The organism is Trichocoleus sp. ST-U2 (genome assembly GCF_039961875.1).
Taxonomy (GTDB): domain Bacteria; phylum Cyanobacteriota; class Cyanobacteriia; order Cyanobacteriales; family FACHB-T130; genus FACHB-T130.
Genome location: NZ_JAMPJY010000006.1, coordinates 57,672 through 115,342 on the forward strand (window position 1 = coordinate 57,672; position 57,671 = coordinate 115,342).

Annotated in this window: 46 protein-coding genes, 1 tRNA gene and 1 pseudogene (2 of these 48 cut by a window edge); 29 read left to right on the forward strand and 19 right to left on the reverse strand. The window is 47.3% G+C overall.

Going from position 1 to position 57,671, the window contains the following annotated elements; all coding sequences use genetic code 11:
• Together pyrH and frr are read left to right on the forward strand one after the other, a co-directional pair.
• A protein-coding gene (pyrH, locus tag NC996_RS05640) for a UMP kinase (protein WP_190411994.1) crosses the window boundary here: on the forward strand, nucleotides 1-262 show its 3' portion. The gene continues 467 nt to the left of window position 1, outside the view; the window shows 262 of its 729 coding nt (coding positions 468-729); its start codon lies off the left edge, out of view; the stop codon is at nucleotides 260-262.
• Complete coding sequence (gene frr, locus NC996_RS05645) at nucleotides 249-797, forward strand: ribosome recycling factor (RefSeq protein WP_190411993.1); 549 nt, start codon at nucleotides 249-251, stop codon at nucleotides 795-797. Before pyrH ends, frr begins: the two co-directional genes overlap by 14 nt.
• Before the next feature lie 85 nt (nucleotides 798-882).
• Here the strand turns inward: frr and NC996_RS05650 are convergent, their stop codons facing one another.
• The gene (locus tag NC996_RS05650; RefSeq protein ID WP_190411992.1) at nucleotides 883-1,059 is read right to left on the reverse strand and encodes a family 2 glycosyl transferase; all 177 of its coding nucleotides are present in this window, start codon (nucleotides 1,057-1,059) and stop codon (nucleotides 883-885) included.
• Between the two features lie 428 nt (nucleotides 1,060-1,487).
• On the opposite strand from NC996_RS05650, the gene NC996_RS05655 reads away from it, so the two are divergent.
• The 4 genes from NC996_RS05655 (at nucleotide 1,488) to NC996_RS05670 (ending at nucleotide 8,310) form a co-directional block, all read left to right on the forward strand.
• Nucleotides 1,488-2,621: a geranylgeranyl reductase family protein gene (locus NC996_RS05655; protein WP_190429905.1), complete on the forward strand. Its 1,134-nt coding sequence runs from the start codon at nucleotides 1,488-1,490 to the stop codon at nucleotides 2,619-2,621.
• 190 nt (nucleotides 2,622-2,811) lie between these two features.
• The gene (locus NC996_RS05660; RefSeq protein WP_190529175.1) at nucleotides 2,812-3,693 is read left to right on the forward strand and encodes a tetratricopeptide repeat protein; all 882 of its coding nucleotides are present in this window, start codon (nucleotides 2,812-2,814) and stop codon (nucleotides 3,691-3,693) included.
• A gap of 433 nt (nucleotides 3,694-4,126) precedes the next feature.
• On the forward strand, nucleotides 4,127-4,585 hold the full coding sequence (locus NC996_RS05665) for an NADAR domain-containing protein (RefSeq protein ID WP_190435896.1): 459 nt from the start codon (nucleotides 4,127-4,129) through the stop codon (nucleotides 4,583-4,585).
• Between the two features lie 266 nt (nucleotides 4,586-4,851).
• Nucleotides 4,852-8,310: a GAF domain-containing protein gene (locus tag NC996_RS05670; RefSeq protein ID WP_190687559.1), complete on the forward strand. Its 3,459-nt coding sequence runs from the start codon at nucleotides 4,852-4,854 to the stop codon at nucleotides 8,308-8,310.
• Nucleotides 8,311-8,469: 159 nt separating this feature from the next.
• Here the strand turns inward: NC996_RS05670 and NC996_RS05675 are convergent, their stop codons facing one another.
• Both NC996_RS05675 and NC996_RS05680 read right to left on the reverse strand, forming a co-directional pair.
• Entirely contained in the window at nucleotides 8,470-11,718 is a 3,249-nt protein-coding gene (locus tag NC996_RS05675; protein ID WP_190687563.1) for an efflux RND transporter permease subunit, read from the reverse strand.
• A 100-nt stretch (nucleotides 11,719-11,818) separates the two neighbouring features.
• Complete coding sequence (locus tag NC996_RS05680; RefSeq protein WP_190687747.1) at nucleotides 11,819-13,252, reverse strand: efflux RND transporter periplasmic adaptor subunit; 1,434 nt, start codon at nucleotides 13,250-13,252, stop codon at nucleotides 11,819-11,821.
• A gap of 296 nt (nucleotides 13,253-13,548) precedes the next feature.
• Here NC996_RS05680 and NC996_RS05685 point away from each other — a divergent pair, with 296 nt between their 5' ends.
• Nucleotides 13,549-14,154 carry a hypothetical protein gene (locus NC996_RS05685; RefSeq protein WP_190429752.1) on the forward strand — a complete coding sequence of 202 codons (606 nt, stop codon included), beginning with the start codon at nucleotides 13,549-13,551 and terminating at the stop codon, nucleotides 14,152-14,154.
• Nucleotides 14,155-14,225: 71 nt separating this feature from the next.
• Here NC996_RS05685 and NC996_RS05690 read toward each other — a convergent pair whose 3' ends face one another.
• A complete protein-coding gene (locus tag NC996_RS05690; protein ID WP_190429751.1) occupies nucleotides 14,226-14,768 on the reverse strand; it encodes a peroxiredoxin in 543 nt (180 codons plus the stop codon).
• Between the two features lie 355 nt (nucleotides 14,769-15,123).
• Here NC996_RS05690 and NC996_RS05695 point away from each other — a divergent pair.
• A pseudogene (locus NC996_RS05695) lies at nucleotides 15,124-15,384 on the forward strand (tetratricopeptide repeat protein); the annotation flags it as partial.
• Between the two features lie 83 nt (nucleotides 15,385-15,467).
• Here the strand turns inward: NC996_RS05695 and NC996_RS05700 are convergent.
• Entirely contained in the window at nucleotides 15,468-16,073 is a 606-nt protein-coding gene (locus NC996_RS05700) for a peroxiredoxin (RefSeq protein WP_190411983.1), read from the reverse strand.
• A 145-nt stretch (nucleotides 16,074-16,218) separates the two neighbouring features.
• Here NC996_RS05700 and NC996_RS05705 point away from each other — a divergent pair, with 145 nt between their 5' ends.
• Nucleotides 16,219-18,315, forward strand: a complete 2,097-nt coding sequence (locus NC996_RS05705) for an amylo-alpha-1,6-glucosidase (RefSeq protein ID WP_190687567.1) — start codon at nucleotides 16,219-16,221, stop codon at nucleotides 18,313-18,315.
• Between the two features lie 71 nt (nucleotides 18,316-18,386).
• On the opposite strand, the gene NC996_RS05710 is transcribed toward NC996_RS05705, so the two are convergent.
• The 6 genes from NC996_RS05710 to NC996_RS05735 all read right to left on the reverse strand — a co-directional run bounded on the left by NC996_RS05710 (nucleotide 18,387) and on the right by NC996_RS05735 (nucleotide 26,371).
• Nucleotides 18,387-18,459 (reverse strand) — tRNA-Met (locus NC996_RS05710).
• A gap of 126 nt (nucleotides 18,460-18,585) precedes the next feature.
• Nucleotides 18,586-21,189, reverse strand: coding sequence for a peptidoglycan DD-metalloendopeptidase family protein (locus NC996_RS05715; protein WP_190687570.1), 2,604 nt, complete (start codon nucleotides 21,187-21,189; stop codon nucleotides 18,586-18,588).
• 860 nt (nucleotides 21,190-22,049) lie between these two features.
• Nucleotides 22,050-22,514, reverse strand: a complete 465-nt coding sequence (locus NC996_RS05720; protein ID WP_190667558.1) for a tRNA (cytidine(34)-2'-O)-methyltransferase — start codon at nucleotides 22,512-22,514, stop codon at nucleotides 22,050-22,052.
• 274 nt (nucleotides 22,515-22,788) lie between these two features.
• Complete coding sequence (gshA, locus tag NC996_RS05725; RefSeq protein WP_190687573.1) at nucleotides 22,789-23,925, reverse strand: glutamate--cysteine ligase; 1,137 nt, start codon at nucleotides 23,923-23,925, stop codon at nucleotides 22,789-22,791.
• Between the two features lie 107 nt (nucleotides 23,926-24,032).
• Nucleotides 24,033-24,950, reverse strand: a complete 918-nt coding sequence (locus NC996_RS05730; RefSeq protein ID WP_190687576.1) for a histone deacetylase — start codon at nucleotides 24,948-24,950, stop codon at nucleotides 24,033-24,035.
• Between the two features lie 59 nt (nucleotides 24,951-25,009).
• Nucleotides 25,010-26,371 carry a hypothetical protein gene (locus NC996_RS05735; protein WP_190687578.1) on the reverse strand — a complete coding sequence of 454 codons (1,362 nt, stop codon included), beginning with the start codon at nucleotides 26,369-26,371 and terminating at the stop codon, nucleotides 25,010-25,012.
• Between the two features lie 365 nt (nucleotides 26,372-26,736).
• Here NC996_RS05735 and NC996_RS05740 point away from each other — a divergent pair, with 365 nt between their 5' ends.
• Together NC996_RS05740 and NC996_RS05745 are read left to right on the forward strand one after the other, a co-directional pair.
• Complete coding sequence (locus NC996_RS05740) at nucleotides 26,737-27,267, forward strand: hypothetical protein (RefSeq protein WP_190687581.1); 531 nt, start codon at nucleotides 26,737-26,739, stop codon at nucleotides 27,265-27,267.
• 164 nt (nucleotides 27,268-27,431) lie between these two features.
• A complete protein-coding gene (locus NC996_RS05745) occupies nucleotides 27,432-28,472 on the forward strand; it encodes a mechanosensitive ion channel family protein (RefSeq protein ID WP_190411975.1) in 1,041 nt (346 codons plus the stop codon).
• 87 nt (nucleotides 28,473-28,559) lie between these two features.
• On the opposite strand, the gene NC996_RS05750 is transcribed toward NC996_RS05745, so the two are convergent.
• Nucleotides 28,560-30,620: an S-layer homology domain-containing protein gene (locus tag NC996_RS05750; protein ID WP_190687582.1), complete on the reverse strand. Its 2,061-nt coding sequence runs from the start codon at nucleotides 30,618-30,620 to the stop codon at nucleotides 28,560-28,562.
• Between the two features lie 132 nt (nucleotides 30,621-30,752).
• Between NC996_RS05750 and NC996_RS05755 the strand changes: the two genes are divergently transcribed.
• The gene (locus tag NC996_RS05755; protein ID WP_190411973.1) at nucleotides 30,753-31,649 is read left to right on the forward strand and encodes an alpha/beta fold hydrolase; all 897 of its coding nucleotides are present in this window, start codon (nucleotides 30,753-30,755) and stop codon (nucleotides 31,647-31,649) included.
• A gap of 342 nt (nucleotides 31,650-31,991) precedes the next feature.
• Entirely contained in the window at nucleotides 31,992-32,777 is a 786-nt protein-coding gene (locus tag NC996_RS05760) for a DUF3891 family protein (protein WP_190687585.1), read from the forward strand.
• A 263-nt stretch (nucleotides 32,778-33,040) separates the two neighbouring features.
• Here the strand turns inward: NC996_RS05760 and NC996_RS05765 are convergent, their stop codons facing one another.
• Nucleotides 33,041-33,601, reverse strand: a complete 561-nt coding sequence (locus tag NC996_RS05765; protein ID WP_190687588.1) for an opioid growth factor receptor-related protein — start codon at nucleotides 33,599-33,601, stop codon at nucleotides 33,041-33,043.
• A gap of 343 nt (nucleotides 33,602-33,944) precedes the next feature.
• On the opposite strand from NC996_RS05765, the gene NC996_RS05770 reads away from it, so the two are divergent.
• The 8 genes from NC996_RS05770 (at nucleotide 33,945) to NC996_RS05805 (ending at nucleotide 42,175) form a co-directional block, all read left to right on the forward strand.
• Nucleotides 33,945-34,142, forward strand: a complete 198-nt coding sequence (locus tag NC996_RS05770) for a hypothetical protein (protein WP_339380403.1) — start codon at nucleotides 33,945-33,947, stop codon at nucleotides 34,140-34,142.
• A gap of 1 nt (nucleotide 34,143) precedes the next feature.
• Nucleotides 34,144-34,422: a pirin family protein gene (locus tag NC996_RS05775; protein ID WP_190687594.1), complete on the forward strand. Its 279-nt coding sequence runs from the start codon at nucleotides 34,144-34,146 to the stop codon at nucleotides 34,420-34,422.
• 41 nt (nucleotides 34,423-34,463) lie between these two features.
• Nucleotides 34,464-35,714, forward strand: a complete 1,251-nt coding sequence (locus NC996_RS05780) for an MFS transporter (RefSeq protein ID WP_242037642.1) — start codon at nucleotides 34,464-34,466, stop codon at nucleotides 35,712-35,714.
• An 82-nt stretch (nucleotides 35,715-35,796) separates the two neighbouring features.
• Nucleotides 35,797-36,687 carry a hypothetical protein gene (locus NC996_RS05785; protein WP_190687597.1) on the forward strand — a complete coding sequence of 297 codons (891 nt, stop codon included), beginning with the start codon at nucleotides 35,797-35,799 and terminating at the stop codon, nucleotides 36,685-36,687.
• A gap of 210 nt (nucleotides 36,688-36,897) precedes the next feature.
• Nucleotides 36,898-37,608, forward strand: coding sequence for an SDR family oxidoreductase (locus NC996_RS05790; protein WP_190687599.1), 711 nt, complete (start codon nucleotides 36,898-36,900; stop codon nucleotides 37,606-37,608).
• 286 nt (nucleotides 37,609-37,894) lie between these two features.
• A complete protein-coding gene (locus tag NC996_RS05795) occupies nucleotides 37,895-38,767 on the forward strand; it encodes an MBL fold metallo-hydrolase (protein ID WP_190687602.1) in 873 nt (290 codons plus the stop codon).
• Between the two features lie 213 nt (nucleotides 38,768-38,980).
• Entirely contained in the window at nucleotides 38,981-40,912 is a 1,932-nt protein-coding gene (locus tag NC996_RS05800; RefSeq protein WP_190687605.1) for an iron uptake porin, read from the forward strand.
• 171 nt (nucleotides 40,913-41,083) lie between these two features.
• Nucleotides 41,084-42,175: a hypothetical protein gene (locus tag NC996_RS05805; protein WP_190435962.1), complete on the forward strand. Its 1,092-nt coding sequence runs from the start codon at nucleotides 41,084-41,086 to the stop codon at nucleotides 42,173-42,175.
• 105 nt (nucleotides 42,176-42,280) lie between these two features.
• Here the strand turns inward: NC996_RS05805 and NC996_RS05810 are convergent, their stop codons facing one another.
• Both NC996_RS05810 and NC996_RS05815 read right to left on the reverse strand, forming a co-directional pair.
• Nucleotides 42,281-43,969, reverse strand: a complete 1,689-nt coding sequence (locus NC996_RS05810; RefSeq protein ID WP_190687608.1) for an NAD(P)-binding protein — start codon at nucleotides 43,967-43,969, stop codon at nucleotides 42,281-42,283.
• Nucleotides 43,970-44,025: 56 nt separating this feature from the next.
• Nucleotides 44,026-44,208 (reverse strand): hypothetical protein, encoded by a 183-nt coding sequence (locus tag NC996_RS05815; RefSeq protein WP_190687611.1) that lies wholly within the window; start codon nucleotides 44,206-44,208, stop codon nucleotides 44,026-44,028.
• Nucleotides 44,209-44,519: 311 nt separating this feature from the next.
• Between NC996_RS05815 and NC996_RS05820 the strand changes: the two genes are divergently transcribed.
• Complete coding sequence (locus NC996_RS05820; RefSeq protein WP_190687614.1) at nucleotides 44,520-44,936, forward strand: DCC1-like thiol-disulfide oxidoreductase family protein; 417 nt, start codon at nucleotides 44,520-44,522, stop codon at nucleotides 44,934-44,936.
• Between the two features lie 331 nt (nucleotides 44,937-45,267).
• Nucleotides 45,268-45,768, forward strand: a complete 501-nt coding sequence (locus NC996_RS05825; RefSeq protein WP_190687617.1) for a hypothetical protein — start codon at nucleotides 45,268-45,270, stop codon at nucleotides 45,766-45,768.
• 24 nt (nucleotides 45,769-45,792) lie between these two features.
• On the opposite strand, the gene NC996_RS05830 is transcribed toward NC996_RS05825, so the two are convergent.
• Nucleotides 45,793-46,224 carry a hypothetical protein gene (locus NC996_RS05830; RefSeq protein WP_190687620.1) on the reverse strand — a complete coding sequence of 144 codons (432 nt, stop codon included), beginning with the start codon at nucleotides 46,222-46,224 and terminating at the stop codon, nucleotides 45,793-45,795.
• 436 nt (nucleotides 46,225-46,660) lie between these two features.
• Here NC996_RS05830 and NC996_RS05835 point away from each other — a divergent pair, with 436 nt between their 5' ends.
• From NC996_RS05835 to NC996_RS05855, 5 genes are all read left to right on the forward strand, one after another.
• Nucleotides 46,661-47,512, forward strand: a complete 852-nt coding sequence (locus NC996_RS05835) for an alpha/beta fold hydrolase (protein WP_190529229.1) — start codon at nucleotides 46,661-46,663, stop codon at nucleotides 47,510-47,512.
• A gap of 79 nt (nucleotides 47,513-47,591) precedes the next feature.
• Nucleotides 47,592-48,062, forward strand: coding sequence for a photosystem II protein PsbQ (gene psbQ / locus NC996_RS05840; protein ID WP_242029085.1), 471 nt, complete (start codon nucleotides 47,592-47,594; stop codon nucleotides 48,060-48,062).
• A 153-nt stretch (nucleotides 48,063-48,215) separates the two neighbouring features.
• On the forward strand, nucleotides 48,216-49,313 hold the full coding sequence (locus NC996_RS05845; protein WP_190687623.1) for an FAD-dependent oxidoreductase: 1,098 nt from the start codon (nucleotides 48,216-48,218) through the stop codon (nucleotides 49,311-49,313).
• A 36-nt stretch (nucleotides 49,314-49,349) separates the two neighbouring features.
• Nucleotides 49,350-50,699, forward strand: a complete 1,350-nt coding sequence (locus NC996_RS05850; protein ID WP_190687627.1) for a glycoside hydrolase family 3 protein — start codon at nucleotides 49,350-49,352, stop codon at nucleotides 50,697-50,699.
• 85 nt (nucleotides 50,700-50,784) lie between these two features.
• Nucleotides 50,785-51,267: a hypothetical protein gene (locus NC996_RS05855; protein ID WP_190687630.1), complete on the forward strand. Its 483-nt coding sequence runs from the start codon at nucleotides 50,785-50,787 to the stop codon at nucleotides 51,265-51,267.
• Between the two features lie 133 nt (nucleotides 51,268-51,400).
• Here NC996_RS05855 and NC996_RS05860 read toward each other — a convergent pair whose 3' ends face one another.
• The 3 genes from NC996_RS05860 to NC996_RS05870 form a co-directional block, all read right to left on the reverse strand.
• Complete coding sequence (locus tag NC996_RS05860) at nucleotides 51,401-52,519, reverse strand: phosphodiester glycosidase family protein (protein ID WP_190437269.1); 1,119 nt, start codon at nucleotides 52,517-52,519, stop codon at nucleotides 51,401-51,403.
• Nucleotides 52,520-52,680: 161 nt separating this feature from the next.
• Nucleotides 52,681-53,118 (reverse strand): NUDIX hydrolase, encoded by a 438-nt coding sequence (locus NC996_RS05865; RefSeq protein ID WP_190667546.1) that lies wholly within the window; start codon nucleotides 53,116-53,118, stop codon nucleotides 52,681-52,683.
• A gap of 138 nt (nucleotides 53,119-53,256) precedes the next feature.
• Nucleotides 53,257-55,335 (reverse strand): prolyl oligopeptidase family serine peptidase, encoded by a 2,079-nt coding sequence (locus tag NC996_RS05870; protein WP_190687632.1) that lies wholly within the window; start codon nucleotides 55,333-55,335, stop codon nucleotides 53,257-53,259.
• Between the two features lie 211 nt (nucleotides 55,336-55,546).
• Between NC996_RS05870 and NC996_RS05875 the strand changes: the two genes are divergently transcribed.
• Nucleotides 55,547-57,671: the start of a CHAT domain-containing protein gene (locus NC996_RS05875; RefSeq protein ID WP_199303210.1), read on the forward strand. 4,049 nt of this gene lie beyond the right edge of the window; the window shows 2,125 of its 6,174 coding nt (coding positions 1-2,125); its start codon is at nucleotides 55,547-55,549; its stop codon lies beyond the right edge, outside the window.

Here is a 57,671-nt window from a genome sequence, read left to right on the forward strand (position 1 = left end):
AATTTTTAAAGCAACCAAAGTAGACGGGATCTATGATTCAGATCCCCATCTCAACCCAGGGGCGCGTCGCTATCAGAGCCTGACCTACGGACACGTCCTCACTCACGATCTGCGGGTGATGGATAGTACCGCGATCGCCCTGTGCAAAGACAACAACATCCCCATCGTTGTGTTCGACCTCTCGGTGCGGGGCAATATCCACCGCGCCGTTACGGGAGAAGCGGTGGGAACAATTGTAGGAGGATCTTGTGAAATTAGCTGATGTTGAAAATCATATGCAAAAGACAATTGAGGCAACTCAACGGTCTTTTAATACGATTCGGACGGGACGGGCAAACGCCTCTCTCCTCGACCGGGTGTCGGTGGAATACTATGGTTCCCCAACCCCTCTAAAATCTCTGGCAAGTATTAATACACCAGATTCTAGTACGATTACCATTCAGCCGTTTGACCGCGGCAGCATGAATCTGATCGAAAAAGCGATTTCTTTATCAGATGTCGGTTTAACTCCGAGCAATGATGGCTCAGTCATTCGATTGAATATTCCACCCCTAACGACCGAGCGTCGTAAAGAACTGGCAAAAATCGCTGCCAAGTATGCTGAAGAAGGAAGAGTTTCTGTTCGCAATATCCGCCGCGACGCCGTAGACTCAATTCGCAAGCAAGAAAAAAATAGTGAAATCTCTGAGGATGAAGCGCGAGACTTGCAGGAAAAAATTCAAAAGCTAACTGACAAGTACGTTGCCAAGGTTGATGAGCTGTTAGCCGAGAAAGAAAAAGATATCACGACCGTTTAAAGTCATTAGTCACTCGTCATGGGTCGCTCGTCAAAAGCGATCGCGCTAGAGCTAAGGACTCAGGACAAAAGGCTAAAAACGGATACTACGCAGGTTGAAGCGCTTGTCCATCTAAAGCAGGGCGAACCAGGAAAGCAACGTGCATAGGATAGCCCTGGGAGTAGATCGCATCGATGTACCGCAGGGCTGTTTCTCGATTTTTGCAGGTGCGTAAAACTTTCTCGTTGCCGTTGGCGTATTGGATGCGTAATTCCCAGAACATCGCTTTTCCCCTTATGAAAATAGTAGAAACACCAAATAGTCGGTCAGCGACTTTATAAAACTTTCATGAACCTATCCTATAAGCTTTATATAAACTTTGCACTCAGTAAAATTGATGAATTGAATAAATATCGCGATCGCGCTCTCTAGTTGTCTGGAAGAAAAAGCTGAACGACTACGTACTGGAAAACACGGTTTGTCTTCTAGAAGTCAAGAGAAAATCTAAATCAAGGCGAAGAATATTTATCTTAAAAATCCTGAAAGCCTGAAATTGTATACGTTTTACCGAGATAAGCATAATTACGCAAATAGCTAGCTGGTAGGGAAAGCAATTAAGCTTAATTACCAGTGAGTGTCAAGCGTGAGGATGTAAATTCTTCGCTTAACAAGCTTAAATTGCAAGTGTGTTCAGAAGCAAAAATTAACACGATGTTTGACTGCATTATTGTCGGTGCTGGCCCAGCAGGTGGAACCGCAGCTTATCATCTAGCTAAGGGAGGACGTTCGGTTTTAGTCTTAGAAAAAGACGCAATGCCGCGTTACAAACCGTGTGGGGGTGGAGTATCACCAGCGATACAAGAGTGGTTTGATTTTGATTTTTCTCCAGCGATTTCCTTAAAACTCAAATCACTCCGCTACACCTGGAAAATGGGCGATCCGGTGGAAGTAGGGCTGGAAACAGGACAACCGATTTGGATGGTAAGGCGAGACGTTTTCGACAACTTCCTGATGCAGCAGGCGCAGCAACAAGGCGCAGAACTGCGAGACAACACTGAAGTAACGGGGATTGAGTTTAAGAGCGATCGCTGGCAAGTCAACACCGCCAATGGACCCGTTGAAGGTCGCTATCTGATTGCCGCAGACGGAGCCAAAGGGCCAATGGCTAAGTGGTTAGACTTCAAAGAGCGCAAACGGCGTCTGGCTGGAGCCTTAGAAGCAGAAATACCCGCCCAAAATACCAACCAACAAAAGATTCATTTTGAATTTGGGATGGTCAAAAATGGCTATATTTGGAACTTTCCTAAAGCAGACGGATATTCTATCGGCGTTGGCACGTTCATCGGCGGTGAACCCCAAGACTTTAAGAAAATTTTGGCTGAGTACGCCAAATCTTTCGGCGTAGAGGTCAATCAGAGCAAGCAATATGGTCATCCCCTTTCTCTATGGGATGGCAATCAAAGGCTGCATACGCAAAATGCAGTTTTAGCCGGAGAAGCCGCCTGTGTCGTCGATCCGTTTACTGCTGAGGGAATTCGTCCCTCAATGTTTAGCGGCTTGAAGGCAGCGGAAGCGATTGACAAATCACTCTCCGGGGATGGCAATGCTCTGGAAAGATATACCAGCACGATCGCCGAAGAATGGGGATCGGATATGCAGTGGGCACAACGCTTAGCAGGAGTGTTTTACAGAGTTCCTGGGATTGCTTATCGAGTCGGTGTTAAGCGCCCTGGTGCCACTGAGCGCATGGGCAAGATTCTGTGCGGAGAGAGTCGATACTCTGAAGTGGCAGAGAGTGCTATTAAGCGCCTCAGTAAGAGCATGATACCGGGAATGGGTGGGTAAAACGATTGAGCATTTAGTTAGTAAGGGTTGACTTCTTTCGGGTGGGCAAAAGCCCACCCAGATAAGATTTGGTAGGTATTCCTCACTCTACAAAATTAAATTTTTGAGAGTGCAACCCCCTTTTAAATCGTCAGTGGTGCAATTTCCTCATGTGTTATATTGGGGCTTTCATCCAGAAACTTGCTAGGTTATGTCTTCTAGGACTGCAAAGTTATCCAGGTTCGGGCTGATGATTTTAGCAGCGGGATGCTTAAGCTTCCTGACGCTAGGTTGTCAAAAATCAGAGGCTGACGCTAAAAAGTATGTTGACTCAGGAAATACTCTAGCTCAACAAGGCAAATTAAACGAAGCGATCGCTGACTACAACAAAGCCGTTGAGATTAATCCCAAGGATGCAGAAAGTTACAATAAGTTAGGAACTATTCTGGTCAACCAAAAGAAATTTCCTGAAGCCAGTGATGCTTTTCAAAAGGCAATTGCAAATAGTCCTAAAAATATAGAGCTATATCATAAATTAGGATTTGTTCAGGTTCAAGAAAAGAAACTGGAAGAAGCATCTGCTACTTTTAAAAAGGCAATTGAAATTGACCCGAAAAATGCCAAATCCTATAATGACTTAGGATTTATTCAGGTCAATCAAGGCAAATTACCTGAAGCAGCTGCTAACTTCAAAAAGTCAATTGAAATTGACCCGAAAAATGCCAGATCTTACAATGATTTGGGAGTTGCTTTAGGTGCCCAAGGTGACAGTAAATTACCCGAAGCGACTGAGGCTTTCAAGAAGGCAATTGAAATTGACCCGAAAAGTGCAGATGCACACTATTTCTTAGGGGTTGCCTTGGTCAAACAAGGAAAGTTAAATGAGGGAGTAGCAGCTCTCAAAAAGACCACCGAAATTGCTCCGAAAGCAGCACCTGCTTACTTTGGTCTAGGGGTAGCTCTAAATCAACAAGGTAAGAAGTCTGAGTCAATCGAAGCGATGAAAAAAGCCAGAGACTTGTTTAAAGAGCAAGGTCAAACTCAGCAAGCTGACCAGATCGATCAGGGATTAAAGGCTTTAGGGAAACAGTAACCAGTTTTAACACTCCCGTTCCCTGAAAAGAGGATAGAGTTTTTACTCCCAGGAGTAGGGGCACGATTGTTGATTTAAAAAGTAGGGGCACGGCAATGCTGTGCCCCTATAATGGTTGAGCGATAAGGTTTTCTGAAAGTTCTGTAACCAGGCAACTAGCCCCAGGGAAACACTGAATACGGTTTGGTTAGGGCGAAAAATACCAAAGTTCGCATTTGTTGGATTTCGTTTCTCCACCCAACAAACAATAATTTTCACCGAACCATATTGGGGAGACAGACCCAAAGCTGGGTTGGGATGTTGGCAACAGGTACTTACCATCCTCAACTTTGATAATGCTGAATACTCGAGCGGCTGAAAGTCGCCTACTCGACTGCATCCCTTGCAGCAACAAGCATGGTAGAACTGGGACAAGCACTTTTATAGTTTCGACATGACGATTTACTTTTATAAATTTGAAGATCCCTACGGATGTTTTTCCAACTTTTCTCCTCATAACATTTATCTGCTGGGTCAAGATTGGATGACGGTGGAGCATTATTATCAAGCGCAAAAATTTGTTGGCACCGAGGATGGAGCGTTAATCCCAGCGATCGCTAGCGCGAAGACGCCAATGGAAGCCGCGACACTGGGACGCGATCGCACCCGCCGCATCCGTCCGGACTGGGAACAAGTGAAAACCCAAATTATGCGCGAAGCCGTGCTAATCAAGTTTCTAACTCACCTAGAGATTCAATCCATTTTGCTTTCGACCGGCGATCGCCCAATCGTGGAGGATTCTCCCACCGATTATTACTGGGGTTGCGGTGTAGAAAAAACTGGACAAAATCATTTGGGAAAAATCCTGATGAGTGTCCGTCAAGAAATCCGGCAACGGTTAGGAAAAAAGTAGCGTTACTCCTTTGTGAATTTATATATTTAGCTAATCTGAATTAGCGATTTTTTTAGGGAAAATATTTTTAGCTTTTCATAGCATATCTTACATAAACTGTCAATGTTTTTAAGTTATTTTTTCTTGAAAATATTAAAGTTAACAATAATTTTAAAACTTTTATAAGATCAATAGTTTTACGAATACCCAGTATGACTTTTCAGTTACAGAATAGAAATATACAAAAACATTCATGCCTGAATTTATAAAAGTGGTGGATAGAGGGAATGAGCTTAAGTGATAATACGCAAACAATGCAGCACGAAATAGACCAAGCAAGCTTATTACACGGGATTACCAATCGGATTCGGCGATCGCTAGAATTGCCAGAAATTTTGACATCGACAGTCGCTGAAATTCGCTCATTGCTTGAAACCGACCGCGTGATGATTTATCGGTTTCATGCCGATGGCAGTGGAGAAGTGATTGCCGAGGCAATTGATAACAATCGCCTGCCATCTTTGATAGGGCTAAATTTTCCGGCTGATGACATTCCTCCCCACGCCCGCGAGATGTTTCTGAAAGCTCGCCAGCGCTCAATTGTCGATGTTTCCTCAGGGTTGATTGGTCTGAGTTCCTTGGATTGCGCCCAGACAGGTACTGCTTTGAAGGCGGAAGATGTTCGCTATCGCCCAGTAGATTCCTGCCATATTGAATATCTCACGGCAATGGGAGTCACATCTTCCCTCGTGGTGCCGATTCTATATCATGATGCCCGCACGCAGGAGACCCAGCCGGAACTATGGGGTTTATTAGTCTCTCATCACGCTGAATCGCGTTCGGTTTCGGAACAAGAACTGCAAATCGTCCAGTTAGTGGCAGATCAAGTTTCAATTGCGATCGCTCAATCTACCTTACTCGAACTCGCCTGCGCCCAAGCAACGCGGGAAGCGCGGATTAACCGAGTCGCCACCCTGCTCCATGCACTACCAACGATTCAGCTTTCTGAAGCCCTTACGGAAACGGTTGCAGCCTTTAAAGGTTGTGGGGGCAGAATTTACATAGCGGCAGAAAATCCAAGTCAAGCAATCCTATTTGCCTGCGGCGATCAACCGATGCTAGGAGCCATCGGGAAAGATCGTCCGCTTGAAGAGCATCCCGTTTGGCAGGAATATTTAAAATTACAAGACACTGCCTGCAATCCCATCAAGGCAGTGACGGATCTCTATAAAGAACCTCATCTGCGAGTCATCGCGCCAGCGTTCCGCACGACTCGAATTCGGGGCATCCTGATCGTTCCTCTCCAGTATCGTCAGCAGTTTCTGGGATACTTGTGCATTTTTCGTAATGAAATTGATACGGAAACTTTGTGGGCTGGAAATTTCGACCCGGATCGGAGACAACTGCAACCTCGTAATTCCTTTGAGGCATGGAGGGAACTGAAACGAGGTCAAGCACAAGCGTGGACGCCGGGAGAAATTGAACTCGCTCAAGCCTTGGGTCATCACTTCTCAATGGCGATTGAGCAGTATCTCCTGTACACACAGGTGCAGTCTCTCAATAGCAACCTGGAGCATCAAATTCAAGAGCGAACTGTCCAGCTAGAACAGTCCTTAGAGTTTGCCAAAGTCCTCAAGCAAGTCACAGACCAAATTCGCAGCACTCTGGATTTAGAGAAGATCCTACAAAGCATTGTGCAGGAAGTCAGGAAACTGCTAAGCACAGACCGAGTGGTAATTTACCAGTTTACTAGAAGTTGGCAAGGGGAGGTGGTTGTAGAAGCAGTGACAGGCAGATGGAACTCAATTCTGGGAGAGATATACGAAGATGAATGCTTTCCTCAGGAGTACGCCTCTGCTTACCAGCAAGGAAGGATTCGAGCAGTTCATAACGTAGCTGAGTCAGATTTGCATCCCTGTCATATAGAGTTTTTACTGAAAATTCAGGTTCAAGCCAACTTAGTTGTCCCGATTAACATGGGGGAACAGCTATGGGGGCTACTAATTGCCCATGAGTGCCAAGCTCCTAGGGAATGGAAGACTGCTGAAATTGATTTGCTGCAACAGCTGGCAAATGAAGCCGCGATCGCAATTCAGCAAGCCGAACTGTACGAACAAAGCCGTACTGCCGCTGCGACTGCTACCGCTCAAGCACAACAGTTAGAACAAGCTGCCGAACAACAGCAAGCATTGTTTGGAGTAATTACGAAGATTCGAGAATCCCTCGATCTAAATACAATCTTCAAAGCAACGACCACTGAAGTCCGACAACTGCTAGGGGCTGACCGAGTGGCAGTATTTCGCTTATATTCCGCCTCTGGCTCGCTGGATGATGAATTTGTCTCAGAAGACGTATTACCAGCTTTAAAGCCGATTTTAGGAACCAAAGTTTACGACCGCCACTTTTCCCAAAACTATGCTGTACTTTATCAACAGGGTCGGATTCAAGTAGTTGATGACATCTACAACGCAGGCTTAACTGGTTGCCATATCGAGCTGCTGGAGCAATTTCAAGTTCAAGCTCAACTCGTGGTGCCACTGCTAAAAGGGGATATCCTTTGGGGATTGCTCTGTATCCATCAATGCTCGCAAAAGAGACATTGGGATGTCTCGGAAATTGAGTTCGTCACCCAGACTGCTGTTCAGCTGGGAGTTGCAATACAGCAAGCAGAATTACTCGCTCAAACCCAGCATCAAGCAGAACAACTCGCTTGTGCCCTCCAAGAATTACAACAAACCCAAACCCAGCTGATTCAGACAGAAAAAATGTCGAGTTTGGGACAGCTAGTCGCAGGTGTGGCTCACGAAGTCAACAATCCGGTTAATTTTATTTACGGCAATCTCATTCACGTTGGCGAGTACGTAAAAGATTTGATCGATCTGTTGCATTTATACCAAGAGCGTTATCCCCATCCCGATCGAGAGGTTGTCAAACACGCAGAAGCAATCGATTTGGAATTCATTGCTGATGATCTGCCTAAAATGCTGTCGTCAATGAAGGTGGGAGCCGACAGAATCCGTCAACTGGTGCTGTCTCTGCGGAATTTCTCTCGCCTTGACCAAGCCGAGATGAAACGGGTGGATATCCATGAGGGTTTAGACAGCACGCTGTTAATCTTGCAACATCGACTCAAAGGGAAGGGTAATACTCCTACGATTGAAGTTGTAAAGGCTTATGGCGAGCTGCCCTTAGTTGAGTGTTATGCCGGTCAGCTCAATCAAGTGTTTATGAATGTCCTTAGCAATGCGATTGACGCGCTGGAGCAGCAAAACAACTGGGATCGATCGAACCACCCGATGGAAAGGGGAGAAGCTGCTGGTTATTTGCACCACGCAAGTGACACAGATACTGCCCTAACATCATCAGACGTTAAAACTTCACCCGCTCAGATTACTATCCGCACCTTTTTGAAGGAGGAAGCAGAAAGAATAAAAGGTGAAAAAATACAGGAGCAAGAAGGAAGGATAAAGCATGAAACCGATTCACTTATTCATCCTTTCATCCCTCATCCTGCTAACGTGGTGATTCAAATTATTGATAATGGCTCTGGTATGCCAGAGGCGGTGCAGGCGCAAATCTTCGATCCTTTTTTCACGACAAAGCCGGTTGGTAAAGGCACGGGTTTGGGACTGTCGATCAGCTATCAAATTGTGGTGGAAAAACACGGCGGCGTCTTTAAGTGTTCTTCTCAACCAGACAAGGGCACTGAGTTCTGGATTGAAATTCCCGTTCGCCCACAAAATTGAAAGAAGCAATTGATGCTGGGCCAAAAAACGAACTCTCTACACACTCGGAACCTCACCGCTAACCCCTCTCCGTTGACGGAGAGGGAATATTGAACTCCTTCCCGTTGACCGGGAGGAGCAGGGGTGGGGTTAAACTCTGAGTGCTAAAGACAGCATAAATTAGAACTTGCGATCGCTCGAAAAAGTTTTACGGGCAAATTTCCTCGATAGCGATCGCTGCCATTTTAGTACCTGTTTGCTGACCGGGAACTGGTGCAGCAGCACGTAGAAGCAGGGAATAATAAACAAGGTTAGCAGCGTCGCCAGAGATAGACCGGAAAACACCACAACGCCTAACGGTTGTAGAAATTCTGAGCCTTCCCCGATTCCCAGCGCCAAAGGAAACAAGCCGAGAACCGTGGTGATGGTGGTCATCATAATCGCTCTCAGGCGCATGGGAGCAGCTTTTAAAATCGCCGCTTGTCGGTCGATGCCTTCTTGTTCGTGAATCTGGTTCGCCAACTCCACCATGATGATGGCGTTGTTTACCACAATCCCCACCAGCAGCACCGCACCGACTAGCACCGTAGCACCGATAGCGGTTTGAGTGATATAAAGCCCCAGAATGCCCCCCGCTAAAGCCAGGGGCACCGTGAGCATAATTACCAAGGGGTCAATCAAGGAGTTGTATTGTACCGCCATGACGACGAAAACCAAGAAAGCAGCTAAACCTCCTAAAATTGTCAAGGAGTTTTGCAACTGCTGATTTGTTTCCGCTGTCGAACTGGGTATCACGCTCACGCCTTCGGGTAATCGCAAATTCCCTAGTACCTCGTCTACCTCTGTCAGGGCGTCGCTGAGGTTAGCTCCTTCGCTCAGACTACCCGCAATGATAAAAACCTGTCGTTGGTTAATCCGCTGAACTTCACCGGGGGCTTGACCTTCGGAAATGGTCGCGACATCACCCAGCCGAACTAAACTGTTGTTATTGACAAATAAGGGGATTTGTGCAAGTTGAGAAGCGCGTTCTACAGATTCTTCATTGAATTGTACGCGCACATCCACTAAGCGATCGCCTCTTTGCAACTGAGTCGGTACTGACCCCTCGATTGCTGTCTGAATCGTTTGCCCAATGTCTTGCGTCGTCAACCCCAACTCCTCTGCACGCTCCCAATCTGGTCGAATCTGCACTTCTGGTTGTCGAGAGTCGGCATCAGGTCGGAAAGTTGCACTTTTTACTCGCTCATCCAAGGCTTGCAGCGCTTGCCGCCCCGCTTGTTGCAACCGCTGCTCATCGTTTCCCTGGAGGATGATATCCACATCCGCCCCCCGCACTGGCGAGTTACTGAGGATAATCCCCCGTACCTGACCGGGATTCAATCGCAGACGAATCCCCGCCAAGTTCAGTTTGTTAAACTCTTGATTGACTTTCTCAACAAACTTCTCGACATCTGTACCTTGCTTGAGGGTAATTGAGCTGGAAGCGCGTAGGGGATTGGCATTCGTGTTGCTGCCGAACAGAGAACCTCCGGCTGTGCTAAATACATAGTCGCTTTCTGGCTGTTTAACCAGGATTTCGTCCACCAGTTTCATCACTTTTTGGTTAGTTTCCACGCTAGTTCCAGGAGGAAACTGGGCAAACAAATTTGCTTGACCTGTATTAATCCGAGGCAGAATTTCTTGAGGAATTTGACCGACCATCCACAAACTACTGCCGCCGAAAAGCAGAATAATAGCGGCGATTACTAACAACCGATAACGCACTACTCCAGTCAGAAAGCGGGTATAGCTGCCAGTCGCTGCCTCAAATCGGCGGTTAAATTCCCGTAAAGGCCAAAACTTACCTAGGCCACTCGACCACTGGATAGCCAACAACCGGGAACTGAGTGCTGGCACCACGGTCAGCGCCACCAATAGAGAGGCAGCTACAGAAAAACTAATGGTAAGAATTAATTCATTAAATAGCAGGGAGAAAAAGCCACCAATCAGCAAAAACGGCAGTACAGACACCAAGTTAGTAGTGGTAGAGGCAATTAGCGCCGATTCCACCTCGCGACCGCTGCGTTCTGCTTGATCGATTACTTGCTGGCTATTCATACGGGCTTTGCTATCCTGACCCGGAGTCATGCCAGCACCTTCGGCAATTGTCTCCATCATTACGATAGAGTTGTCTACGACAATCCCCACACCCAGCGCCAAACCACCTAAGCTGAAAATGTTGATGGAGAGTCCAAATAGCTGCATTAAGATAATCGCCGCGATGGTCGCTAGGGGAATGGCGATGATAATAATTAAAGTTTGACGGGCGCTACCGAGAAATAGCATCACCGCCACCGCTGCCAACCCTGCACCCAGCAATCCGGAACTGGTCACGTTGGAGATCGAGTTGCTGATAAATTTCGACTCATCCAGCGTTGCTAACAGTTTCATATCTTCGGGAATCACCCCAGCTTGGCGCAGTTCTTCGATCCGTTTTTTAATTCCATCCACAACCTCGATAGTATTGGCATCCGGTTGCTTTTGGATGCTGAGTTTTACCGCTGGTTGCCCATTCAGATAGACAAATACCCGCTGGTCTTCTGTCCCATCAATGACTTCGGCAAAATCTCTTAGATAAACGCGAGATTGCGGTAAAAGCGCGGGGCTTTGCGCTCCTACTGGGCTGGGGGTTGGGGAACCAACTTCAAAGGAGAGATTGCTAATTTCTTGGGCATTCTGAAAGCGTCCGACGGTGCGGGTTAGTGGTTCGGAGTCAGCGCCTTGCAAGCGACCGCCAGAGACATCCTGGTTGCGATCGCCTAAAGCATTTAACACATCTGTTAAACTCACCCCCAGGGCTTGTAAGCGATTCAGGTCAATTTGCACCCGGACTTGTTCTTCCACCCCACCCGCAACATCGACAGAGGCGACACCATTGACAACACCGAGTTCGCGGGATAATTCTTCATCGGCAAATACTCGTAAATCCGCCTCTCCTAAAGAAGAAGATTGCAGCGCCACTTCGTAAACGGGTAGCTGGGAGGGGTCAACTTTAAATAAGCGGGCATCTTCGATGGTACTGGGGAGTCTGCTGCGACCCCGGTTAAAGGCAGCGGTGGCATCGTTTAGCGCTTGGTCAATGTTCCCTCCCGGTTCAAAGTACAAGTCTAAACTTACTTGCCCTTCGCGGGTTTGAGAATAAACTTGCACCACTCCTTGTGTGGTACTTAATGCTTCTTCTAGCGGTTTGGTGATTTCGTCAACTGCTACCTCTGGAGAGATTCCAGGGGCTTCTAGCCGCACGCCAATCCGGGGATAGGTGATAGACGGCAACAAATCAACTTGCAGTTGGGAGAGAAAGAAGACTCCCAGCACCAACGTAGCGATGGTGAGCATGAGTGTGCCGATGTGACGGCGGATGGCGAGCGCGCTTAGGCTAAATCCAGACATAATAATTTTGAATTTTGAGTTCTGAATTTTGAGTTAATTCGGAATTTTGAGTGAATGAGTGAGTTTTGAATTAAGAAGTCAAAGCTCAAAACTCAAAACTCTACGGCTTTGCGGTTTCTGATAAAACACTTAAGCTGACAAGTTCGCCATCTTTGAGCGGCTTACCAGCGCGGCTGACAAATCGCTCTCCCGGCTTTAATCCCGACAGAATTTCTACTTTTCCATTTACGCGATCGCCCACTGTCACCGATCGAGCCTGCACTCTTGGCTGTTGCCCTTCACGAGTCACAACAAACACCGTCGCTTTGCTAGATTTGACATTTTCTTGGGAGTTGGAAGCGCTCTCTCCCTCGCTCCTTGCCTGTCCCCCTTGTCCCTGTCCCCCTTGTCCCTGTCTCCCTCTCTCTCCTGCTTCTTGCAGCGCTGTTTGCGGCACCACTACCCGTTGGGACGCATTTGAGGCAAAGCTGACCCGTGCCAACAGTCCACTGCCGATCTCACCCTTGGGGTTGGCAATCGTGACTTCTACCGGCACTTGACGAGCCGCCGCATCCGCTGCCGGAGAAATGCGAGCTACTTGTCCAAGAAATTCCCTGTTTTTGAAGGCATCTAATTGCACCCGCACCGATTGTCCAGCCCGGATATTTGACAATTCCAATTCTGAAACTGGCACCACTACTGTGACGCGGCTGAAATCTCCAATTTTTAAGATTTCACTACCTGGATTCGCTAAATCCCCCGGTTCTAACCCTTTAGCAACGACAACGCCGCTAATGGGGGAAGTTAATACTGAATAAGATTGGCGTTCGCGATTTTGAGCCAGTACAGATTGTTGCGCCTTGACTCTGCCTTGAGCCGCTACGACTGCTTGCTGTTCTGTACTCACCTGTGCCTGAGCAGAGAGCAAAGCTTGTTGAGCCGTTTGAGCTTCGGTTTGGGCTAATTCTGCTTGTTGCTGAGCGATCGCGCCCTGTCTCGCCAAGCCAGCCAGTCGAGCCGCATCCCGCTGTGTTTGCTGCAATTCAACTTTTGCCTGTTCCACCTGTGTCCGGGCATTAGCTACCTGAGTTCGGGCGCGGGCAACTTCTGCTTGAAGCGTTGCGAGTTCTGCTTGCGCCTGATTCACGCTAGTCAACAAGGTGGTGTCATCTAACTGGGCAACAATTTGACCCTGCGCTACCCGATCTCCCACATCTGCTTTAAGAGAGAGCAGCCGTCCTTCCACTTGGGGTTGCACCGAGACTTCTCTGAGTGGGCGAGTCGTGCCGATGAATTTTACATCTTCTTGAAGCGATTCGCTGCGAGCGATCGCCACATCCACTGGTGTAGGTTTTCCTTGCCCCCCTTCTTGCCCTCTGGGAGATTGAGCCTCCGCTTCCGCTTTCGGCAGAATGCCACAACTGGTCAACCCAGGCATCCCTAAAACAGCAAATATCAATATAAATAGGGGAATTTTTTGATTTTGCCGTTGGCTTGTTGATTTTTGACTCGTTTGCTGCCGAGAGGCTTGAGCAGCAGAGATATCAGGAGACATACGCTTAAGTTGCACTTGGGTGTTCCACTCAGGAGACGGTTCGGACTCACCTTGGGCGGGGCTGTCCAGCGGTGAGATGCAAAGGCAACAGGTTAGCTCTGTGCCTGCCTGTCTATTTAGACTGCTGATAGTTTACAAACGTTCACTTTACAAATCATAAAGTGCGAAGGCAGTTCTCTTGGTCAGCCTTAAGGTCGGATTTTGGCATTTGCCTTCTGGTTTTGGGCGAGCGATCGCCCTGAGCAACATTCCAGATGCTATGCTTTTTTTAAAACCCTTGACAAACTCTCAAATCCTTGCGTTACCAATTCTTGCGGGTTAAAAATCTATTTCTGTCAGTCGTCCTGGCGGTGGCTGGGACTGTAGTAATTAGGGCATCCGAGAACGTACCCGTACAGGCTCGTCCCGCTCCTGTATTTACACGCCATTTAGAGACAATTCAAAGCAGCGTACCGCCTGGGTTGATTATGCGCTTGCCGTCCCAAATTCTCCTCAGTGGCCCCACCGATGTAGATCCTTCTGAGTTGATTGTCCGCGTCTTCCCCTCAGAAACTCCGTTAGCTTATACTGTTAGCCTTTTTACCTGCTACAGTAATCCCCAACCGTGCTTAGTCGGAAGTTTTTCGGTTGAGAAAAAGAATTCTCTCAATGCGATACGAGAATTAGAAAAACATAAAGCAGCAGGCGATCGCATCACCTTAAGGAAAGATATTAGAGGATATCTATTGGAAGGAAAAAAGCAGAAGCCATCCTATGAATTTTCTTCAGTGATGTGGCAGCAGGATGACTTCATTTATCGCGTTAGTTTTCCCACTATAGAACGGTCAAATATTCTCTTGATGGCGAATTCAATGGCTAACGATGTGCCGCTTTTCCGCAGGGTTTCTCGCCCACTTCCCTGATACTCATCCCAAGTTGCGTTCAGACAAAGTAGGGTCTTGAACGCAACTTAATTAGTATTAATTCCAGTAATCTACAATCCGCTGAGCGTCTCTAGCAGCTTCTCCACTTCAGCATTATGGTCGAGGAAGGAGAACAAATGTTTATAGCGCAGAATTCCCTGTTTATCCAGTACGAATTGGGCTGGCAGAGGCGCACCCAAAGCTTGACCCGTACAGTAAGCTCGAAACGTCCGACAACTGGGGTCGCTGAGCAAGGGCATCTTTAAACCCAGGTCTTTGACAACCGTTTTGCTCTGCTGTTCGTCGGTACTGGTAATCATCAAAACCTCGACGCCCAAACTGGTAAAGCGCTCGTAGTTTTCATTCAGCGCTTTGATGTGAGGAAAGCAAAAAGGACAATATTGCTTTTCGGTGAAGATGCGGGTGAAGGCAAGGATGACAGGTTGCTTTCCCCTGTAATCTGATAACTTAACTCTCCTCCCGTTAGTAATGTCCGGCAGTTCAAATGCTGGAGTCGTTTCACCCAGGTCTAAACGGCTGGTTGCTGGAATCGGCAAGAAATTCTCAAAGAAGCGTTGATTTAACAGTCCGCTAAAGTCAGTAGATGTCAGCATCGGTATATCATTTTGGTCTTATTGCTGTAATTGTAATAGTTCTTTACTTTTTTGCGAACAGGGGCGAATCGTCGAGAGCGATCGCATCCTTCATCCCTCAAAAAGTCGCCTCTCCATTTCAGGAATGCGATTAACTAACTGACGGATTACTTCTTCTTCTTAGAAGTCCCTGAATTTTGTTGTAACATCACTGGGCGCAAGACCCACGTATCAGGATTTACTCGCAGATTCACAGAAAACTGGCGATCCTGAGGGACAAGTAGCCTCTCTTACAAATCTTGGCTATGTGTTATAAGGAGGCTTTGGTAATTGCAAAGAAAATTCCTTTGTTCAGGGAGAAGGGACAGTTTTAGGAAATTTGGGCGTAGTTTTCTTTTCCTTAGAAGAATATAAGCAAACGATTGAGTTTTACGAAAAAGCTTTGGACATTTGGCGGCAAATCAGCAATCAACAGTCTGAAGCCCTTACTTTGGACAATCTGGAAAAGGCTTACCGTGCCTTGGGAGACTATGAAAAAGCGATCGCATACAATCACCAGCATCTAGATATCGTGCAAGCAGCGTTACAGGAGTTAACGCGATCGCAAGCATCAAAAACTAAACCCCAATACATCTGATAGGAAAAATCTCATCAAATGTATTGGGGTTTTTGATTAATTGACGACTGAATCAGTTCTGAAACTAACTCGACACCAGAAATTTAGACGGCAGAAAAGAAGACCTTTGACTTGACGGGGTCGGGAACCATCGTCTTGTCACCGGGTTGCCAACCAGCGGGGCAAACTTCGTCGGGGTTAGTTTGTACGTACTGGATTGCTTGCAGCGTCCGCAGAGTCTCATCGACGTTGCGACCAAAAGCCAGGTTGTTAATCGTAGCGTGCTGAATCACGCCTTCTTTATCAATGATGAACAGCCCCCGGAGTGCAATGCCTGCCTCTGGATCGAGGACATTGAAAGCAGCACTAATCTCTTTCTTAATATCGGAAACGAGGGGATAGTTTAGGTCGCCGACGCCGCCGGACTTGCGGTCTGTCTGAATCCATGCCAAGTGGGAAAATTCACTGTCTACAGAGACACCAAGGATTTCAGTGTTGAGATCCTGAAATTTTGAATAAGCGTCGCTAAAAGCTGTAATCTCTGTAGGACAAACGAATGTAAAGTCAAGAGGATAGAAGAACAAGACTACATATTTGCCACGATAGTCAGACAGTTTGATGGTCTTGAATTCCTGATCGACCACAGCGGTTGCGGTAAAGTCCGGGGCGGTTTGTCCAACCCGAAGACAGCCTTCTGTGTGGTGGGTCATGAATAGATTCTCCTTAAATGGAATAGATTTTGCATTGACTCGTGCTGAGTCAAGGGTAATCTAGTTGAGGTCTACCCTAGACGCAACGACAGCTAATTTACGAACTGTAACAACTATATCATACTCATAACGAGTTTGAGTAGGAATGAAGAATTTGGATACGCGCGAGTGGCTGCTGACCAACGGGTTAGGAAGTTTTGCCAGTGGAACGGTTTGTGATGCTCGGACTCGGACTTATCACGGTTGGTTAATTGCCGCCCTCGATCCGCCGAGTCAGCGCACTTTATTACTGTCTCACCTGGATGCCAGTTTGGATGTAGGAGGACGGGTATTTGCACTAGGGACGAATTTCTGGATAGATGGAAAAATTGACCCTTTGGGCTACGAGCTATTGCGTTCTTTCGACATTGACCCCTTTCCCCGTTGGGTTTGGGGTGAAGATAACTGGCAGCTAAGCAGGCAGCTGGTGATGCCCTATGGCTTAGTAGAAAGTAGCTCACAGAGCGTAAGTAGCGGGAACGAGACTGAGCAATTAGGCACTCCCCAGTTTTGTCACCGGATTTTGATTCAGTACCGCTATGAAGGCACTGAGTTGGCTACGCTGAGGTTACGCCCGGTAATTGGCGATCGCGACTTTCACCACCAGCAATCCGGCGCTTCCGGATTGTCCTTCTCGCAATTAGTCGGTCAAAAGCAAATTTGCTTGCAAGGGATGCGTCCTGACTGGACTGGGACTCCCTGGCAATTGCGCTGGAGTAAGGGTCGCTATCAACCAGACACCGTTTGGTATTGGCATTATTACTATCCAGAAGAGAAGCGGCGGGGATTGGGGGACAAGGAAGACCTCTACAGCCCTGGATACCTGACAGTACCCCTACAACCGGGAGACTCCCTCACCCTAGAAGCGAAAGTGGGATTATGTAACTCCAAACAATCACAGCTCAGTTCCCTAGACTTTGAGCAAGCAGTGCAGGTTGAGCAACAACGACTGAAAGCGCTTCGCCGTCCCTTGTTGAGGGTTCATGGCAACGAACCCTCAACCATTGACAATGACATTGACAATGACATTGACAATGACATTGTCAATGATATTTGGCAGCAGCTGTTGCGAGCAGGCGATCAATTTATTGTCTACCGCGCTTCCATTGCTGGCCCGACTGTGATTGCTGGCTACCCCTGGTTTAATGACTGGGGACGCGATACGCTAATTGCTCTACCAGGACTAGCTTTAGCGACTGGGCGCTATGAGTTGGCGAAGGGACTGCTGGAAACTTTTGGGCGCTATTGTCGGAATGGTTTGATTCCGAATGCGTTTCCAGATACTGGAGCTGAGCCATTTTACAACAGTATTGATGCTGCGCTGTGGTGGATTGAAACTTTGGGTCTTTACCTAGAAGCAACGCAGGATTGGGATTTTCTGGCTCAGCAATATCCTGTGGTGCGGCAGATTTACAAAAGCTTTATGGCTGGCACCCTGTACAATGTCCGGATTGATGCCACGGATGGGCTAGTTACCTGGGATGCGCCAGGAGTGGCGCTTACCTGGATGGATGCGGTGGTTGATGGTCAGCCGGTAACGCCTCGTCGGGGTAAACCTATAGAAATTAATGCTCTCTGGTACTCTGCTTTGTGCTGGGCTAGCCGATGGGCAGAATTGTTATTAAGGGAAGGAGGCGCGAATTCACAGAGGCGGATTAACCAGCGAGAACGCTATATTCAGCAGGCGCAACAGGTGAAGAGATCGCTGCAAAAGTTCTGGAATCCGACGCTGGGATATTTCTACGATACGATCGCACCGGATGATGTGCGAGACCCCACAATTCGTCCGAATGCAGTTTTGGCGCTCTCGCTCTATCATTGCGGGTTTCCTGCCGAGCAAGGGCGGTCTGTCCTCAAGGTAGCAGGCGATCGCTTAGTGACACCCTACGGTCTCCGCAGTCTCGACCCCGCCGATCCCCGCTATGTGGGGACGTATGCTGGGAATCCTCAATATCGCGATCGCGCCTACCACCAAGGTACGGTTTGGAGTTGGCTGATTGGCCCCTTTATCCGAGCCTGGAAGCGCCTCTACGATTCAGAACCCGTCCCTTTTGATTGGCAGCCGATGATTGAACACTTGCAGTCCTCAGCCTGCCTGGGTTCGGTTTCGGAAATTTTTGATGGCGATCCGCCTCATGCAGCTCAAGGAGCGATCGCTCAAGCTTGGTCTATTGCCGAACTCATCCGGCACTATTCCGACTAATGACCACCGAGGGATGAGTACAATCACCAGACTACTCATTCTTCAGACCTGGCTTTTTATAACTTTTAAAATGGCTCTGGCGGGATTTGAACCTGCGACCTTGGGCTTATGAGTCCCCTGCTCTAACCACTGAGCTACAGAGCCAACTTTTCTTAAACAACCTTATCATCCTAGCATACCAGCAAGATTATTGCTACCCTGGCTTAAAAAAAGAGAAAAGACAAAAGAAATATATTTTCTTTTGCCTTTTCCTTTGCTTTTGCCTCTTTCTTAGCGTCGGGGTAGCAAAGCTATCGGGTTGATAGCTCCTTTTCCAGCCGAATGCAACTCAAAGTGAAGGTGAGGCCCCGTGCTGCGTCCGGTGCTGCCCATCTCAGAAATCTGCTGACCTTGCTCAACTGCTTCCCCTTCTCGAACCAGAAGCCGGTTGTTGTGGGCATAGCGAGTTAGGGTGCCATCAGCGTGTTTAATGTCCACCAGATTTCCATAACCACCAGAATTCCAGCGTGCATACACCACGACACCAGGAGCTGCCGCCACTACAGGCGTGCCGACCGGAGCCGCGATATCAATCCCCTTGTGCATCCGTCCCCAGCGCCGACCATAACCTGAGGTTAAAACGCCCTTTGAGGGCCAGATGTAGCCATTAAATTGACCTGGGCTATCCGGCAGGTATGGATTTGGACCAGGGAGGGGCGGTAACTCTGGAGCAACTTGTTGCCCGAAGGGGGGCCGGAGTGTCGGGTTATAAGTGTCCGCTCCGGAGGGCGCTGCTGCCACCAATGGCTTCTGGGTTCTAGCCCGTGGTGCAGCAGGTGGGGGCACTTTGATTTCGATTGCCGCCTGCGATCGCTGTTGTTGCCGTTGCCGCTTTTGCATTTCTGCTTGTACGGCTTCGTTATAACGATTTGGGCTGAATTCTGGATTGATCGGAGTCGAGTATTCAGAACGTTGCAACGGTTTGTTGACGACAGGTGCAACCGGCTCGAATGCGGGAGTCACTGGCACCGAGATGTTAGCAACCGGAACGTTCTGTGAGTTAGCGGTATCCCCGTTTTGCTGGGTACGATACTGCTGCCGTAGTTTGATGATGTCTTCCCGTAGTTTCTCAATCTGGGTGCTGTACTCAGAGTTTTGCTTCAAGCCAGCAGACTGAGTTTGGTTCCTCTCGGCAATCGGTGTGGCAGCGGGTGTGGCAATGGGTAACGGATTACCCGCTACTAACATTGGTTTGACGATAGGTACGTTAGCACTACTTTGCACCCGTACCTGTGTTGCTGCGACGGGTAAGGGAACAGCCGTTGGCAAAGTAGGAACGGAGAGATTCGGTACAGCAACATTAGACTTGGATTGTCTAAGTGCAGCGTTCAAACCAGGAATTACAGTTACAGTCTGTTTTTTCGGGATTTTCAGTGCTTGATTCACTCGAATCATGTTCGGGTTATCTAACTGATTTATCCGCAGCAGTTCTCCTCTGGAAACGCCGTGAATGCGAGCGATCGCATCCACCGTATCTCCCGCCTTGACCTGGTAAACATCTGCCGTTACCCCATTAGGTTCGACGACGGCAATCGGTACGGGTGCCACTGTCTGGATTGGCAGCGCTTGGTTAGTCGCGGTCGGTACTGGGATTGGTACGCTTTCATTCACCCCTATCGCCTGCGGGGATGCTTCTAGCGATTCCCGTGCCTGTGCCGATGGGAGGTGGTTAATCACCCGATTGGAGGCGTTTTCTCCTGGCATCTGCACCGCGATATTGCGTGGCACGGACGGTACTTGGTTGATTACCTGATTGGGGGCGTTTTCCCCTGGCATCTGCACCGCGATATTGCGTGGTACGGACGGTACTTGGTTGATTACCTGATTGGGGGCGTTTTCCCCTGGCATCTGCACTGCGACCGGAATTTGCACTCTAGGAGCAGCTATTTCTACCTCAGCCGCTTCAGAGCTATCAATTTGGGCTGGTTCAGCGACTTCTAATTGACCAGCAGATGCTTTTGTCGTCTCCTCAGACCGCAACTCCGCCAGACTGCTCTGCAAGCGGCTCCGCTGCTCCTTTAAGCGGCTCATGGCAGCGTCTTGTCTTGCTTTTAATAGCTCATTTACGTTGCCGGGAATCGTGACTGATTGACCCACCGGCAGTCCATCCGATGTTGTCGCTCCAGATGATTGCTGCACCTGTATCGGGCGAACACCATAAGACTCAGATAGCTTTTCGACGGTATCGCCCAGCTTAACTTCGTGAACAATACCGTTCACTGAAGGAATTTTCACCACTTGCCCAGATGGAAGAGCTGAGCTGGACTTGATGTTGTTGGAAGTGGCGATCGCGGCAGGTTCTACCCCATAGTTCTTCGACGATTGCCAAATTGTCTGTGCCTGCTGCACCTTGTGTTCGATAACGCGCGGTGCTGGTTTCGATTCTGCTTTAGCGTCCAGCTCCACCTTCGGGGAAACGGCCTCAGATGTGAATTCTGGCTCTACTACCTTTGGGGAAGCAGCGACAGATTTGGATTCCGGCTTTATTGCTGCGACTGAAGCAGTTGTTTCTGGCTCCACTTTTGAGGCAGGAGCGGCAACAGCAATATCTGTTGCAGCAGGAGCGTTGGTAACAGTCGGCTCTGTGGCGACCGGATCGGCTGCCTTTGCTTCATCGCCTTGTTGAGGCAGCAATAGGCTGGAGGTGCCCATTGAGATTGCCAATCCAATCATGGCGGCAGAGGTGCGAGCCCGACGGTTAACCTCTGGAGAAATTGGCTTCAATAAACCTGACTCTCCCCCGGAAAGCTTTCCTGCGGACAGATTCGCTTTCGCATCTTTGTCTGCTGCACAGGAAGGAACTGATTTAATCTTGTGCGTGAATGGGCGTTTCAAACACGACCTCCTACTTATGACGAGCGCTTAACTGTCCCTGAATGATTGTTTTTTACCAGTCAATGGGACAAATCACATCAAAAAGTGATTAGGATCACTGCCGGTAATCATACCTAGGCAAGATTACCCTGCTTTTTTGATTTAGACAAGTTTACATGACTGGGAAAATTTAATCATGCACGACCTACATTTGACCCACCCTGCTGAAGACTTCATCATTGCGTTAATCAGGAGCCTTTTGTCAAGAGCTGGCAAGTCAATGGTGTATTCCTTTCTAAGGCGTGCATATTGGAACATACTTGCTTGACTTGCTTTACTCCGGAAGACTGAGAAAACAACTTTTTCGTTGTTGGCATCCTGCTGTTGATCCATTACAACATGAGACTTTAAGCTGATTTTGCCTTGAATAACAACCGTAGAATCATGGAGAAAACTCTGACAAATGGCATAGAGCATACCGACGCATATTTACTAAAAATCTTCCTAAAGATTGATTCGAGGTTGTTTTAGAGGCTCAGCACTGAAAGATTTTGGATAAAAAAATCTATCAATCAATTTCCCGTTGTTACTCTGTTGTTCATAGAAATTTCTTATCTAAGCCGCGCTCATTCGGTATTCTAGATAGCTGAAGGACGCAAAAGAAACTCTCTCAAGAAAGGGAAAAGAGTCATTCGTCACCGAGTGTTGAGCAAGAAGTCATGGGGAAAGCTCAGCCATAAATAGTCACAAACAGTTGCCGGTTAACACGTTTGAGATTCCTAGATAAAAGGTCAAACAAAATTTCTAACCTTTAACTCAATCTGCGAACACCTGACTAAAGACTGATAACTCGCAATGAGCAAAGGACTTGTTTGCCTCCTTCAGCCGGACAAAATCCCCAGTTGGCGACGCGCTTCAAACAAACCGACTGCGGCACTAACAGAAAGGTTCAGGCTCCGAACGTGCGGCTGTGACATTGGAATATAGACAGTATTGGCACAAAGGGCGAGAACTTCTGGAGGTAATCCAGTTGTTTCGCTACCAAATAATAGCCAGTCATCTGCCCGAAACTCGAACTTCAGGTAGTTATCGCTTCCCGAAACGCTGAAGCCGATCCATCGTCCCCCTCGCTGCTGATGGAATGCCTGAAAATCCTCTAAACCAATGTGGTAGTGCAGATTGACGTAGGGCCAGTAATCCAGACCGGCACGTTTCAGATAGCGATCGCTAATGTCAAAACCCAACGGCCCAACTAAATGCAATTCCGTCCCAGTGGCAGCACAGGTACGGGCAATATTGCCGGTGTTGGGCGGAATTTGCGGCTTGTAGAGAACAACAAACGGCATGAGACTTACTAATTACTCTGGCTCTAACACTAAAATCCACGCTGGAAACTCAAATTATACCCAAAGAGACATGAACCTATACATATTTGTTATATGACTCACCCAGATCAAATTGATTAAATATTCTAATTCCCGAATGATTCTTTTTAGCCAATAAATTAAGCCATAAAAAGGCAAAAAAAGAAATCAGGGGCTAGGAAGGATCGAAGATAAAGAATGAAGGCTTTAGGATAATTCTCTGCCTTCAAGCTTCATTCTCGATCCTTCAAGTGCTTCAGGCAACTAGGCTCTCGCACAATTTGTCTTCCAGTTCGCGCTCTTGGTCTGCCACCGCTTGAATGGCGTCAATCATCACGCTGGAAGTGTCAAAACCTTGGTTTTGGAGATTTAACCATCGCTGAGCCGAATTTCCTTCCCGGAGAATCTTTTTCAGGGGTGACAAGAAACAGCGAAAGCCCATCTGTTTAGACAGATCCCAAACTTCGCCGGTTATTTCTTCAATCCAATCTCGCGCCAGAATCGGTCTGCCGTCTTGCCAATGTCTCAGAGTTGCATCCAAACTTTGACGGGCGGCGGCGTCTTCGTTGGCGTCAGTCAGGGTAATTAAGTCTTGTGAAGACAATTGACTCATTTCTAGGGGATCGAGGCTGGGGTCATCAATCAACTGCAAAAGTCGCGCTTCTAGCAAGGCTGTAACCGCCAACAAGGCAACCGGATCGATGATTAGGTCACAAATTCTCAGTTCTAGGCGATTAAGGTCGTAGGGGCGCTGGTTGCCATTTGGTCGCACGGATGACCAAAGGTGGCGGACATTTTGCATTGTCCCGGCGGCTAATTGGGCTTTCGTCCACTGGATAAAGTGGGCGTGGCTTTCAAATAAGGGAACGTGGGCTGGGGTTTTTGGAAACAGTCCCCAGCGAGTCGAGTGATAGCCAGTGGCTTTCCCATCCAAAAACGGGGAAGAAGCACTGAGAGCGAGGTATAAGGGTGCTTCTAGGCGGACAAGGCGAATCGCCCGCATCAGGGTTTCGGGATCGCTGATGCCAATGTTGATGTGGACGCTGGCGGTGACAACTTTGGTGCCGTAAGTGTTCTCAATGTAGTCGTGGTAAGGATTGCTAGGGTCAGAGCGCCAGAAGCGATCGCTGCCTCCTAAAGACAGCGTACTCCCCGGAATCAGGGTGTAATTTCCCAAGCGTTTTAGATACTCTCGGAGTTGCCGTCTAGGGCGTAGCAAGGCACACAATAATCGGTCGTAACAATAAAAGGGTTCTGTGATATATTCCACGTTGCGGCTATCCGGCTCCCGCATGAACCCGTCTAGGTCTGCCACAATCCGATCGGATAAACCCACAATGTCACCATTGGGGGTGCCGGTATACATTTCAATTTCAAAGCCTTTTGATAGCAAGGGGTTTTTCCTCAGATGAGTGAGTACGAAGTACGGACACGGGATACCGCTACCGTTAAAAAGTGTATCGAGGAAGACGAAATGGCTCCTCTGCCCTTAGTCTGGCATCAAAGTTGGTACTGATGATAGACAGTAGTGGCGGCTCGATGTAGCAAGGAGTGCCGATAAACGAGGGAGTCAAGATCGTCAGCATAACCCCCGCCAATCACACAGGCGACTGGGTAGCCGAGTGCCACACAGGTACTCAAAACTTGCATTTCCCGACGGAAGATTCCGGTGTCTGTGAGGGCGAGTTTGCCCAAGCGATCGCCACCATGAGGATCGACCCCAGCATCGTATAAAACAAGATCCGGCTTGACTTGTGAGAGCAAATCTGGGAGATATTTTGCCAAGGTTTGCAGATAGGCGTCATCTTCCATCCCAATCGGGAGAGGAACATCTAAGTCACTTTGTTGTTTGGTACCGGGAAAGTTAACTTCGCAGTGCATCGAGAAGGTGAAGACGCTGCTATCTTCTTGGAAAATCACGGCGGTACCGTCTCCTTGATGGACATCTAAATCCACGATCAGGATTTGACGCACCAGTCCCAGATGTTGAAGCACGCGGGCAGCAATGGCTAAATCGTTGAAAATACAGAAACCAGAACCATAACCGGGAAAGGCGTGATGAGTACCCCCCGCAGTATTGCAAGCTAAACCGTGACTGAGTGCCAGTTTAGCGGTGAGAATCGTACCGCCTACTGCCACGCAGGTACGATTTGCTAATGCGGGACTCCAGGGCAATCCGATTCTTCGCTGGGCTTTGGCATCGAGGGTGCCTTCACAGTATGCTCGGACATATTCTGGGGTGTGAACGAGTTCTATCCACGCTAGTGGAGGAGGTTCGGGCGGATGAATTTGCTCTGGATGCGCTACGCGATCGCTTAAGAGCATTTCGTAGAGTTTGCTGAATTTGGGCATGGGGAAGCGATGCCCTTCTGGGAGAGGTACGACATAATCCGGGTGGTAAATAATTGGCAAGTCCATATTTAAAATTTTGAACTGCCAAGCGGCAAAGGAAGAGAGGATTTCCGAGGCAATTTTCCTCAGACGCTACGCGATCGCAAAATTTTCCAGGCAAACCCACTAACCAGGCAACCTAAACCAATACTGAACAAGATGACAATAACCAGATTCGCCAAGGGGATGACTGCGGATAGTTGGTTGTCGATTTGGTTAGGGTAAGGCTGGGTAAAATCTTTTACCAACGCCGAGGAAGCAGAGGCGGCGACTGAGGCGGTTCCCACTCCCAGACTGGCAGCGGCGATAATATTTTCCAGATTGCGATCGCGCTTAGCTTGTTCAATCTCGACGATGCCTCGAATCGTGTTAATCACATCTTCTAGCACTCTCAATGCAGGGCTAAAGCTGGCACGATCTTGTTGGATTTGAATTTCGTATTGCTTGACTATTTGGTTGAATTGTGCAAAAAAATGCAGCTCGGTTTCTCCATATTTGCTAGCTTCTTGAAGCAGGTAATTTAAATGTTCTTGGTATTTTTTCTGATAGGTTTCAATCGCGTGCAATTGAATTTCTAGATGATTTAAGTCTGAAGCATACTGGGACAATATTTTTATATTGACTTCTAAAATCCTCTGCAATTCTTTTAACGGTAGCTGCTTGAGCATTTCACCCGCTTGAAAAATATAGCCGAAATTCTCTTGCAATTGCTGTCTGAGTTTCTGAGCTTCACAATAAGACCAAATAATTTTATTGCGGTAGTAAAACAACTGCATCCAGACCTCAGAATATTTAGCAGCTTCAGTTTCGGCGGCTACATCGGGATAAAAGATAACCAAAACATGGTGATTCTCTTCCATGTCCCAACGCTGGGGAGATAGCCACACTTCAAAAACGGTTGCCCCTAAAAATTTTCCTTTGCTTGGCTTTTGCTGTTTCCATCTCCCAAACTTCAAAGTTTCGTAAGCTTCTTGGGCGAGACCTTCTAAAGGGGTTTCACAGTTTCGAGGCAAAATCCCAGACACGATCCAGGTTTTTCCAAGATTGCCTTGTTTATCAGCAGCAAGATGTTTGAGGGTAGGAAAGCATTTAAAAGATTGCAGATAGTCTCGATCGTTAATATGGCAATTAAACAAAAGCCCATAACTATCGCTAAATCGCACGGGATAATAAAAGCCTTTGACTGGATATCCTTCAGTGCGAGCTTGAAAAGTATAATAAGCTTCAGTTTCCCCCGCTAGGCGCAATAATTCTAAATATTCTGGCTCGTTATAATTTGAATCGTCAGCAGCGACAAGAATTCTTTGCAATTCTAACGGGAAGTTATCCCAAAACGTGAGCTGGTTTTGGTTGATTTGCTCTGCATCGTCTCCCAACCCGTTTCTCAAGTGGTAAACAAATAGATTCAGGTTAGGAAGAAATAACAGATTCATCGGAAGAGTAAACATATTGCCACCATACCTGGCGATTTAAATCACAGCTATGTCAACCCTACTTCAGAAGCAAGGAAGTAGAAGTTGCGAGAACTTTTAAACAAAGCCCGCTGGCGCGGACTGAGAACCAATATAGAGTGTATGACGAAACCTGCTCAAGGTAGATTTAGAAGCGATCGCAAAATTTTGCATAGCATCTCTTACCCGCGCAGGATTCAGCCAGTTTTAGACTTGAAGATAGGGCAAACGAGCGATCGCTGTAGATACGCCGTATACAACACCTCGACATCTTCGTGTCACAGCAACTCCCAGCAAGGGAGGAAGTTTAAACTGGATGGAGAGAAGAGAAATCAGCAAGCGATGGGGAGGAAGGAGAGAAAATGCAACACAAAATCGTCTGGGAACAGGGCAGCAATAATCCTGACAATACCAACAACTTCGCAACCATCCGCGAATGGTGGGCAAATCTCGCCGACGATAAAATCACTTGGCGACAGCGAATCATTCCTCAAACGGGCGATGCTACCGAACTCGATTGGGAACCCCAACGCTTTGACGAAGTATTTGAGATTCAAATCCCTGAGATTCGCGGGATCACTCTCTACTGGCGCAAAATCAACGAAGATCGAGAACGCAGCACTACGCCTACCAAACTCGAACTCGATACCCTTCGCCAGCAACTTTATATCTATCCCCAATCTCAAAAAGAACTGGTCATTCGGGTAGGGATACCAGAAACCATCTATCAAAAGATTGAATTTAAATCTCCCCAATTGCAATTTGCTGCCAAGGAAGGTGAAAACCACATCCTCACTCTGCGAGATACTCAGCAACAGTTGGAAGTGAAAGCCATTCTCAGCCCAGAAAATTTGAGACAGTTGATCGATCAGTTGAAGCAACAATTGTCGTAACTACGCTGTATCTTTTTTCTAGAGGTCGCGCCAGCAGATGAGATAAATCGTGTCTCTACAATTGTCTAGCTGCGATGTGTAGCCGCGATAGGGGCAACTCTGGAGGTTGCCCCTATCACCAGTCTCATAACATATACAAATAGATTTGAGATAAAACTATCAACATGAAGCAATGGATTGTCCCGATTGCCTTTATTCTTAGCGGATTTCTCGTTGGGATAATTTTTGATAAATTTTTTCTTCCTAGACTCAAAAGAATAGCTGTTAAAACTCGGTTGCCAGGGAATGAAATCGTTTTTCATTCCCTGCGTGGCATCCCCAAAATTTGGTTTATTGTTGCTGGCTTTTACGGAGCCATTTTTACCCTTCAACTAAATCAGGTTATTCCTGACCGGATTTCTGGCATTTTTCAGAATATTCTGACTGTTATTTTCCTCTATTCTGTCACCTTAGTTTTAGCCAGACTGACGGCGAGTTTTGTTACGATATTTGGTCAAAGAACACCCGGAGTTTCAGCTTCATTACTATCTAACCTAGCCAAAATTGTCGTTCTGGTTTTGGGAATCTTGATGATCTTGCAAACGCTAGGGATTTCCATTACACCTATTTTGGCAACCTTGGGAATTGGCGGTTTGGCAGTTGCTTTGGCATTTCAGGATACCCTATCTAACTTATTTTCAGGATTATATTTGATTATTTCTGGACAAGTCAGAACTGGCGACTATGTAAAACTAGAGACGGGACAAGAAGGTTACGTTACCGATATCACTTGGCGGAATACGGTGATTAGAGAACTGCCAAATAATCTAGTCGTTGTGCCTAATACAAAACTGGCTTCTGCCATTTTTACGAATTACCATTTACCAGTGAAAGAAATAACTTTACCAATTCAAGTAGGTGTCAGTTACGATAGCGACCTGGAACACGTTGAAGAAATAACGGTTGAAGTTGCTAAAGAAGTTATGCAAGAATTAGCAGCAGAGATTTCTGATTTTGAGCCTTTTATTTTATATCAAAATTTTGGCGAATTTAGTGTCAACTTTACAGTATTTCTTAGAGTTAATGAATTTCTGAACCAACGAATTGCAAAGCATAAATTCATCAAGAAATTGCACCGACGCTATCAACAAGAAGGAATTACTATCCCTTTCCCAAGTAGAGAAGTTTATGTAAACCAGAAGGGAAATAATATTGCTAATGACTAATATAAACGTCGAAAAAATAGAAGCCGCAGCTATTCAATTTGGATAGCTGCGGCTTTCTTTAGTCGTCAGACTAACGATTACCGACGATTACCGACCCTGACGACCCGGACTGCCAGGCGCTGCGCCTGCTCCTTCGTCGTTACTGGGCTGGTTCCGATTGGAATTGCCCGGATCGCAACCTTCTGACCCATTACCGACCCCTTGGTTGCAATTCTGACGCTGATTCGTGCGTTCGTTCCCCTCTACCTCACGGTTATCGCCAGGGACGTTTTCTGGCTTGGGAGTATCAACTTCGCGCACTGTGGGGGGTTTCGCACCTTCTCCCGCCACGTATGGCGAGGCGATGTTCTGAGCCTTCCCAGTGCTGACTAAGGCTTGGTAGAGGAAAGCACACACCTCTGCACGGGTGGCGACTTGATTGGGTTTGAGTGACTGGACATTGGGATAGTTCACCACTAGACCCCGTTCTGTCGCTGCTGCAACCAAACTGCGGACGTCGCTAGGGATGCTAGCGGCATCGCTGTAAACTTGCAGTAGCGTCTGGGTGGTGGTACTGGCAGAAGAGTAGTTCATTCCCTTTGCCAATGCCACTAAGATATCCAGACGAGAAAGCTTTTGGGTGGGGTTGAATGCATTGCTGGAAACAGCGCCTAAAAAGCCCATTTCATAGGCTTCTTGGATAGCACTGTACGCCCAGTAATCCGAGGATACATCCCGGAAGGCGATCGCATTCCGCACTTTATTCATCTCAAACGCTTTCCGCAGCATCGCCGCAAACTGGGCGCGAGTCACCGGCTGATCCGGTCGGAATCGACCATCGGGGAAGCCTTCGATAATTTCTAACTCCGCCAGTTGGGCGATAAAATCTTTTGCCCAGTATCCCTGCGGAACATCGGGAAAACTCGTCTGGATGTTTCGAGTGACTCCCACGTTTGCATATCTTGCCAGCAGCTGGCTGACTTCGTAGGTCGCGTTCTCGGCTTCTACCCCAATCACCTGCACCAACTGACCGGGAGCGGATGTCAATAAGGCAGCCATTCCTGAACTGTAAACGCTCATCGTCTCACCCGCCAGCATTGATTCACCGCTGGTAAATGAGCTGGAATAAACGCTAGTCGCCGCCGAAGTCGAAATCTCGCTCGATTGGAACTGGCTGACGTTAATTTGCTCGACGCTGCTCAGGAATGTTACCCGTTCCTGAGAGTCGATTTGGGTGTAGTAGTTATAGGCGGTGGTACCGCTGTCAATGTTGCCATCCATGTCAGCATCAATGCCGTACACAGTGCGCACTACACGGGTTTCAGACGGATTTTCTGACAAAATTAGGTTAACGGCGGCGTTTTCAGACAAGCATTCAAACTCGCTGTAGCCAATCAAGCGATTTTGGTCGTATAGACGCACGACCACGCGATCGCCCGGATTCACACCTTTGACAAACTTCGCTTTTTGCTTGATTTTGTATCTGAAGTCGCCAAGATACTGCTCTTGGGAATAGCTGTTGCCTTGTTTCGACTTCACCGATACGCGAGTAATCACCTCTGTGAGGCTGCCTGCGGGTTGCAGAACGGCAAGACTAAAGTTGCCTGCGGATTCGGTCATTGCCACCGTAGACCGCTGTTCTGTGCGGACGGTACTCCTTTGCTCGGTGGTTTCCGTGCGACGGGTTGTTGTCTGTTGCCCAGTGGTGGTACTTTCCGACCGGAGTCGAGCCGTCAAGGTTTGGGTTGCTGTTTCATCCCACTTCACGAGCGTTCCAGATTCGTTGGTGCGATAAACCCAAAATCCCTGTTCTTTGGCGCTACCGACCAGTACCAGCCAGCCGGGAACCAGTGCCTCGGTGCAGGCAACACCTGCTTCTGCTAACTCCAAGCAACCATTTGACCAAGTTTGCTTCGCCACCTGAAGGATGGTTAAGTCAGAACTTTGCATTCCTGTCCGTTGGGCAGCATCCTTTAAAACAGCTTCAGCAACCGCTGTTGGCAGCTGGGCGGTATCGTCTTCTGCTTGGCTGAGCAGATTTCGACCCGATAAGGGCAGATTGCCCATTGTTTGTCCAACTTGCGCGATCGCAGGGGCAACCGTTGTCATACTTAAACCGGCAGCAGCAAAAACCAGGCTGCCTAAAAATACCAAGGAACTTCGCTTCATTAATCTCTTCTCACACCTAAACAAAACGGGTAGCGTGACTTTTCAAGTCGGTTAGATGTTCCCTGGTTTATCTCTTTTTAATGATAGAGACTATTACGATAGAAAAATAGTTAAGGAATCTTAATAATTATCGTGACGACTCAGCAGCTAAAAACAGGAAGCACTTTTGAAAAACTCAACTGGACTTGGCGCGGCTACCGGATTCAGTACACAGTCATGGGCACAGGTCGCCCTCTAGTGCTGATTCACGGCTTTGGCGCTTCCATTGGACACTGGCGCAAGAATATGCCAGTCCTCGCCGCTGAGGGCTACCGAGTATTTGCCCTAGATTTACTCGGATTCGGCGGTTCGGACAAGCCAGCCCTCGATTACACTCTCGAATTGTGGGAAGAACTACTCAAGGATTTCTGGGAAACTCATATTCAGGAACCGACCGTCTTTGTCGGCAACTCGATTGGGGCATTACTCAGCTTGATGGTAGTGGTGAATTCTCCAGAAATTTCCGCTGGTGGCGTGCTGATTAACTGTGCCGGGGGCTTGAATCATCGCCCCGATGAGCTGAATTTCCCCCTGCGACTGGTGATGGGAGCCTTCACGAAGCTGGTCAGTTCCAAAGTCGCTGGCCCGTTCCTATTTAACCGCATCCGCCACAAAGATCGTCTCCGTCGCACGCTCAGACAGGTCTACGTGAACCCTGAAGCTATCACGGATGAACTGGTGGATATGCTTTACGATCCTTCTTGTGACACGGGCGCTCAGCAGGTTTTTGCCTCAATTCTCACGGCACCCCCTGGCCCTAGCCCAGCTGAGTTGTTGCCAAAAATACAACACCCGCTGCTGGTACTTTGGGGAGAAGATGACCCCTGGACGCCGATTAAGGGTGCGACGATTTATAAAGAGCTAAGTGAGAATGGGCAACCCGTGAAGGTTGTCGGCATTCCCAAAACGGGTCACTGTCCCCATGATGAACGTCCGGACGTGGTGAATCCTTTGATATTGGATTGGTTGGCGCAGCTGAGCAGTCAATAAAACTTAGTCAGTAAAAGTTTCGGTTCAACTGTCGTTGCACCGACTTGTGCATTTGAGGTTCTGAATTTGAGGGAACGCGATCGCACTCGCTTCGAGATCGCGTCCCCTCGCGCCTGATTCACCTAACGTTACATCCAACCTCTTCGCTCCTTCCTTGCCTTCCTGAAAACAAAGGAAATTAGGATTACTCTATTCACTGCCGATCCCGTTCGCGGAAATCAATCTCGGAGCGGACAGACTCGTGGGGCGCGAGCGGTTTAAATGGATAAAGCACGGCTTGCTGTGATGAGGAGCATCCAACTCATCACGACTATAGTTAGGAAGATGCGGTAGGAACCATAAATGCTATATCGCAAAGAACCAGAGGGGCTGATAGCGATCGCGCAGCTTGCCCATGCGTGGGTATCGGGTCAATTGGCACAAGCGTGGGGAAATGAGTATTTTGGGAAGTTGGAACCTAGAAAAGAGGTTTGCTTAGGTGCCGAGCAACATGATATTGGCTGGCTGTCCTGGGAAAAGACGCCTACCTTCAACCCAAAAACAGGTTTGCCGCACAGTTTCACGGAATTACCGAGAAAAATCCATATAGATATCTGGTCAAAAGCCGGACAATTCGCGATCGCTCAAGGAAGATATCCAGCGCTGCTAGCTTCCCTGCATGGCACGCGCCTCTACGAGCATTACGACTCTAGTCACGACTCCCCAGAAGATATCCAGCTTGTGCAGGACTTCCTAGGGCGCGAACAGGCTTTTCAGAAGGAATTAATTGACTCCCTTCGCAACGATCCGGATTACGCACCCTACAGCACGCCAGAAGCGATCGCCCGAAATCGGCAGTTAGTGGGAATCTGGGATTGCTTATCCCTAATCCTGTGCATGAAGCTGAGTCAAGAGCGTTCTGTGAATAAGGTTCCCACGGCTGACGGCGAAATTACCCTGAAGCTGACGCCACTAGCAGGCGATCCAACCCAGGTGGCGGTGAGTCCTTGGCCTTTTTCCGAGAATGCGGTAACGCTGGTTTGCGAAGGACGCTATCTATCGGAAACCTTCCCAGACGAGGAGACGATGCAAAACGCGATCGCGAAAGCACCTTGGGTGACGATTAAAACTCACCTGCATCCCGTGTAAGCACCGACTGGATTATGTAATTAATCGGTATTCATCAAAGCAACATATTGTGCTTACCCATAAAGAAGTCAGTAGGGGCAAATGCTTTGCCTCTGCTGACTCTATATTTTGCTTTTTTTACCCAATATTCCTACTAGACTTGCTTTCAAGAGAGATGAAGAGCGCCTGCTCTCTTATCCAAGAGTAGGTAATTTTATCGTCGTTTTTCAAGAGAATCTTCGGGGTTCATTGCGACGCTCGTTTAGGCAATAAACCCCGAAAAATCAACTCATTTCAACTGCCCTTTTCCAAAAAGCATAAGTGTCACTTCCAATTTTTTGACTATCTTCTGAATAGATATCATCTAAACATTTTAAAAAAGCTTGGGCATAATTTTCTAATCCCAGAGTTGTCAAACATTTTAAAATCCTGGTAATCCGGAGGTAATTATGATTAAGAGGCTGAATCCAAGCCCTTTTTCTATCTTGATATTGGTCAGATTTGGTTATTTGAATATTATTGATGTTTCCTTCGTTGCATTTGAATCCGTAAAACCTAAGCATTACTTTAAATGACTTTTGCAGACGTGTTTTAAGTAGAGGATCTGTCCGAAAAGCTTGAACAATTTCATCATTTAGAACCAGTGCATTAGGGTTGTAGCCACTTTTATCTTTCAGGGGGAAAAGCCACTGAACATAGTCATGAATCCGTTCAAGTTTTTCGTAATTCCATGACCAAATCTCGTCGATCATCCGTCCTTCTGAATCAGGCTGTTGACTAAGATAGAAAGCCACAAGAGCCGGGGATGCTTTAGCAACCAATTCTTTGTCAGATGATTTTGCCATAAGTGTTCCTCTGCAATTAATCAAATGTTAACAATCTGGGAAATCAGCTAGATTCACGCTCATTCTAAAGCTGGCAGGGCGATAGAAAAGTCTATGAGTACTTTTGTTGCAAACGACCCTTTAGATCCGAGGAGATAACTAGAGTATTTAGCATTCCTCGTTATGGAACTATCTCGCTTTCCTCACAAAAGCTACAGTGCCTAGTAGCGCTAACAACAGTTATTAACTGTTGCCTTCATTACAATAACCGTTGATAATTTCAACAATGCCAATGTAGCTGCTAGCGTTAGGCGATCGCATGAACTGACATCCGTGCCTGACTACTCAAACTGAGATGCAAGCGATGAGTCAAGATACGCTCAATTTAATCCGCGACAGGCAAAATCGCGGTTATACCAAGCTAGGTTGGCTGGATAGCGATCGCACCTTTTCCTTAGGGGGTTTGCTTGACCCGGAGCCAATGAGATTTTGCACTCTCAGGCTGATTCACGAAGATAGAGTCTTAACCCAGTTCTGGTTTCGGTGCCCACAGCCATCATGACATGGAAATCCTCACCTACGTCCTAGAAGGTGCTATGAAGCATCAAGATAGCTTGGGGAATCGGACAGGTACTTATCCAGGAGACGCACAGATGATGAGTGCTGGCGCTGGCATCACCCACCGCGAATTTAATTTCTCTGAAACTAATTCCGCCCACTTTCTGCAAATTTGGATAATTCTCGATGCAGAAGAATTATCACCAAGGGATGAACAGCGTATTTTTCCGTTGAAGAAGGGCGTCTATCTTATTTTTCGATCGATAGGGATCGCTATCCTATAAGCATCAGTAGAGAAGGTTAACCTCCCTACTCGGATATTTAAATGATGAAAACGGCAAATCCCGATTCACTGCTCGTTAAAATCACCTTACTGGTCACGAGTACCTTAACGGTGATGTCAGGTGCGACGATTGCGCCTTCACTTCCCGCCATGCGGGCTTACTTTTCTGGCGTTGAAAATGTGGAATATTGGGTCAAACTTGTGTTGACCGTTCCGGCCTTGTTTATTGTCATTGGCGCTCCCATTTCCGGACTGATTGTAGATCGTTTGGGTCGCAAATCTTTACTGGTCGCTTCGACGATCCTCTACGGTTTTGCCGGGAGTTCTGGCTTTTTGTTGAATTCCATCGGACACATCCTGATGGGTCGCGCTTTGCTGGGTCTGGCAGTAGCGGGGGTAATGACCAGCGTTACTACCCTGATTGCTGACTACTACATCGGTCAGGCACGCGCTAACTTCATGGGTTTGCAAGCAGCATTTATGGCTTTTGGCGGCGTCCTGTTTTTGTCAAGCGGTGGCTTTCTCGCTGATCTTAATTGGCGTCTACCTTTTTTGATTTATCTTTTCGCCTTCATCATCCTTCCCTTTATCGTCGTTTTGCTCTATGAGCCGAGGCGCACTAATGTTGGGATAGGAAATGTTGGGATAGGAACAGTGCAAGAAAGCGATCGCTTCGCCTCGGACTCCGTCCTACGCATCAATGCACCAGCCGTTCCCATCAAATTACTGACGCTGATTTACGGAGTGGCAGTATTTATGCAGGTCATCTTCTACCTGATTCCCGTGCAGTTGCCGTTTTATCTCCAAAACCTCACGAAGGCTAGCGCCACCCAAAGTGGACTAGCGATCGCCTTTGCGACACTTTTCAGCGCCTTTGCATCAATGCTCTACGGACGCATCAAGGCACGTCTGCACTTCGTCAGCATTCTTACCCTAGCTTTCGCACTCATGGGTGTTGGTTATAGCATCATCGGCTTAGGGAAGAGCTACGAGCAGGTTTTAATCGGTCTGGCGGTGGCGGGTATTGGGTTGGGCTTCCTGATGCCAAATCTGACCGTGTGGCTGTCTGCTGAGTCACCAGAGGCACTGCGCGGGCGTCTTTTGGGCGGACTCACTACCTTCTTTTTCTTGGGTCAGTTTTTGTCTCCGATTGTTAGCCAACCTGTCAGTCAGCAGGTGGGTCTTGGCACCACCTACAGACTCGCAGGTGCGCTACTACTGCTACTGGCACTAATTTTTCTTGGGATGCGGCGGCAAATCACAGTCTTTACCGCCAATCCCGCGCAACCTTAAACGGGAATGCGGTAGGGGCAGAGTCTCCCCACCCACCCAAGCATTCTTGCCAATTTAAACAATCTAAAAAGGGTCAAAAATTATGACACAACCCATTCGCATTCTGCTCCAGACAACCATCCCGACAACAGAAGATGACTGGAGTATTTGGCGCTTCTCGATGTTACGCGACTATCTCGCATCTGTTACAGATGAAGCGGGGAATCTCCTGTTTGAAGTGACAGAACGCGATCGCGTGTCAGATGCAGACGGTAACGACCCGGTTTTAAGTACCCTCGACCGCTCGGATTTTGACCAGCTATGGCTATTTGCATTAGATACTGGCGAAGGTCTGACGGAAAAAGATTGTGCGGGAATCAATGCATTTCGCCGACGCGGTGGTGGTATCCTCACCACCCGCGACCATCAAGATATGGGTTGCTCCATGTACGGTCTGGGTGACATCGGCGCGATCCACTTTTTCAACACCAAAAATCCCGACCCCGACGAATCTCGCTGGTGCATTGACGACCCCTACACAACCTATATTTCCTGGCCTAACTATCATTCTGGGCGCAACGGCGACTATCAAAAAATAACCCCCACCGAACCCATTCACGAACTTCTACGCAATCCCAATTCACCTTCTGGATTAATCGAATATTTTCCCACTCATCCCCACGAGGGCGCAATCGGAGTTCCCGCAGGCGCAAAGAAGGCTCGGGTTATTGCAATGGGCAAAAGCTTAATTACAGGTCGTCCCTTTAATCTGGCTGTTGTTATCGAAAGTGAAAAAGACACTGACGGTAACACCCTAGGGCGTGCAGTTGCTGCATCGAGTTTTCACCATTTTGTTGATTACAACTGGGACATCGAAAAAGGTTGTCCTAGCTTTGTGGATGAGGCTCCCGGTGATGATATGAACCAAGAGCCACGCGCCCTAGAAGATATCAAGACTTATGTGCGTAATGTTGCTTTGTGGCTTGCGCCCTAATACGTACAGGAAACTGTACTCGTGTTGCTAATTTTGCTTCTGTACGCTCATCCACCCATGACCAGAAATTAACCAGATTCTGAGCAACTTCTCAAAGAATCTGCTGAGACTTCATTGATAAATCAGTCCTGAAATTTTTGCAGAACACTCAATAAAAGCAAAAAAGTCTAGAGTAGAAACAGAGGGAGCAGTGGAAGTATAGAAAATCCGATGCAGAAAGTCGCAATTGTCACGGGTGCCAATCGGGGACTGGGTTTTGAAACTTGCCGACAACTCGCAAAGCGAGATATCCAAGTGATTCTGACCAGTCGTGACGAAGCAAAGGGGAAAGCAGCCGTTGAGAAATTGCAAGCTGAAGGCTTAGAGGTAGTTTCTCATCCGCTTGATGTCACCAGTGCAGAGAGTATTGAGCATCTTGCTCAGTTCATCCGCAATCAATTTGGGCGATTAGATATTCTGGTGAACAATGCTGGAATTGCGAGAGATCCTTTAGGAGATACAGAGGGTAGTATTTTCAACACCAAGGTGAGTACCATCTGCGAAACGATGGAGACGAATTTACACGGCCCATTACTACTTTGCCAAGCCTTAATTCCACTGATGAAAGAGCATCACTATGGGCGCGTTGTGAACGTATCATCGGGGGCAGGGCAGTTATCCGACATGAACACTGGATTTCCCGCTTATCGAATGTCCAAAACCGCATTAAATGCCCTGACGCGGATTTTTGCCAATGAGTTAGAAGGCACCAATATTTTAGTGAATTCTGTGTGTCCTGGCTGGGTAAGAACCGATATGGGTGGCCCAAATGCTACTAGGTCTGTAGAGCAAGGAGTTGATACTATTGTGTGGCTGGCTACGCTTCCTGATGATGGCCCCACGAGTGGTTTTTTCCGCGATCGCCAACCCATCCCTTGGTAAGCACAATACCATCCCATTTCTGTATCTATTTGCCACAGGTTAGACAGACACGATCAATTGCGTTCCGACAATTTTTGTAGTCTCACCTTTACAAGAGATGAGTAGCTTGTATTTATCATCTCTCTAAAGTTAGGTTTTTTTTAACTGATGGGTTCAAGTACAGAAATTAGAACAATGTATACAAATTGATCTGCAAATTGAGCATTTTTTATCTCTCATTTTCCAGCTTCCATTTTAAGGCATTTATTTTTCACCAATTTTTTTTAAACAACAATTAGGTTAGATTATGGCTCACTTAAATCAGCGTCACCCTGAAAATATTAGTGGCGACTTTTACGTCGATACGACTTGTATTGATTGCGATACTTGTCGCTGGATGACTCCAGAGGTATTTTATCGCACCGATGAGCAGTCAGCAGTTTATCATCAGCCAGAGAATGAGGCTGAAAGATTAAAAGCAATGCAGGCTCTTTTGTCTTGTCCTACGGCTTCGATTGGGACTGTGGAGAAGCCAAAAGACGTTAAAGATGCTCAGCACAGTTTTCCGATTTTAGTCGCTGAAAATGTCTATCATTGCGGCTATCATGCAGAAAATTCCTATGGCGCTGCTAGCTATTTAATTGTGCGACCGGAAGGCAATGTGTTAGTTGATTCTCCCCGCTTTACGCCTCCTCTGGTGAAGCGGCTAGAGGAAATGGGAGAGATTCGCTATATGTATCTGACGCACCGAGATGATGTAGCGGATCATCAAAAGTATGCCGAGCATTTTGGGTGTCAGCGAATTCTCCACACCGACGAAATCTCTTCGGGTACTCGCAATGTGGAAATTCAGCTAACTGGCTTAGAGTCAGTACAGTTGGAGCCAGATTTGTTAATTATTCCAGTGCCCGGTCATACAAAAGGTCACACGGTTTTACTGTACAAAAATAAATTTCTGTTCACGGGAGATCATCTGGCTTGGTCGCCAAGTTTAAATCACTTGTTTGCCTTCCCCGATGTCTGTTGGTATTCCTGGCCTGAATTGCTTAAATCAATGCGAAAGCTGGCTAATTACTCGTTTGAGTGGGTGCTACCCGGTCACGGACGCCGATACCATGCTGACAATGAGACGATGCGCCAGCAGATGCAGCAGTGTATCGCCTGGATGGAAGCGCGTTAAAGTCTTTTTGATTTTCTCAACGCCTCTTGAACAAGGGGGTTAGAAGCACACCGCGTCAGAAGGATAGCGCCTCAATGCGTAACTTGTGACGCCAAAAACTGATATGGCAACGGCATTCCTAAGTGGGGTGCCGTTTTTTTTAGTTGATTTCCTGAAGTTAGCAATTTCGGCTGTCAAAGGTAACGGCTATGTATCCAGAATGACTAGAATCTCATGAGCGACTTCAGCCTGGTAGTTGTCGGACTGTTAACTGCTGGGAAAAACTCAACTTTGCCACCCTCAGCCGTAATGCCTCAGCCATCCGAGCGATCGCTAAATGCAACTGAGCCTCAACCCATTTTGCCCTCTTCTGTCACGGTTGAAGTTACGCAGCCAGAATTCTCAACTTCCAATCGCTTGACTTCTCACAGTCGCTTGGAGAACCTAACCCCCCGCCCCGTTCCCTCCATTGGTCAAGTGGCACGAAGTGCGGGAACGGGGAATAGGACTCCCCCCGCCTTGCAAGAGAGGGGTTGGGGCAAAGGTGTGTTGGCGGAAATGAGTTCTAGGAATGCCTCGGAACCAATACCCGCAGCAACTCAGCCGAACGATGCTGGCTTAGAAAATATCGCTGACGGCGATGAATCAGCCGATCCGATGAGTCAATTAACATCAGTCGATCAACTGACAGATGTTACTCCGGAAGATTGGAGTTACCAAGCCCTAAAAAACCTAACAGAACGGTATGGAGTCATCTCCGGCTACCCGGATGGCAGCTTTCGCGGCAACCGTTCCCTCAGCCGCTACGAATTTGCCGCCGCCCTCAATGCTGCCCTGGAAAAAATTTTCACGCAACCCCAAGGCATTCCTCAAGATGATTTAGCGACTCTGCAACGGCTTCAACAAGACTATGCCACGGAACTAGCGGAAGTGAAAGGTCGAGTCGATAACTTAGAAAGTCGCACAGCACAGCTCGAAAATCACCAATTTTCTACCAATACTCGACTATTTGGGCAAGCAATTGTTGGCTTGCAGGGAAGCAATCAAGTAGATGTGGATTTGTTCCCCAGAGATGGGGTGCCGGAACGTTCTGGTAAAGCTCAGTTGACTCTAGCAAGTAACGTTCAACTGTCTCTGGCAACCTCGTTTACAGGACAGGATTTACTGCTGACGGGGCTTCAGGGTGGAAATCTCGCCTCTTCTGCACCCTTTGTCTTTACCAATATGGGTCGATTATCGACTGAGTTAGAAACTAACAACGACCTGGTTTTGAGCGACCTTTCCTATCGGTTTCCAGTCACGGATAACTTCGGCGTTATTGTTGGTCCGGCTGGTGTTAACCCTGCCAATACATTTCGCGGTATCAATCCTTTAGAAGGTTCGGGAGATGGTTCGATTTCCTTATTAGGTCAGCGCAACCCCATTCTGTCAATTGGCAACGGCACGGGCGGCATTGGATTTGACTGGCAAATTAACAAACGCCTGAGTTTACAAGCCGTCTACAGCGCTGAACTTCCTGGCTTTACCAGTAATAGCAGCCAAGGTGGACTATTTGGCGGTAGAACCAGTGCGGGCGTGCAGTTCACCATTGCACCTACAAATAATCTAGATATCGGGTTGCACTATATCTATTCACACTCTCCCGATGGTTTGCTGGGTATCGGCACCGGCGACAATCAACTCATTTCGCCCTTGGCACCGATTATTTCGCCATCGACTTCTTTTGCCTTTAATACTCACGCCGTGGGAGGGACTTTGGCTTGGCGCGTCAACCCTAGATTGACTTTAGGGACTTGGGGAGGGTGGACTTCTTCAGACCCGGTCAATCTTTCGGGTTCTGTGGAAACTACGAATTGGATGTTATTTTCTGCGTTTCCTGACTTGTTTGGTAGAGGAAATTTGGGGGGAATTTTGTTTGGACAGCCGCCGAAAATTACTTCCAGTACCTTGCCGGATGGCTTCAATCTTCCCAACTTTTTGACCAATTTGAGTGGGACGCCGGGAGGGCGTCGTGACACGGCTTTGCACCTAGAGCTGTTTTATCGAGCCAGATTGACGGATAACATTTTCCTGACTCCAGGGGTGTTGGTGGTTTTCAACCCCGACCATAATGCGGCAAATGACACGTTAGTAGTGGGAACGATGAGAGCAACTTTCCGGTTTTAAGGAGAAAAGCTAGTAAAAGCGAAAAAGCTCTGATAAATGAAATAACCCGTTGCGGTTTCGGCAAATTTCCCCAGTATATGTGATTGAGTGAGGCACAAACTGGCGGAAGCTTTGCTTTGCCATGATGCGATCGCTCTATTTTTTGGCTAATACCAATCGGAAAGAATATTTATGCGATCGCTATCTTCAAAAACTCAGCTGAGCTTGAGCTTACTGATTAGCAGTAGTTTAACCGCGACGATCGTCGCCTTGGGAGCAGATGGTGCTTTTGCCCAAGTAACCATCAATAGCACTGGCACAGTCACAGGTACCTTTACCCTTCCCCCTGCCAACCCAAATTTCAACCAAAGCACGACTAGAGTTGATACTAATGCCGCAGGGCAATATTTCCGCAACGGCGTCCTCGTCTACACTGCACCCAATCCTGGCTATGTAGGAACCAAAGCCGATGGCACTCATTATGTAGACTTTCGCGGTATTCCCGTTGTCTCCACGAATGGAACGATTACCTCTCCAGTTCTAACTAGCGGCAATCTTCAACCCAAAAAGCAAACCGGGCAAGAAGGAACCACCTTATTTGGCACAATTCAGGATGAATTTGTCGCCAGAGGCTTCTGGGAAGGCGTTGTCACCGATCCAAAAACTGGGCAACAGTATCAAGGTGTATTTGAAATTAGGGGTCAGGGGCCTAGATATAGCGATGCCAACGGAGGCACCAGCCCCACCGTGTTTGATTTTGGATCTGAATACAATTTCGGCAACAACTTGCCCCCTACCGTGCCGAAACCCCTCCCTTCTTTTACTATTCCTGCCGGTGGTATGCCGGTGAAATTACAGGTGAAAGTGCCTGCGAATGCCGTCTTAATTACTCCAACACCTGTCCCAGTGCCAGCACCCGCCCCAGCACCCACCGCCTCAACACCCACCCCGGTAACCGCCCCAGGAACAGCTCCAGTAACTACCCCAGCACCTGCCCTAGCACCCATTAGCAGTGGCGGTAGTCCAACCAGTGGAGGAACCCCATCCCCATCTCCATCCGGGGCAAATGTACCTCCCTCACTCTTCAGCCGCAATGACTCTACTGAGGTTAATCATGTGGTTTTGGAGTCTTCCGCGACAGCCGCAACCAGTTGTACGCCTAATCAAGGCAGCAATTCAACAAGTGTCTCGTCTTCTGCCAACGAGCAGACGGCAGGATGCTCGATTGAGCTGACGACATCTGAGCAACCCATTGGGCCTCGGAGTCGAGTGCTGTTGCGTTAATGGAGGGTTTGCCAACGTTAATTAGCTTTGCTTTGTAGAAGAGGATACACAGCCTTTGCCCCTACAAAGCTAATTGAGTAAACGCTTCTAGCCAGTACAGAATCTTCAACTGGCTAGAAGTTGAGAAGGCGTCACGCGCCACAATTGCTCTAGTCGATTTGCTGGCATCGTCAAATACAAAATATCGCCAGGACTGAGGCAAGTTTCCAAAACATCCCAGCCGTGAATCGTTTGACAGTTGGTTTCGATATACAAAGGTACAAAGTCGGCGTCCATTGCCGATTCTTGAACGCGCTTGCCACAAAACGGATGCCCTGGTGTAATCATAGTGGCTAAGGCGATCCAAAGACTATCGCCAGTTATCCCATTACCTAAAATTCGTCCTCCTAAAGCCGCTGCGGCAAAGGAAGGCGCGGCTAATTCAGTCGGACTCAACACAGCATCAAATTCAAATACCTTTTGCGCTTGGGATGCAAAGTGGGGGTCTTGATTCCGCACTACGACGGCTAACTTTGGTGCAATCCCTTTGGCGCTAAGGGCAATCTCTAAATTCGCCATATCGTCGCTAGTGACAGCTAAGAGGGCGTCTGCCTTGTCTACATTGGCAGCTTTTAGGGTGGTAGATAAACTGGCATCTCCTTGAATCACGGGCACTTTCAAAGCGCGGACGGTGTTGAGAAAGCGATTGTTGGCGTCGCGTTCGATGACAACAACCTCATGTCCGTGGGTATGGAGTTGGTTGACGATTTGAACTCCAATACCGCCGAGTCCGCACACAATGTAGTGATTTCGCCCTGGAACTCGTGCGGCGTCCCAAAATTGTTTGAACCGGGTACCTAAAACAAAATCGTTGAGGAGAGCATAGCAAATCCCGATTACACCAGCACCGAGCAGCATCATCATTGCGGTAAAGATTTTAATGCTGTCGGGTGCGTGTTCTGCGACTTTCTCGTTACCACCGGCACCTGTAATCATGCCAACCGAAAAATAAAGGGAGTCAACGACAGATATTTTTGCATCGACACAAACATAAGTGAGGGTGGCAACAAAAACGGTGATCAGAAGGACTAGGGTAACAACTGCTATCGGTTGACCGTATTGCGGAAACTGTTGGAAGTTGGTCAGGACTTTGAAAAGTTTCGGAAGTACGGGTTTGCCGGAGGTGCGGACGCTGGGTTGGGTGCCAACAATTAAGCGATCGCCTATTTGCAACTTTTGCCCATACACGACGGCAGAAATGAGATCTATCTGACCGTCCACCGGCAAGTAGTAAATCAGCATCCGAGAACGGTCATCCCACAAGTCAGCTAACTTACGACCGATCCAAGGATGCATTTCATCAATATGTTCTTCGTGGATGGGCCAAGTTTGGTTAAACAGCCGCAACTGCCCAATCGCTTGGCTTCCCAAGGCGGCAAAGGCAAACACAGGCGCGGCTAGGGCAGCAACGCTCATGGTGACGTGATCTGCAAGCGTCTGGTTAAGGCGATCGCCCAAGCTCGTATTAAACAACCGATTGATAATCCGAATCCGAGGATTGAGAATTCGTGCCTGGGTGAGAATCGCTAAGTTCAGCGCCTCGTCTTCCCCAGCCAGCACTAACGTTTGGGCTTCCTGAATCCCCGCTGCTTTTAGGGTAGAAGCTGCCCGTAATTCTCCAATTACGACATCATAATCTTCACCCGGAATCGATTCTGCATGGATGCCAATCACGCTGGCTCCCTGCTGTCTTAGCAAGGAAAATATTTTATACCCAGTCAAACCTAAGCCGCAGACAATAATTTTGGGTTTCATCCCGCCTAATCACTGCCTAAATATTCGTGCAATTGAACATTCTTACTGAGTTCCGCTCAAAGGACTGTAGCCGTATACACCGCTAAGACATTGCTTGTCTTCAGGCGGTCGGGATGATCGCTGAATACACCATGCAGGCGATCGCGCTTCAGAAATTGCCAAAACGTCATTACTGGAATTGCATCATCAGCTTCTTCCAGGCAGAGAAGGAAAACTTTTTTGACATCATTCTTTGCCATCTTGGGCAGGGTGAAGCCCTTGTGGCAGTAGCCATCGTAAATGAGTTGTGCTAGCTAAGCTCTGATTTGTGGGTTAGTTTCAAGATAGGTCTGCCCTTCGGGAGAATGAGCAAACAGGTTAATTAGGTTATCGTAGTAAGCATTCAGAATTAAATCGGCTATGTGTATTTGTGTTCGTCAAATTGATGGATATCCAAAGGCGGATTTTTAATATTCAGGTGTTAGATTATTGAATTTAAATTAATCTTTTAGCCCGAATATACGCTCTAAAAATAGGTTTCAAATTAATTCTGAAAAAAGCTGTTAACTCAATGACTTACCATGTAATTTATGATGGCAATTGCAATCTCTGCGTCACCCTTGTGCAACTGCTGGAAGGTTTAGATAAAGGGCAGATGTTTCAGTACATTCCGATGCAAGCTCCAGAAGCCCTCAAGCACTTTGGAATTACATCCCAAGATTGTGAAATGGGAATGATCTTGATTGATGCCGATACGCCTGAGAGACGGTGGCAGGGAAGTGATGCAGCAGAAGAAATTGGGCGATTGTTGCCAATGGGGAGCCTATTTGTGGATGCATATCGAGCTTTACCGGGGGTGAAGTGGATGGGCGATCGCACTTACGAACAAATCCGCGATAACCGTTACACCATCTTTGGCAAACGTTCTTCTACTTATCAATCTAGTTACCCAGCTAGTTTTTGTTCTACGGGATGTGTTACTGAATAAGAACTCACAAAAACATTTGGTGGGAAACTGAAAGCGATCGCCCAAACAAGGTAACACCCTAAAAGTAGAGGGGAAGCATTGGGATACTCTCGCCAAAGCTTTCCTTCCCCAGGTAGACGCTAGGCAGTAGTTTTCGTTTTTAAAATAATAGTTAGCTATCGCTGTCCTGTTGCGAAAAGTCGCCGCTTAAAAGCTGGTGGCTTGGTTTTACAATTGCTGGCTTGGGGCGGTGATTTAACAAGGGCGGGAAAAAAGCTTTATCAAGGTTTGATCGGGGGGTTATCTACTGCTGTAGCGACTAGCTGCGAAGTAGATTTAGGAGATTTGGGCAATGAACAAGAGATTTACGAATAATCGGGTTGCCGATAGAACAAAGAGCTTTTCCGAAGGATTTTGGAACAGTGGCGGCGCGATCGCATTAGCGCTGCTTGCCATGCTTCTTCCTGGTTGCGTAGCTGTCCAGAAAGAAGCGGCTGCCCCTGAACCTACCACAGCCGTTGAAAAAGTTGCTCAAAACACGGATCAACTGATCGGTCAAACAGTAACGGTCAGTGGCGAAGTTGAAGAAATTATTGGTCCCAAAGCGTTTCAGTTAGAAGACGACAAAATATTCAGTGGCGAAAAAGTGTTGGTTTTGAATGCAGTTCCTGCCACAGTTGCGATCGCTGAAGGTAAGAATGTTACGGTGACAGGGCAAGTTCGGAAATTCGTCCTGGATGATTTTGAGAAAGAGTACAACTTAACGAATGATTTAAATGTCAAGAAGAAAATGGAAGCCGAATTTGAAGGCAAGCCGGTAGTCATTGCTCAGACAACCCAAGTCATCGAGTAATTCCCTAGGGATTACCCATTCGACTTAAGCGATTTCTTCGCTGTTGAACAGTTCAAATATTTGCCGACAAAAGTGCTTCAGCTTTTCCCCTACTTCAGGCACTGGCTGGGATTCCCCGACAAACTGCCACTCCTCTACGGTCGAGAGTAGCCACTGTTTGCCTTTATGGTCAAAACCTGCTAATTCGACACCGATAGCACGGCGAATCCCAGTCACGGGGTCTTCGTAAAAACGAATCTGTACCAAGATGCTGCGGCTTTGAAATAAGCGACTTCTGCCAGGAAAATGGAAGCCGATATCAATTGAATCCGGATCGACTAACTCTCTAGTATCCGGGTCGTTTGCCCAAGGTTTTAAATCTGCTTTTGCATCAGGAAACTCAGATTTGTAGAGATTGACAACAGCAGCAATCTTACTAGCGACTTGTATGTTTGTGGCCTGTTCAGCTGCATTCACTTCGCTTGGGTTCCCCTAAACTTGCGCGTTTTCAGTTGTTTTGGCGTTTAAATATAACAGGATGTTCTCTATTTCGCAACTTGGTAGAGCATCCTTCTTTAAGTTTATTCATTGACGCGATAAGAATGGTAAATCTGGATACTATACAAGTGCTATTTTTTAAGGTATATTCAAATAATGGAAATATGTGCGTTTTTTGAACTTGCCCTTAAATTTCCATTATAAAGAATTGAGTAAAAAATAAATATAAACTCCTAATAATATACCAGAAAAAATTGCTAAATTATCATGAAATCCTTGAAATTCTAATATTTCAACAGCGGAATTGTAGATGCAATTTTAACCAGAATACTAAAATTAAAACTTGACTTGCTTTGCCGGAGATTCCCGCTTTTGCGGTAAGCTCAAGCAACCGGGAGATGTGCAGGCAAAGATAGTGTCAACCAATGAGCAATTAATCAAGATCGGTTCCTTGGAATGGTTTTACCGGGAAGAGAATCCGATTGGTAGAAGTGATAACCTGCCAGTTCTGCTGCTGCACGGGTTGCCGTCGCAGAGTTATAGCTGGAGCGGGGTAATGCCCGGATTAGCAGAGAAAGGGTATAGAGCGATCGCGCCTGACTGGATTGGTTTTGGCTTCTCGGCGAAACCAGAGCGGCGGGACTTTGCGTATACACCCGATACCTTCATCAACGCACTAGCAGAATTCATCCAACACCTGGAAATCGAGCGATTCTATCTGGTTGTTCAGGGATTTTTGGGTTCTGTGGGACTCCAGTACGCCCTGCGTCATCCAGACAAAATCGAGCGCTTGGTTATCCTCAATACACCTGTGGCAACGACTGCCAAGCTGCCTTGGAAGATTCAACAACTGGGTCTGCCTTTTGTCGGCGATATGATGACGCAAGACCCGCTCTTGGTGGACAGAACCTTAGAAGGTGGTAGCCGTTACGTCATCCCAGATAAGGATTTAGACGTTTACCGCCGTCCCTACCTCAAAAGTTCGGATGCGGGGCGAAGTCTCCTGTACACCGTGCGGAATCTCCAGCTTCAGCAGTCGATGGCAGAAATAGAATCCGGTTTTCAAAGCTGGACGCAGCCAACTTTAATTGCCTGGGGGATGAAAGACCCCTGGCTTCCCTTCACTCAAGCGCAACAGCTGGCGAGTTCCATCCAGAGGGCAGAAATCATGAAGATGGAAGAAGTCGGGCATTATCCTCAAGACCATTGGTCGGACAAAGTCAGCGATGCGATTCAAGGGTTTCTGCGTCGTCAGGCAATTGGATAATGGGTGATATCATCTCTTTTTCTCTTCTCCTCTCGCGTTTTCCCGATTTTTCTCTAAAATAACAGGGGAAATTTGATTCATGGTTTCAAAAAATAGCATGATGGCACGTTATCGGTCTATTTTGGGTTTAATTTTGGCAGTGGTAGCCACATTTATGATTAGTTGCGGTAGTGCAACTGCGGCAACGAAATCGGCTCCTACTTACACGGCGGCTCAGATTGAGCAGATTCAGCAATCGCTTCCGGGAATTCAAGAACAGCGCGATCGCCTTAACACATTGCAAACCTTCATCCAACAACGGCGATGGGTAGATGTGGGTACATTTATTCACGGGCCACTAGGAGATTTGCGACGGAATATGAACCGTGTGGCGGATAGCTTGGCTCCTAAGGACAAACAGGCGGCGCGTCAAGCAGCAAAAGATTTGTTCAGCGATCTGGTCAGAATCGATCAGGCTGCGAAAGAGGCGGATTATCAGCAAGCGGTGACAAACTTCCGCTCTGTATTGCAAGAGTTCGACGCCTTTATGAACTTGATTCCGAAGGCATAGCCAATTAAGGGGTAATTGGGAAAAAGTTATTAGTCCTGGGTCATTTGTCATGAGTTCGTTGCTACTGACTCAGAATTCAGGGCTGATCGTCATTACCGATTACCCCGTTACCGATTACCCATTTCTCATGCGCTCTTTCTGATGCGCTCTCAGATGAGTCAGGTTGTAATTATTGGATGCGGCGTTGTTGGGGCTGCGATCGCTTATGAACTCAGTCTAATTCCAGGGCTAACAATTACAGTCTTGGACAAGCAACCACCCGCACAAGCCGCCACTGGCGCTGCATTGGGCGTCTTGATGGGCGCGATCAGTCACAAAATTAAGGGCAATGCCTGGAAAATGCGGCAGGCTAGCATCCAGCGCTATGAAACCCTGATTCCAGAGCTAGAAGCGCTTTTAAACCGTCAGCTCCCCTTCAACCGCCAGGGAATTCTGATGCTCTGCTTTGCCGGTGAAGATTTACCTCGTTGGGAAAAACTGGTAGAAATTCGCCACACTCAAGGCTGGCACCTGGAAATTTGGGACGCCGCCCAACTCCAGTCTCGCTGTCCTCAGTTGAGTCATGAGATAATCGGCGCGATTTATTCTCCCCAAGATCGGCAACTCGACCCGGTTGCTCTGACTTTAGCGCTGGTTGATGCTGCCCAACGCAACGGCGTTACCTTTAAATTTGGCGTCACCGTTTTAGAAGAGGAAGCAACAAATACGGACATTCGCCACATTCAAACAACCGCAGGGCAAGTTGATGTTGATTGGTTAATTGTGGCAGCGGGGCTTGGTTCCACCCCACTCACAGCGTCTTTAAAACAACCGATTGATATCCGCCCGGTATTGGGACAAGCGTTGCACTTGCGCCTAGCGCAGCCAATGGGGCGTGCAGATTTCCAGCCGACAATTACAGGCAATGATGTCCACATTGTGCCTGTAACGGACACAGAATACTGGGTTGGTGCGACGGTGGAGTTTCCCCATAATGGGGATGAGATAGTGGCAAATGCCGCCCATCTGGATGCAGTCATGGCGCAAGCGATCGCGTTTTGCCCCAGCCTAGCCCAAGCCACAATCCTTAAAACTTGGTCGGGATTGCGTCCCCGCCCCGAAGGACGCCCCGCCCCTGTTATCGGTCTTCTGCCCGGTTACAGCAATGTTCTTCTCGCCACAGGTCATTATCGCAACGGCGTTTTACTCGCACCCGCCACCGCCCAAGCGATTCGGGAACTGATTGAGCGATCGCTCAATCAAGATAAATAATCGTCAAACTATGTCTAGTTTTTCTTTTCTGTTTAAATGGTTAATTTACTTAAAATACTTAAAGTATTTTTAGCGATCGCACTTCTATTCCTTGCCTTTAATTTAAGAGCGCCTTTCCTCCCAAGCATAAAGTTTTATTTATTTTTAGGTTTAATCGCAATCAATTTGGCTTTGATTTTTACTGAAATCAAAGCCTTTACTCCCTCGAATCTTAAAAAAAAATTCCTGAATAAAACAATCCTAGTGATTGCTTGCCTAAGTCTTTTTACAGTTTTAACAGTTGAAATAAGATTCAATTTACTAAAACAAAGTGTATTCCACGCCAACCCATCCCAAATAGAAAAGCTGGGTCAGCACTTTATTATTGGCTACCGAGACTTAAATGAAGTAAAGAAGCTAGTTTCTAAAAAAGCCATAGGCGGTATATTTTTCACAACTAGAAATATTAGAAATAAAACCCAAGAAGATATCAAGCAAGAAATTAGTGCTTTGCAGGAGATTCGCCGCAGTCAAGGTTTATCTCCTTTATGGATAGCGACCGATCAAGAAGGGGGTGTAGTCTCTCGATTATCTCCCCCTCTAACCCGATTACCTCAATTATCAAAAGTTATTTCTGAGTCTGCAAATATAGAACAAGCAAAAGAGAAAGTCATCAAGTATGCCAAAACTCAGGCAAGTGAGCTATCTACAATTGGAATTAATCTAAATTTTGCCCCTGTGTTGGATTTAAACAAAGGAGTGATAAATCCAAACGATAAATTTTCTAAGATTTATAAGCGAGCTATTTCGTCTGATAAGGAAGTTGTTGAAAAATTTGCTTTGTTATATTGTCAGACGTTAGAAGCAAATGGGGTTAGATGTACGATTAAGCATTTTCCGGGATTGGGAAGAGTAGAGACCGACACCCATCTTGAAAGTGCAGAATTGCATACTTCTGTGAATGAATTAGCGCAGGATGATTGGGTACCCTTCCGGACATTAATGAGTAATTCTCAGGCTTTTACAATGTTGGGTCATGCTAAATTGATGGCGGTAGATGCTGAACATCCCGTCTCCTTTTCCCAGAAAGTAATTAGCATAATTAGAAATGATTGGCAACAAAATGGGGTTTTAATTACTGACGATTTTTGTATGTATGCAGTTTACAACAGTCAAGATGGTTTGAGAAATGCTACCGTCAAGGCGCTGAATGCCGGAGCAGATTTGATATTGATTGCTTACGATAATGATTTATATTATGAAGCGATGGATGCTTTAATCAAAGCTGATAATAAGCGCCAATTAGAGAATGAACTGCTAATAAAAAGTAGCAGCAGGTTAGATCAAACCAAAAAGACTCTCTATGGATTGCCCAAAGGGTTGCAGATAAGTGGAACAAACGGGTGAGATTAGATGCGGCGTTAGCGAAGTGTTTACTGTATATTAATAAATATAAATAATAGAGCAAAACTTTAGCACTTCAGCCGTCAATATGTCTAGCGAGCCTCTAGGAAAACCCCGTCCCCTCTGGCAAGTGATTCTTTTATCGATTATTACCCTGATGCTGTATTACGGTTGGTATAAGTGGATAATCCAAGAAGAATTACGTCGCTACAAAGGTTATGGTTGGTCAGGAACTTTATGCTTAGCGCCTTTTGTTTTGGGGGTAGCAGTTCCCCAATTGTTGCGTATATTCGATCCTGATGTCCCTGGCGGGTTTGGTTGGTTTTCCTTGCTGGGAATTGCCTGGATTTACATTGTGCAGTTCAGACTCTATAAAACTGTAAACGAACTCTACAGCGAAGCTGGAATGAAAGAACCACTGGTTGTCTGGTGGATTTTTGTACCAGGTTTAAATCTAATCGTTGGCTTGAGACAAATTCACTTTTTAAGTGAGTATTGGGCAAGTAAACAAGGGATAAGTGTTAACGATCCGCTTGCTGAGAGTATTCCTTTTCTCTCTGCGAATGCTTAACGCTGTTCAAAAGATAAATCTAAAGAGGAAGCTGATAAAGCAATCCTATTTTAGGGGTGAGATGCTAGTGCTTCAGATCCCCGACTTCCTGGAGAAGTCGGGTAATCTCTCCTTCACGAATCATTTGGGACGGCTATAAAGGAATCGAGGGGCGATCGCCTGCTTGAAAGCGTTGCCAAGATGTTTTCAAAGCTGAAGGAGCAGGATAATTAGTGTCATAAACAACAATTACATTCGTCAGGTTCCGTCCTGCGGGAAGTAAAATTCTTCCATTATGGGCTAAAGCTTCTGAAGCACCACCATCCAAATTCATTGCTTCAATACAGCCAATCGCTTTCATAATGTTGGCTTCTTGTTGTAAAGATAGACTAGCAAGAAAAGAAATTAAAAATAACTGTTTTCGATTCGCTGGAAACCCAATCGCAGTCCGATATCCTACACCGAGAACATGAGGATCGGCAAAGCCTTCTGATTGCGGCGAGATAGAAATTTTTCCTTGTTTAATCAGTCTTGGTCCGCAAGTAATTGAAAACCAGTGTTGATCCCAATTCGGCTGTCCTTCTGTTCGGGCGGTAATCATTTCTAATTGATTACCTGCTTTAATCCCCAAGGTAGTCCCATAATTTTCCCAGCGGCTGTATTTAAGAAACCTGCCAGCCGCCACCATGTTACCCATCACCCACTTCTGGTTACTTTTATCAAAAAAGGTGCCATTGGCTACCACAGCAGCCTTCTGACGCGCTACCAACTTGGCAAAAGGTTCATCACCATTGCTCACCGTTGGCCCGTTGGCATAAGTCGCATTATTTGCTAAGCCCAGAGTGATGAAAGTTTCTGGGTCAGAGAGGTCAATCGTGGTTTGATAAAAAGACACCCCAGCCACTGTTTTTTGGGTAACTTGCACGGGTTTTCCCTTGGCAACAGCGGGATTTACTTTGGTTTTGGAGGACGGTTGAGATGGTTTAGGCGTGGCGCTGGTTTTTGGAGTTGGCGAAGGTAAAGGCTCAGGAGAAACGCTGCTTATTGGTGTTGGCGTACTGCTAGGTAAAGGGTTTTGAGCGACTCCGTTTTGAGACTCCCAGAAAGCGATCGCTTTCTCCCATAACTGACGAACGAGACTAGCAAAATTGGAGCGGTTTTGGGGAATTGAGAAGAATTCGGTTAAAAATTGAGCAAGTGCCAAACCTACTAAAAATAAAAAAGTGCGCCGCAGCATTTTACGGCAACCATTGGGTTGTTTTCGATCTGGCATAACTTCGCTTACTTCTCGTCTAGCGACTAAATATTGAGCGATGGGAGTAGAGCGATCGCGTGCATCAACAAGAGCGATCGCTCTACTCAGTTTTAGCAGAAGCCGCGATTTTCAAAGATTCCTGAAAAATACCTACACCTTAGCCCCATCAACGATTCAGGCTATTCGAGAGGTGATTGTAGAGTGAATAAGGTATCGGCGAAAGTCATGAAAATGCGTTTGAGTTCGGCTTCCTCAACGCGCTTAACCGCTTGTTTCACACTCACCCACTGTCGCTTTCTAAAGCTAGCTTCGGGCCAAACTTCCAGCACCGTTTTCACCTGCATTAAAAATACCTCAACCTGGCAGGTGCCTCCCCCTTTTTGATACTCGTAAGTCCCCATCAAAGTCGGTAGCACCTGACCGATGATTCCCGCCTCTTCCCAGGCTTCTTTGGCTGCCGAAGTTTGCGGGGTCATAAACGGCTCAATCATTCCTTTAGGAATCACCCAGCGTTTTCCTGTTGAGGAAGTGATCAACAAAACTTCGATTTTTCCGTTTTTGATGCGATAGGGGATGACCGCCGATTGCTGATAACGCTGGGCTGATTTTAGATTCATGGAACTTATCTTTTTTGGCGATGTTTGATAGGGGATTGCTCCTTGGATTTGCTCTTCAAACCAGGCAGATAATGACTGATGATTGAGTGAGATAGCAATCGATTTGAGTTGAGCGATCGCTCTCGCGCATCCGCGCCGCTACGCGAACACCTCCCGCACCAGGAAAGCCCACCGATCCGCAACTTCCTCAATAATCTTAGTCGTTGGCTTCCCAGCCCCATGTCCCGCTTTAGTCTCAATTCTAATTAATACGGGTGCAACACCTGTATGAGCTGCTTGCAAAGCGGCAGCAAACTTGAAACTGTGGGCAGGCACCACCCGATCGTCATGATCCGCTGTTGTAATCATCGTGGCTGGATAAGAGGTCCCAGGTTTGAGGTTGTGCAGCGGCGAATAGGCATAAAGCGCGTTGAACTCCTCCGGGTTTTCCGGAGAACCATAATCCGAAGTCCAAGCCCAGCCAATCGTGAATTTATGGAAGCGCAGCATATCCATCACTCCCACCGCTGGCAACGCCGCACCGAATAAATCCGGGCGCTGAGTCATACACGCACCCACCAACAATCCCCCATTACTGCCGCCGCCGATAGCAAGTTTTTCCGGGGTTGTATAGCCGTTAGCAATTAGCCACTCCGCCGCCGCGATGAAATCATCAAAGACATTTTGCTTATTTAGCTTCGTGCCGCCCTGGTGCCACTCCTCTCCATACTCGCCGCCGCCGCGCAAATTGGGGACAGCATAGACCCCGCCCATCTCCATCCACACCAGATTGCCAACCGAGAAACTAGGCGTCAGGGAGACGTTAAAACCGCCGTAGCCATAGAGATAAGTAGGGTTACTTCCATCTAGTTGCAGCCCTTTTTTGTAGGTGATAAACATGGGCAGATGGGTGCCATCTTTGCTGCGATAAAATATCTGCTTTGTCTTGTAATCATCAGGGTTGAAATCAACTTTCGGTTGACGAAAAATTGTACTTTCACCACTAACCATGTCGTAGCGGTAAATAGTGGCAGGTGTGGTAAAACTGGTGAAGCTATAGAAAGTTTCCGTATCGTAGCGTTTACCGCCAAAACCTCCAGCCGAACCAATTCCCGGTAACTCAACTTCCCGCACAAAGGAGCCGTTCAGCTCAAAGATTTTAATCTGAGTCCGGGCATCTTTTAGATATTCAGTCACAAACTGATTATTGAGTAGACCCACGCCTTCGAGGACTTCTTCCGCCTGCGGGATGATTTCTTGCCATTCCTCCTTACTTACTGGAGAGGAGGGAAGATTGAAGGTATCAATTGCGATCGCGCGACCGCGAGGCGCATCTAAGTCAGTGCGAAACCAGAAGATTGAGCCATCATTGTCGATAAAACTATAGCTAGCCTCAAACTCGCTAATTAGCTCAATCACGGGCGCATCTGGATTGGTTAAATCCTTATAAAACACCAAATTCTTAGGATCGCTTCCTCGCCACACGCTAATAATTAGGTAATGCCCATCCTCGGTGACGCCACCGCTGAAACCCCATTCTTTTTGGTCAGGGCGATCGTAGACGAGGATATCCTCAGATTGTGGCTTACCCAGTCGGTGGTAGAAAAGTTTTTGATAGTAGTTAATATCTTCTAATTTGCTTGTTTTGGTCGGTTCATCGTAGCGGCTATAGAAAAAACCTTGGTTGTCTTTCGTCCAAGACGCGCCAGAGAATTTAATCCACTTGAGATGATCGGAAAGGTCTTCGCCCGTCTCAACATCGCGTACCTTCCATTCTTGCCAATCTGAACCAGAGGTGGATAAACCATACGCCATCAAATTCCCATCTTCGCTAATCGAAATCCCCGACAAAGCAATAGTGCCATCTTCTGAAAGTTTGTTGGGATCTAGCAAAACTTTTGGCTCGCCATCCAGGGACGTTAATGTATAGAGAACGCTTTGATTTTGCAAGCCGTCGTTTTTGAAATAGAAGTAGCGATCGCCTTCTTTAAACGGAAGACTGTATTTTTCGTAGTCCCACAGTTCGGTTAGCCGTTGCTTAATTTTTTCCCGAACCGGAATTTCATTTAAATAGCTAAAAGTAACTTGATTTTGAGCCTCAACCCAAGCTTTGGTTTCATGCGAGTCCGGATCTTCTAGCCAACGGTAAGGATCAGATACCTTTGTTCCGTGATAGTCATCAACTTGATCGACTTTTTGGCTAGTTGGATAAGTAAGGGCTTTATCTGGATACTGCATAGGGTTGGACTCTTGGTAACACTGTCCAGTCTAGCGCCAGATTTGGTTGAGAAGAGGGCGATCGCTTCCTTCCCAATCCAGTTTGCAGGAGCAATTCTTCGAGAAACCCAGTTTCTGGCAAAAAACTATAGATCGAATTACATAAGTGCCAAATTGTGAGAGATAAGTATTCCAGTAGATAATCGCGATCGCGCTGCCCTCATTGAGATTTATGCGTCTCCCAAGAATTGGTCTATTTTTTCTCCCCTGGTTCGCCTTCGGTGTCTCAACCCCCTTGCCTGTCTATTTTCCAGTCATATTCGATATGAAGGCGATCGCGCAAACGCCCAATGACCAGAAACTAAACCAAAATCCCGCAGCCAAACCTGCTGTATCGGACAGTTTTATTGATTACTTCGCACAAGAAGCTCAACTCAAAGGGCATGAAGGAAGTGTCAACAGCGCCAATTTTAGTCCAGATGGGAAGTTGATTGTCACCGCAGGAACTGACGGCACCGCGAGGGTGTGGGATACTTCTGGCAAGCAGATAGTGGAACTGTGGGGGCATTCAGCGAGTGTCAGGAGTGCCAGTTTTAGTCCTGATGGACAGCGCATTGTCACCGCATCGTTTGACGGGACTGCCCGTGTGTGGGATTTGTCGGGCAAACAGCTAGTAGAACTGACTGGACATCAAGGGTATGTTTATAGTGCCAGTTTTAGTCCCGATGGAGAGCGTATCGTCACCGCAGGTGCTGACAAAACTGCTCGCGTGTGGGACACTTCGGGCAAGTTACTGCTGCAAATCAAAGGACATTCAGGCAGTGTCTACAGTGCGAGTTTTAGTCCAGATGGCAAACGTCTAGTCACCGCATCTGCTGACAAAACTGCCCGTGTCTGGGATGCGTCTGGCGCAGAGACGCGATTAATCGCGTCTCTACAAGGGCATACTGACACAGTCTGGAGTGCCAGCTTTAGCCCCGATGGAAAGCGGATTGTTACCGCATCGGATGACAAAACGGCACGAGTGTGGGATTTGTCTGGTAAGCCGTTGGCGGAACTTAAAGGGCATCGGGATAGTGTGTACAGTGCTAGTTTTAGCCCGGATGGACAGCGAATTGTTACCACGTCTCTGGATAGAACCGCCCGTGTCTGGGATGTATCGGGTAAGTTGCTTGCCATGCAGCAAGGACATGAGGGAAGTGTTAACACCGGCAGTTGGAGCCGGGATGGCAAGTTGATTGTTACGGCGTCTAGTGATAGTAGGGCGCGAGTGTGGGATACGAGTAGTAATTTGCTAACTGAGTTGCAAGGGCATCAAGGCACTCTCAGGAGTGGGAGTTTTAGCTCTGATGGTAAGCTGATTGTTACTGCATCTGAAGATGACACCGCTAGGGTCTGGGACTTGTCCGGTAAGCAGATAACTGAACTCAAAGGACATCAGGGCAATGTCACCAGTGCTATTTTTAGCCCAGATGGAAAACTGATTGTTACTGTATCTGATGATAAAACAGCGCGTGTGTGGAATACTTCGGGCAAATTGCTAGCCGAACTTAAAGGTCATCAGGATGATGTTAGAACTGCCAGTTTTAGTCCAGATAGTAAGTTGATTGTTACCGCATCTGATGATAAAACAGCTCGTGTGTGGAACTTGTCCGGCAAACTGGTAACTGAACTTAAAGGACATAACAGAGATGTCACTAGTGCTAGTTTTAGTCCGGATGGAAAACTGATTGTCACTACATCCTGGGATGAGACTGCCCGCGTGTGGGATGTATCGGGCAAGTTGCTAGCTGTACTCCAAGGGCATCGGGATAATCTCACAAGTGCCAGTTTTAGCCCGAATGGCAAATTAATTGTGACAATCTCTTGGGACTTCACCGCCCGCGTGTGGGATGTATCGGGCAAGTTGATAGCTGTACTCCAAGGGCATCAGAGTTCTGTTAACAGTGCCAGTTTTAGCCCGGATGGAAAATTGATTGCTACTGCATCTGATGACTATACTGTCCGCGTGTGGGATGTATCAGGCAAGTTGCTAGCTGTACTCCAAGGGCATGAGGCAAAAGTCTGGAAAGCTAGTTTCAGTCCAGATGGACAGCGTATCGTCACCGCCTCCGTTGATAGTACTGCTCGTGTATGGGACGTTTCTGGCAAATTGCTAGCTGCACTCCAAGGGCATAAGTTTTCTGTCAATGATTCTAGTTTTAGCCCAGATGGACAATATATTATTACTGCATCTGCTGAAGGTACGGCTCGTGTGTGGAATGTATCTAGCAAAAAGCTATCACTGCTGAGATTGTTTCAAACCCCTTCTTTACATAAAGCGAAACCTCGGCGCAGCTTTTCCAAGCCCATTTCCT

Coding starts and splice junctions, on each gene's coding strand:
- psbQ (WP_242029085.1), top strand. CDS start 47,592: ATGGTTTCAAAAAATAGCATGATGGCACGTTATCGGTCTATTTTGGGT.
- NC996_RS05795 (WP_190687602.1), top strand. CDS start 37,895: ATGGCTCACTTAAATCAGCGTCACCCTGAAAATATTAGTGGCGACTTT.
- NC996_RS05650 (WP_190411992.1), bottom strand. CDS start 1,059: ATGTTCTGGGAATTACGCATCCAATACGCCAACGGCAACGAGAAAGTT.
- NC996_RS05680 (WP_190687747.1), bottom strand. CDS start 13,252: ATGTCTCCTGATATCTCTGCTGCTCAAGCCTCTCGGCAGCAAACGAGT.
- NC996_RS05800 (WP_190687605.1), top strand. CDS start 38,981: ATGAGCGACTTCAGCCTGGTAGTTGTCGGACTGTTAACTGCTGGGAAA.
- NC996_RS05870 (WP_190687632.1), bottom strand. CDS start 55,335: ATGCAGTATCCAGATAAAGCCCTTACTTATCCAACTAGCCAAAAAGTC.
- NC996_RS05700 (WP_190411983.1), bottom strand. CDS start 16,073: ATGACCCACCACACAGAAGGCTGTCTTCGGGTTGGACAAACCGCCCCG.
- NC996_RS05850 (WP_190687627.1), top strand. CDS start 49,350: ATGGTTAATTTACTTAAAATACTTAAAGTATTTTTAGCGATCGCACTT.
- NC996_RS05665 (WP_190435896.1), top strand. CDS start 4,127: ATGACGATTTACTTTTATAAATTTGAAGATCCCTACGGATGTTTTTCC.
- NC996_RS05750 (WP_190687582.1), bottom strand. CDS start 30,620: ATGAAGCGAAGTTCCTTGGTATTTTTAGGCAGCCTGGTTTTTGCTGCT.
- NC996_RS05825 (WP_190687617.1), top strand. CDS start 45,268: ATGAACAAGAGATTTACGAATAATCGGGTTGCCGATAGAACAAAGAGC.
- NC996_RS05820 (WP_190687614.1), top strand. CDS start 44,520: ATGACTTACCATGTAATTTATGATGGCAATTGCAATCTCTGCGTCACC.
- NC996_RS05760 (WP_190687585.1), top strand. CDS start 31,992: ATGCTATATCGCAAAGAACCAGAGGGGCTGATAGCGATCGCGCAGCTT.
- NC996_RS05845 (WP_190687623.1), top strand. CDS start 48,216: ATGAGTCAGGTTGTAATTATTGGATGCGGCGTTGTTGGGGCTGCGATC.
- NC996_RS05690 (WP_190429751.1), bottom strand. CDS start 14,768: ATGCTGACATCTACTGACTTTAGCGGACTGTTAAATCAACGCTTCTTT.
- NC996_RS05675 (WP_190687563.1), bottom strand. CDS start 11,718: ATGTCTGGATTTAGCCTAAGCGCGCTCGCCATCCGCCGTCACATCGGC.
- NC996_RS05815 (WP_190687611.1), bottom strand. CDS start 44,208: ATGGCAAAGAATGATGTCAAAAAAGTTTTCCTTCTCTGCCTGGAAGAA.
- NC996_RS05735 (WP_190687578.1), bottom strand. CDS start 26,371: ATGTTTACTCTTCCGATGAATCTGTTATTTCTTCCTAACCTGAATCTA.
- NC996_RS05770 (WP_339380403.1), top strand. CDS start 33,945: ATGAGTCAAGATACGCTCAATTTAATCCGCGACAGGCAAAATCGCGGT.
- NC996_RS05810 (WP_190687608.1), bottom strand. CDS start 43,969: ATGAAACCCAAAATTATTGTCTGCGGCTTAGGTTTGACTGGGTATAAA.
- NC996_RS05670 (WP_190687559.1), top strand. CDS start 4,852: ATGAGCTTAAGTGATAATACGCAAACAATGCAGCACGAAATAGACCAA.
- NC996_RS05855 (WP_190687630.1), top strand. CDS start 50,785: ATGTCTAGCGAGCCTCTAGGAAAACCCCGTCCCCTCTGGCAAGTGATT.
- NC996_RS05720 (WP_190667558.1), bottom strand. CDS start 22,514: ATGCCGTTTGTTGTTCTCTACAAGCCGCAAATTCCGCCCAACACCGGC.
- NC996_RS05805 (WP_190435962.1), top strand. CDS start 41,084: ATGCGATCGCTATCTTCAAAAACTCAGCTGAGCTTGAGCTTACTGATT.
- NC996_RS05765 (WP_190687588.1), bottom strand. CDS start 33,601: ATGGCAAAATCATCTGACAAAGAATTGGTTGCTAAAGCATCCCCGGCT.
- NC996_RS05730 (WP_190687576.1), bottom strand. CDS start 24,950: ATGGACTTGCCAATTATTTACCACCCGGATTATGTCGTACCTCTCCCA.
- NC996_RS05655 (WP_190429905.1), top strand. CDS start 1,488: ATGTTTGACTGCATTATTGTCGGTGCTGGCCCAGCAGGTGGAACCGCA.
- NC996_RS05860 (WP_190437269.1), bottom strand. CDS start 52,519: ATGCCAGATCGAAAACAACCCAATGGTTGCCGTAAAATGCTGCGGCGC.
- NC996_RS05790 (WP_190687599.1), top strand. CDS start 36,898: ATGCAGAAAGTCGCAATTGTCACGGGTGCCAATCGGGGACTGGGTTTT.
- NC996_RS05775 (WP_190687594.1), top strand. CDS start 34,144: ATGGAAATCCTCACCTACGTCCTAGAAGGTGCTATGAAGCATCAAGAT.
- NC996_RS05780 (WP_242037642.1), top strand. CDS start 34,464: ATGATGAAAACGGCAAATCCCGATTCACTGCTCGTTAAAATCACCTTA.
- NC996_RS05785 (WP_190687597.1), top strand. CDS start 35,797: ATGACACAACCCATTCGCATTCTGCTCCAGACAACCATCCCGACAACA.
- NC996_RS05740 (WP_190687581.1), top strand. CDS start 26,737: ATGCAACACAAAATCGTCTGGGAACAGGGCAGCAATAATCCTGACAAT.
- NC996_RS05865 (WP_190667546.1), bottom strand. CDS start 53,118: ATGAATCTAAAATCAGCCCAGCGTTATCAGCAATCGGCGGTCATCCCC.
- NC996_RS05745 (WP_190411975.1), top strand. CDS start 27,432: ATGAAGCAATGGATTGTCCCGATTGCCTTTATTCTTAGCGGATTTCTC.
- NC996_RS05660 (WP_190529175.1), top strand. CDS start 2,812: ATGTCTTCTAGGACTGCAAAGTTATCCAGGTTCGGGCTGATGATTTTA.
- NC996_RS05705 (WP_190687567.1), top strand. CDS start 16,219: ATGAAGAATTTGGATACGCGCGAGTGGCTGCTGACCAACGGGTTAGGA.